Source organism: Acidovorax sp. CF316 (genome assembly GCF_000276605.1).
In the GTDB taxonomy this organism is placed as follows: Bacteria; Pseudomonadota; Gammaproteobacteria; order Burkholderiales; family Burkholderiaceae_C; genus Acidovorax.
In genome coordinates this window covers 1-55616 of record NZ_AKJX01000162.1, presented here as the reverse complement: position 1 = coordinate 55616, position 55616 = coordinate 1, and the positions used below count along the sequence as shown (strand labels likewise).

Below are 55616 nucleotides of genomic sequence, written 5' to 3'. Positions count from 1 at the left end.
AGGCCCGGCCAGATCGGCGCCCTGGTGCAGGGCGCGCTGATCAGCGGCCTGGCCACGATAGCCCAGTACCTGGTGCCCGTGGTCTGCCTGGGCGGCGCCTCCCTGTCGGTCTGGCGGCGCCGCCAGCGCCGGGCCCTGGTGGACGCGGTGGCGCAGGCCCCCGCCGCGAGCACCATCGACGGCATGTCCTGGAAAGAGTTCGAGATGCTGGTGGGCGAGGCCTACCGCCTGCAGGGCTTTCAGGTGACCGAGACTGGTGGTGGCGGGCCCGACGGCGGCGTGGACCTGGTGCTGACCCGGGGCGGCGAGACATTCTTCGTGCAGTGCAAGCAGTGGAAGGCCTTCAAGGTGGGCGTGGAGACCGTGCGCGAGCTCTATGGTGTGATGGCTGCGCGGGGTGCCACGGGTGGCTTCGTGGTGACTTCGGGGCGCTTCACCAACGATGCAAAGCTTTTCACCCAGGGGCGCAACCTGCAGCTGGTGGATGGGCCGCGCCTGCTGGCCATGCTGCAGCAGGCGCAGCAGTCGCGCTCGGCGGTGGCGGCGGTCATCGCCGCCCATGGCGGGGTGCACCACGAACCGGCGCCACCCCCGGCGGCTGCGCCGGCCGGGGCGGCCTCAGGTGCCTCTGCCAGCGTCATCGCCAGCAGCACCCAGCCCGGCTGCCCCAAGTGCGGTTGCGGCATGGTCCGCCGCATCGCACGCACTGGCAGCAATGCCGGGGGCGCGTTCTGGGGCTGCTCTACCTTCCCGGCCTGCCGAGGGGTGCGACAGGTGGATTAGGGTTGGCCTGAGCGGTCCGGCCGGGCCGGTGCGGAAATACCGGACAGGGAGGCGGCCACGTCCAGGGCCTCCCCGCGCTCTTTCACCGCCACGTCGCCCAGCGAAAGAATGCCCACCAGGCGCTTGTCGTCGCCCAACACCGGCAGGCGGCGGATCTGTGCGCGCGACATCTGCTGCAGCACCTCATCGATCGATTCGCCCTCGCGGGTCCATTGCACGTCGGTGCTCATCACGTCCTTGAGCTGGGTCGTCCCGGCATTGCGCTCCTGTGCCACCAAGCGCAGCACGATGTCGCGGTCGGTCACCATGCCCACCAGCCGGTCGCCTTCGCACACGGGGATGGCTCCCACGTTGAGCTCTTCCATGGCCTGGGCTGCCAGCAGCACGTTGTCGGTCGGCGCCAGGCTGCGCACGCCTCGGGTCATCACTTCGGATACGGCGGTCATGGTGGTTTCCCTTCAGGGCAAAGGGTCCAATCTATGCGTGCGATCCGTTGGCGTATGTAGGAGTGCAAGCCCTTCGCATGCACGGTGGGGCCGCATCCACCCCGCTATTCGAAGGCCCCCCGAAGAGCAGACGACGGCCGCGCTCCTTGCCTACACGCAGGTAGCTTGTCCGCAGGTACAAATGCCCCAGACACTGCACCTGCCCACCATGAAGCCCTCCACCCTGTTCGACATCAGCAAAAAGACCGCCATGGCCTGGGTGGACGACTACGCCCCCAGCATGGGTGCGGCCATCTCGTACTACACGGCGTTCTCCATTGCGCCGCTGCTGGTCATCGTGATCGCGATCGCGGGCTATGTGTTTGGCGAGGAGGCGGTGCGCGGCGCACTGCAGGGCCAGATATCGGGCCTGGTGGGCAGCGATGGCGCGGCCGCCATCCAGGGCCTGGTCAGCAGCGCGCGCGAGCCCACCGAGGGCGTGGTCGCCAGCGGCATCTCCATCGCCTTCCTGGTCGTGGGCGCGACCACTGTGTTTGCCGAGATCCAGAGCGCGCTCGACCGCATCTGGCATGTGCCCGAGAAGGCCAAGCCCAGCGGCCTGTGGGGCCTGCTGCGCGCGCGCTTCCTGTCGTTCGGCCTGATCCTGGGGCTGGCCTTCCTGCTCATGGCCTCGCTGGCCGTGAGCGCCGCCGTGGCCGCGCTGGGCACCTGGTTCTCGGCCCTGCTGCCGGGCTGGGAGATCGTACTGCAGGGGCTCAACATGGCGATTTCGGTGGTGGTCGAGACCCTGCTGTTTGCCATGATCTTCAAGCTCATGCCCTCCACGCGCATCGCCTGGAGCGATGTCTGGGTGGGCGCCGCCGTGACGGCAGCGCTGTTCGAGCTGGGCAAGGTGCTGATCGGGCTGTACGTGGGCAAGGCCGGCATCAGCTCCACCTACGCCGCGGCCGGCTCCATCGCCATCATCCTGATCTGGGTGTATTACGCCGCGCAGATCTTCCTGCTGGGTGCCGAGTTCACCAAGGTCTACGCCACCGAATACGGGTCCCACCGCCACGAGATCCCCACCGAGGCGCCCGAGACCCCGATGAAAAGCCAGGACCCGCAGCCCCTGCCGGCGGCTGGCGGTACCCATCCACAGGGCCATCCCCTTGCGGCGCCCGCGCGCGAACAGGGGCTGCAAGAGGCGGGTGTTCCGTTGGCCACGGGCTTCGCTCTGGTCGTGGCGCTGGGCGGTCTGTTCGCAGTGCGCGAGGCGGCCGTGTCATGGTTCGAGGAGCGCCAACGCGCGAAGGCGGTGCGGGCCCATCGGTCCGCGCCAACGGCGCGGCCTTGAAACGAAAAGGGCCCCGCGAGGGGCCCTTGTCTGGGAAGGCCGGCGATCAGGCAGGCGCCAGTTCCGGCTCCATGAGCTCGGCCTTGCGTGCCTCGAGTGCATCGCGCAGGGCGACCAGGTCGAGCTTCTTCGCAGCGCGGGCCTTGGGGAACATCTCGTTGCGCTCTTCCTTGACGTGGTGGTCAATGTACTCGCCCAGCACGATGACCTTGGCGTCGTATTGCTCGTTCACCTCGGTGGCGGCCTCAATCTGCGCGATCAGGTCCTTGGCGGTCTGGTGTTCCACCTCGGCTTCGGCCAGCAGGTCGGTCTCCTTGATGGCGGCACGCACGGCGGGGTAGAAGATCTCTTCCTCGATCTGCGCGTGCACGGTCAATTCCTTGCAGATCTGTGCCGCGAGTTCCAGGCGCTTCTGTTTGGCAGGGCGCGCTTTGGACTCCATGAGTTCCTCGTATTCCTTGAACATCTTCTTGACGGCCTTGTGGTCTGCATCGAGCAGGTCGCAGGCATCTTTCTCGCGGCGGGCTGGGGTGGTGGGCATCTTGGGCTCCGTAAGTAGTGGGGGCCTTGATCATTGGGCGGCGCGCGCACGGACACTGTAGGCGCGGCCTCGCAGCGGACGTAGGAGCAGCCGCAGCGATTGAGCATGTTCCGACTTGCTGAGAGGTCGGGGGCGCGTCCTACAGCCCTGTTGCCGTGGGGCTTTACGCTCGGTATTTCCCAGCTCCTGCACACCCATCCCCTCTACCTGAATGAAATCCCTACCCTCTCTCGCACCCGATATCCGCCTGTTCGGCAACGTGAATGAAAGCATGCTGTCCGAGTTCTTTCGGCAGCAGTCAGAGGCTAAGACGGATGCCCCCATCGTGTTCGAGCTGAGCACCTCAGGCGGCGATGCCGAGTCGGGCCGGCGCATCGCCGAAGAGCTGCGCCTGTGGCAGAAAGCGGGCACCGAAATCTTCTTTCTGGGCAAGACCTATGTGTTCTCCGCCGGCATCACCATCATGTCCGGCGTGCCCCGCAGCCACCGCTTCCTGACGCGCGATTGCGAGCTGCTCATCCACGAGCGCAAGATGACACGACAGATCACGCTGGACGGCGCCTTGCGCAGTTGCCGCGCCAAGATCAACGACGTGCTTGCCGAGATCGAGTCGGGTCAGCGATTGCAGACCCAGGGTTTTGCGCAACTGGTGCAAGGCTGCTCACTGACCGTCCAGGATGTTGAAAAAAGGGTGCTGGAGAAGGACTGGTACCTCACTGCACAGGAGGCGCTGGACCACGGTCTGGTCGCGGGGGTGGTCTGACCCGCGCATTTGCGAAGCGACGGTCGCGCTCTTGGCTGGGTGGCCGCCATGGCATAACCCGGAGCAGCACCAGCCTTTCTACGCCCTTAAACTGCAACGATGCTGCTCCCACCCAACGTGAATCCTGGTTTTCCCACCGATTTCATCCCGCTGCAAGGCACGCGGCAGGACTGTGAGGACTGCGGCAAAGCCGAAAGGCTGGGTTTTCAGTTCGACTATGCCTACCAGCCCATCGTGGATCTGGAGCGTCGCACCGTGTTCGCGCACGAAGCCCTGGTGCGCGGGCCCGCAGGCGAGGGCGCCATGACCGTGCTGTCCCAGGTCAACGACGGCAACCGCTACCGCTTCGACCAGGCCTGCCGGGTCAAGGCCATCAAGGGGGCGAGCGAGCTGGGCATACGCGAGCCGGTGTCCATCAACTTCTTGCCCAACGCCATTTACAAACCCGAGGTGTGCATCCGCACGACGCTGGAGGCCGCCCGAATCCACCACTTTCCGCTCGACCAGATCATCTTCGAGGTGACCGAGGGCGAGCGCGTGCAGGACGGGCCCTGGTTCGCTTCCATCTTGCGCGAGTACCAGCGCTGCGGGTTCAAGACTGCCATCGACGATTTCGGGGCGGGGTATGCGGGGATGAAGCTGCTGTCGGACTTCCAGCCCGACATCATCAAGATCGACATGGACCTGATCCGCAACGTGGACGCCAATCGCGCGCGACAAGCCATTGTGCGCAGCCTGGTGTCCCTGTGCAAGGACATGGGCATAGAGGTGATTGCAGAAGGCATCGAGACGCCTGCGGAGCGCGATTTCCTGCGCGATACGGGCATCCACCTGATGCAGGGCTATCTGTTTGCCAGGCCGGCTTTTCGCTCCATCGCCGAGCTAGATGCCAGCACATTTGGCGCCCGATCTTGAAATTCTGGCGGCGATTTCCTATCATTTCGCAGGCTTTGCACCACCCACCACGAGCACCCGGCTCACTTGCCAAGAAAGGAGTTTGACCATGAATTCGCATTCCCCATCTCCCTCTTCGGGAAGAGACGATTCGTCCCCTGGTACGGGCCGGCGCAGTGGTTCATCGATGCGCTACCTGTCGCAGCTGCAAACCGACGCCTACCTTCTCGCGCGTGATGCGGTACGGCGCGTGCAGCGCACGTCTGCGCTTGTCGAAGCAAGCCTGCCATCGCCTCTTGCGGGAGCCGGAGCACCAAGCGACCGGCGTCGGCTGCACTGACACGCCAAAGCCCGGACGAAAAAAAACCGGCTCGAAAGAGCCGGTTTTTTGCACAGATCTGTGAGATCAGTAGCGTCCACCGCCGTGGCCACCGTTGCCATAGCCGGTTTCCACGCGATTGCTGGCACTGTAGCCGCCCGCGCCGTAACCACCCGAGCCACTGCTGCGCTCTTCACGAGGGCGCGCCAGGTTCACGACGATCGAGCGGCCATCGACAGACATGCCGTGCAGGCCGGTGATGGCGGCTTGGGCGACTTCGGCCGATGCCATTTCCACAAAGCCGAAGCCCTTGGAGCGGCCGGTTTCACGGTCCATCATGACCTTGGCCGAGGTGACGTTGCCGAACTCGGAGAAATTGCTTTCCAGGGTGGAGTCGGTCACAGAGTAGGGCAGGTTGCCCACGTAGATTTTGCTGCTCATGAAAGAGCCTTTCTTAAGAAGGCGCGCAACGAGTGACGCACCGTTGGGATACAGGTGTGCGGAACGGCAGTCAGCCGCACCGGGGAGGGATGGATGGGTTCTGCGGTCAGCAGAGCATCAACACGTGGGGGGGTGCGGCATGCAGGTTTGCAGCCAGCCCTGGGTGACGGCAAAAAGCCGCGCGGCCTCGCGAGAGGCAAACGCTTTGTCGAAGCGGAACACGCGGCAGTAGCTGCCGTTGCCCTGGGATCGATGGACCGAGAATGAGGCGCGGAAATTGCCGCAGTCGGTCGGGTGTGTCGCGGGCGATACGACGAACTTGCCCATGGAAATGGCGGTTTTGGAAATCTGATTCAGTCAGGATCACAGGCCCGTAAGCCTGCGCGAGCATCAACAAACGCGGTTGGCTGCAGCTCTACAGACCAACACGGGCGACAAGGGTCGCAGAAGGCGCAAGCCGGGGGCGGGGAGCCATCCAGCGAGCGTTGCGGTGCAAGCTTTCGTCAAGAGCCTTCACTGCAACAGCCTCGATTATATTGCCTTTTTTTATTAAATTGCAAATTTTTATTCTTTTTCTCAATGAAGGCTTGGGCGTGGAGATTGTCCCGCCCCAAGGCTCCTTCACCTCACCTTGCAATACGGGGTCTGTGCGCTGACTGCAGGGTGCCAGGAGCGCCTTGTGGGCTGTAGGTGCCCGCGTTGTCTGCTGCGCCACCGCCAGCGACCTGGAACACCGCCACGAGTTCGGCCAGGCGCCGTGCCTGCTCGCGCAGATTCTCTGCGGCCGTGGTGCTCTCGCCGACGAGAGCACCGTTTTGCTGGGTCATCTGGTCCAGCTGGGTAACCGCCACGTTCACCTGTGAAATGCCGTCGCTTTGCTCTGCGGCGGCGGTGCTGATCTCGCCGATGATGCCATTGACGCGCTGAACACCCTGGACGATTTCACCCATCGTCGCGCCTGCATTGGCCACCAGTTGGGTGCCTGAATCCACCTTCTCGACGCTGTTCTGGATCAGCGTCTTGATCTCCTTGGCTGCAGCGGCACTGCGCTGGGCCAGACTGCGCACTTCGGATGCCACCACGGCGAAGCCGCGCCCCTGTTCCCCCGCCCGCGCGGCTTCGACCGCCGCATTGAGTGCCAGGATGTTGGTCTGGAAAGCGATGCCATCGATCACCCCAATGATGTCGGCGATCTTCTTGCTGCTCTGGTGGATGTCCTGCATGGTACTGACCACCTGCTGCATGACCTCGCCGCCCTTGGTGGCGGTGCCGGCCGCCGCCGTGGCCAACTGGTTGGCCTGGCGAGCCGAGTCGGCGCTCTGGCGCACGGTGGCGGTGAGTTCTTCCATGCTGGCAGCCGTTTGTTCCAGGCTGCTGGCGGCCTGTTCGGTCCGGTTGCCCAGGTTCCGGTTGCCGCTGCTGATGTGGTCGCTGGCGACGCGCAGTTGCAGGATGTTGTCGCGCACTGCCGACACCAGTTCGTGGAAACGCTGCTGCATGTCCCTCACCGCCACCATCACGCTGCCGGTATCCCCCGGCATCACATGCACAGCGACCGTGAGGTTGCCCTGTTCAATGGATTGCACCACCGCCCGCACTTCGCTGGGCTCCGCCCCCAACTCGCGACCGATGCTGCGAGAGACCGTCACCGTGGCTGCCACGCTGATCAGCACGGCCAGCAAGGTGATGGACAGCATCACGCCGGTGAACTGGCTGGCATCCTGGTTGGCGGTGTTGCTGTTCTTGATGATGCGGGCCTCCTCGTAGTCGATCAGCTTGTTGGCGGCTGCCAGCCACTGTTCATACTGCGGCTTCGCCTGTTCCCAGAGCAGTGCCTGCGCACCTGCGCGATCGCCTGCCTGCGTGAGTGCCACCACTTTGCCGGTAGTGGCCACGGTGCGTGCCTCGATGTCCTTGAGTGCCTGGACCATGGGTCCGACCTCCGGGGGGACCTGGCTGGCAGCCTTGAGTACCGCATCCAGCTGAGCGCCCGACTGGGCGTAGAAATCTGCCAGCCGCGCAATGGATTCGACCTCTTTCCTGAGCGCCTCTTCGCTGGGCGCCAACACCACATCGCGCACGGCAATGGAGCGGTCATGGGCCGAGCCCCGAAAGTTGATGGCTGCACGCTGGATGGCTGCGTTCTGCGTCGCATTGGCAGTCAATGCGCTGTCGATGCCTCGCGCGATGAGCACGCTGTAGATCGACATGCCCAGCAAGGCCAGAATCACCAGGCCAAAGCCGGCCATGAGACGGTGACTGATTTTCCACGTATGCATTGAAGAGTGCCTCAGAGGGGGTGGACGGTGATGACGACGGAAAAACCGGCATGTCGACAGCGCGTCCGCCGTCGCATGGATGTTTACATTTCATCACGAATTTACCAATTGGTCATAAAGTGACTGATTGGTATATTCTGTTTACCCGATAGTAGAGGCATGGGCTTGCGGCCGGGGTAGTGCCTGTGGGAAGGCACTGCCTGCAGGGCTGCCAGGTGCGTGGGCGCTCAGGGGCTCATTCGGCACGCAAGCCGGTAGGGCGCGCCACGGCCAGCGGCTTTCTCTCGAAAAGACCCGCCGATGAGGGTCGAGGTTGTTGCGCTGCGCTACTCCAGCCAGCGCACGTTCTGCAGGATCTCTTCAAAGAAGCTGCGCAAGCTTGCCGTGCCCATGGTGTAGGGGTCGAAATCCGCAGTGCCGGAGTATTTGAGAAACAGCTGCCGGTTGGTTTCCAGTGATGCAATCAGCCCCATGGACCAGCCCGTGAAGCGGCGGTGCGGGATTTCGCTCAAGTCCAGGATCGCCGTGTCGCGGTGGCGGTCATCCTTGAGCAGTCGGTGGTACAGCGCATTCACTGCAGCACGGTCGCCTTCAAGCAACTGCAGAAAGATGCCGTTGTTCAGGCACAGCGCGCCCGTGACGCCCGCGCGGGTGTTGTTGCGCTGCGATGCACCCAGGATGTCCTTGACATCTGCAGGCCCCAGCACGCGCGAGCAGCGGCTCGCGTAGATCAGTTGTATCAACATGTTTGCCTCCGAAATGCCGAGTGTGTCAGCCCTGGGTGGGGACGTGGGGCATGGGCTGAATACCCCGCAGATCCGCTCGCCATTGCATGGCAACAAAGAGATCTCCAGCGGCTTCAAAGGTATTCAGGGGCTTTGCTTGCCTCCGGGCGCGGCTTCGGATGATCGTGTAACGTCCCCGCACTTTTACAAGGTGCTGCATCCCATGGAAACACCGTCTCCCGTTCCCGCAGACGAAGCCAGCATCCTGGCGGCATTGATGGATCCAGGGCGTGTCGCCGCGGTCCGGGACACCGGCCTGCTCGACACGCCGCCCGAAGAGAGCTTTGACCGGCTGACCCGCCTGGCGGCCAGGCTCACGGGGGCTCCCGTCACCTTCGTTTCACTGCTGGACTTCAGCCGGGACTTCTACAAAAGCGCCTTTGGCCTGGGCGAGCCGCTGAACACCACGCGCCAGCTGGAAGGGCGCTCGTTTTGCCATTACGCCATGGTGTCTGACGGGCCGTTGGTGCTCCCCGATGTCACGCAATTGGCGGGCTTCTGCGACGTCCCCACTGTCCGCTCGCTAGGGGTGCGTGCCTATGCCGGCATCCCTCTGGTGACTGCCCAGGGGCAGGTGCTGGGCAGTTTCTGCGCGGTAGATTTTGAGCCCAGGCAGTGGACGGAGACCGACATCGAAGTCCTGGTCGAACTGGCGCATTCTGCGATGCGTGAAATCCAGCTGCGCAAGGCGGTGCGGGACTCCGACGCGCTCAATCTGCGTCTGCAGGAGCAATTGCGCAGGGTGGATGAACTCAACAAAGCCCTTGCCGAACTGGCCGCGAAGGACTCGCTCACTGGCCTGTTCAACCGGCGCGCTTTCGACCACAGCCTGGCGCTTGAGTTGGCTATCGTGGAGCGGCGCAATTCACCATTGAGCCTGCTGATGTTGGACGTAGATCATTTCAAGCGCATCAACGACAGCCTGGGCCATGCGGCCGGAGATGAGGTGCTCAAGCAGATAGGCTGCATTCTGAGCGCGGGTGCCCGGGGCATCGATGTGGTTGCCCGCGTGGGTGGCGAGGAGTTCGCCATACTGCTCCCGAACACGAACATGCCCGACGCAGTCGACGTCGCAGAGCGCATGCGCGTGGCGGTGTCCCAGGCGCCATGGTCGCAGGCCTCTTCTGCCACGGTCAGCGTGGGCGTCGCGACGCTGATGGGCGGCGAAAACGCCTGCGGCCTGTATGCCCGTGCAGACGCGGCGCTCTATGGTGCCAAGCAGGCGGGGCGCAATCGCGTGGCAATGGCCTGAGCACTGAGGCGTTCCGACCCACGTGGTATTGGGGCCTCACGTGCAAGCTTGGTTGGAGAGATAGGGCGCGGGTCGCAATTGGCACGTTAAATCCCGCAGTTGCCACCGTTTGCAACGTAGGACAACAGCGCAAAGTGCGCTTCGCGCACGCCCATCCTGCAGAGGTGGCAGGATCGGCACCTACAATGATTTACATCCCTGGCCAAGCCCTTATGCGGGCATAGCGGCCTTTTATTGGTGAAAGCTTCATGAATACCCAGAGCACTCAGATCCTCGACGCACTGCAAGATGACAAGAGGACCGCTTTGGTCCAGGAATGGATAGAGGAAGCCAAGGCCGGCAACGCCAGCCTTCCTCGGTCAGCCACGGCGGATGCAGGGGAGGTCGCGTTGGCAATGGCGCACGCGTTGCGCAATGGCGCCAGCATCGATTCCTTCACCGATCCCAAGTGGTCCGCATTGCAGCAGGTGCTGTCGGACCTGTCGCGCTCGGGTGCTGCGCAGGGCCAGAGCGTCGGCGAGACCAGCGTCTTCGTGCTGGCGCTCAAGAAGCCATTGCTCACCGCTCTGCATCGGCGCGAAGGCATCGAAAATGCGCAACTGGCATCCGCTTTCTGGAGCGTGACCAAGCTGGTGGACGGCATGGCCCAGTTCACGGCCACCACCTTCCAACGTGCGCGCGAGGAGATCATCACGCGCCAGCAGGAAGAGCTGCTGGAACTGTCCACCCCGGTGGTCAAGCTCTGGGAGGGTGTTCTTGCGGTGCCCATGATCGGTACGCTCGACAGCAACCGCACGCAGATCGTGATGGAGACGCTGCTGCAGAAGATCGTGGACACGGGCTCGGAGCTGGCCATCATCGATATCACCGGCGTGCCCACGGTGGACACCCTGGTCGCCCAGCACCTGCTCAAGACCGTGACGGCGATCCGCCTCATGGGGGCGGACTGCATCATCAGCGGCATCCGCCCGCAGATCGCGCAGACCATCGTGCACCTGGGCATCGACCTGCAGGGCATCAGCACCAAGGCCTCGTTGGCCGATGCGCTGTCGCTGGCGCTGCAGCGCACGGGTTGGCGCATCACCCGCCAGGCCACCTGACCGGTAGCGCGCATGGAACGCATACCGATACTGCGCATGGGCGCAACCCTGCTGGTCACCATCCAGGTGGACATGCAGGACCAGACCGCCCTGGCACTGCAGGACGACCTGGCCGACCGCATCGCCAAGACCGGCGCCAGCGGCGTGATGATCGACATCTCGGCGCTCGAGATCGTGGACTCCTTCGTGGGACGCATGCTGGCCAGCATCTCGGGCATTGCCCGCATCCTCTCTGCCACCACCGTCGTGGTGGGCATGCAGCCGGCCGTGGCCATCACGCTGGTGGAACTGGGCCTCTCGCTCGAAGGCGTGAAGACTGCACTCAACGTGGAGCGCGGCCTGGCCTTGCTGCAGCGCGCACGCGAGGAGAGCGGCTTTGTCGATTGAACGCACCGGCACGCTGCCGCTTCAGAGTGAGCAGCACATCGTGGCCAGCCGGCAGGCCGTGCGCTCGCTGTGCCAACTGCTCAAGTTCTCGCTGGTCGAACAGACCAAGATGATCACCGCCGCGAGCGAGCTCTCGCGCAACACCCTCATCCATGGCGGCGGCGGCCGCATGCGCTGGGAAGTGGTCGAAGCCGGGACCAAGACCGGTCTGGCCTTGCATTTCGAGGACGAAGGCCCCGGCATCGCCGACATGAAGCTGGCCATGACCGATGGCTGGACCTCGGGTGGGGGCATGGGCCTGGGCCTGCCCGGCAGCAAGCGGCTGGTCAGCGACTTCTCGGTCGAATCTGCGCCCGGCCAGGGCACCCGCGTGAGCATCACCAAGTGGAAGTGACACGCGGGTGGAGCCACCGGCCCTTTCGCATGACGGATGCCAGTTGCGTCGGTGACGTCCGTCGCTTTTGCGCCAGGACCGTCGAGGGCTGGGGCTGGAGCGAGGTGGATGCAGGACGCCTGTCCCTCATTGCCACCGAGCTGGGCACCAACCTCGTTCGCCACGCGGTGCAGGGCGAGTTGTGGATAGCTGCGCTGCCCGCAGCGCAGGAGGTGGAGATACTGGCGCTGGACAAGGGCCCCGGCATGGAGGATGTGCAGCGCTCCTTCCAGGACGGCGTGTCGACCGGATCGGGCTCGCCCGGCACCGGCCTGGGGGCCATACGCCGGCTTGCCAGCGGGTTCGACATCCACTCCACCGCGCGGGGCACGGTATGCGTGGTGCGCGTGCGCGCCACCGGGCACGCGGCAAGGCCTGAGCGCCAGTGGGGTGCCGTGAGCGTCGCGGCACCTGGAGAAACGGTGTGCGGCGATGGCTGGGCCGTGGCCATCGACAACGGCACGGTGTCGGCGGTGCTGGCAGACGGCCTGGGCCATGGTCCCCATGCCGCCGCCGCGGCCGAGGCGGCGCTGGAGGTGTTTGCCGGCGATCCCTTCGTACCGCTCGACCGTCTGGTGCAGGACGTCCACACCGGGCTGCAGACCACGCGCGGGGCGGCATTGTTCGCCATGCGGATAGAGTCTTCGTCCCGACTGGAGTACGCTGGGGCTGGCAACGTGATGGGGCGCATCATCTCGGGCGTGTTCGACCGCTCCATGGTGACCCAGCATGGTACCGTGGGCGTGCAGGTGCGCAAGACCGAGGTGGCGCGGCTGGTACTGCCCGACCACGCGGTGGCTGTGGTGCACAGCGATGGCATTGCCTCGCGCTGGAAGTCCGAGGAAGTGGTGCCGCTGCTGCAGCGCGACCCCACGCTGATTGCCGCGGCCTTGTTGTGGCAGCAGAGCCGGGGCCGCGATGACGCCACCGTGCTGGTGGTAAAACAGGGAGACACGCTTGAGTGACGATATGAAAGCCCAGCTGGAGCAAAGCCAGGCCGAAGTCGAGGCCCTGCAGTCCGAAATGCAGGCCCTGCGGGAAGAGCTCGAGGAAACCAACCGCGGCGTGGTGGCGCTCTACGCAGAGCTCGACGAGCAGGCCGAGCAGCTCAAGCACGCCACCCAGCTCAAGAGCAGGTTTCTGTCGTACATGAGCCACGAGTTCCGCACGCCCATCGGCGCCACCTTGAGCCTGGTGCGCTTGCTGCTCGACCGGGTGGATGGCCCTCTGACCGAGGAGCAGGAGCGCCAGGTGCGCTTTATCCAGACCACTTCCGAGGAGTTTTCGAGCATGGTCGACGACCTGCTCGACCTTGCCAAGATCGAGGCCGGCCGGCTCGACGTTTCGCCCGCATGGTTCGAGATGATGGACCTGTTCACGGCCCTGCGCGGCATGTTCAAGCCCATTGTGGAAAACCAGGACCTCAGCCTGGTGTTCGAGGAGCCGGTCGGCCTGTCGCGCCTGTACAACGACGACCGCAAGCTCTCGCAGATCTTGCGCAATTTCATCTCCAACGCGCTCAAGTTCACCGCTCGCGGCGAGGTGCGGGTATCGGTGACGTTGGAAGGGGAGGGCATGGTGCGCTTCGCCGTGTCGGACACCGGCATCGGCATCGCGCCGGAGCACCTGCCGGTGCTGTTCAACGATTTTTCGCAGGTAGAGGCCCCGGTGCGCAAGCCCCTGCGCGGAACCGGCCTGGGCCTGGCCTTGTCCAAGCAGCTGGCGACGCTGCTGGGGGGCTCCATCGACGTGCGCAGCGTGGTGGGCGAGGGCTCCGTCTTCTCCGTCATCGTCCCCGTGGAACTGTCACCTGCCGCTGCCGGCGGCCGCGTGCAGGCCTGATCCATGACCAACCCCGCCATCATCCTTCCCACGATCGACCGCAGCCGGCACACCGTGCTGGTGGTTGACGACAATCCGGTAACCCGGTATGCCACAGCGCGCGTCATCCGCGCCGCGGGTTTCCAGACGGAAGAGGCCGCGACGGGCAGCGCAGCCATCGAAGCGGCCAAGCTCAACGTCTCGGCCGTGGTGCTGGACGTGCACCTGCCGGACATGGATGGCTTCGAGGTGTGCCGGGTTCTGCGCGCGGATGCGCGCACCGAGTTCACGCCCATCATCCACCTGTCCGCCACCTACATGCAAAGCGAGCACAAGGTAGCGGGGCTCAATGCCGGCGCAGACGCCTACATGGTGCATCCCGCCGAGCCGCCGCTGATGGTGGCCACGCTGCAGGCGCTGATACGCGCACGCACTGCGGAAGAGGATCTGCGCCGCAGTGAAATCCGCTTTCGTGCCATCTATGACCAGGCCCCTGTGGCCATGATGCTGGTCGATTCGGCAGGCTGTTTCGCCGACGTGAATCCCGCCGCCGAAGTGCTGTTTCAGCGCAGCCGCGCTGAACTGGTCGGGCTGGCAGTGACCTCGTTCGCGCCCGAGGCCTGGAAGGATTTCGTGCAGGGCCGCATGCTGAGCCCTGCCGACGCCAACTGGCAAGGCGAATTTCCGCTGATCCGCGGCGATGGGCAGGAAATGCTGCTCGAATGGAGCATGTCCAACCATGTGGAGCGGGGCATCCGCATCGGCATTGCGTCCGACCTGTCAGAGCGCATCGACTTCGAACGCCGACGCGAGGAGCTGCTCGAGCGCGAACAGGCAGCGCGCGTTCTGGCGGAGCGGCACAGCCGCACCAAGGACGACTTCGTGGCCGTGCTCTCGCACGAGTTGCGCACCCCGCTCACGCTGATCACCGGGTGGGTGCACATGCTCAAGCGCCCGAACACCAACGCCGACACGCTGGCGCGAGGCATCGATGCCATCGAGCGCGGTGCCAAGGCGCAGGGGCGCATCATCTCCGACATCCTTGACGTCTCGCGCATCGCATCGGGCAAGCTGCGCCTGCACCGCGAGTGGGCCAACCCGGTGGAACTCGTGCGCATCTCGCTCGATGCATTGCGCGACCTGGCGTTGGCCAGGAACATCACCCTCGAAGTGGCTTGTGACGATACGGACGAGCCTGCCTGGCTCGATATCACACGCTTCCAGCAGATCGTGTGGAACCTGGTGACCAATGCCATCAAGTTCTCGGAAAAAGGCGGTACGGTCCAGTTGCGCCTGCGGCGGGAGGCAGATGAACTGATCCTCGTTGTGCAGGACCACGGTGCAGGCATAGAGGTGGGATTTCTGCCCTATCTGTTCCAGCGCTTCACGCAAAGCGGCGCGCCGGGAAACCGCGCCCACGGCGGTCTGGGGCTGGGCCTGTCCATCGTCAAGCACCTGGTCGACCTGCACGGGGGCACCATTTCGGCCAGCAGCGCGGGGGCCGGCAAGGGTACGGCAATGACGGCGCGCCTGCTGGTCGCCTACGAGGAGGCGCCGGCGAGCGACGGCGACGTGCAGGCCATTCCGCAGGCCCGCGAAGTGCGCCTGCTGCAGGGCAAGGACATCCTGGTCGTGGACGACAACGCCGATACCAGCGAGATGCTCAGCATCGTGCTCACCGACGAGGGTGCCAGCGTGCGCGTGGCCGATAGCTACGAGACCGCCATTGCCCAGTTCGAGATGGCGTGGCCCGATCTGTTCGTGAGCGACATCGGCCTGCCGGGCCGCGATGGCTACGACCTGATCGCCAAGGTGCGCGAGATGGAGGCGGCTGCGGGACGACCGCGGCTGCGCGCCATCGCGCTCACGGCCTTTGCCCGCCCGCAGGACCGTGACCGTGCGCTCGCCGCAGGCTTCGACCAGCACCTGGGCAAGCCGCTGCAGCCGCACCTGCTGCTGCAGGCGCTGGCCTGAACGCCGGCTGGCTCAGTCCCTGCGCCCTTCCCGCTGGGCCGTGCTTTGCGGATCGGCGGACCACAGCTCCAGTCCAAAGTCTGCATCGTGCCACTGCGCCACCCGCGGAATCTGCAGCTGCTCGTGCAGGATGGCATGCACGCGCGCGCCGCCCAGCGGAAAACCCTCGAACGGGTGCAGCCAGTGGCATGCAAGCACCGTGGCCTCGGGTCCGCTGGCGAGCAGCGTGGTGCGGCAGCGCTGCGCCAGGCGCTCGATGTCGCGCTCCGTCAGGTAGTACAGCAGTTCTCCGAGCACGATGAGGTCGAAGTGGCCGTCGGGCCATTGGTCCGGCACCCAGCCGTGCGCGGCTTCGGCGTGCGCATGGGGTTTCAACCGGTCGGCCGCGTAGGCCACCGCCCGCCGGGAGCCGTCCCAGGCCAGCAGCCGGTCGCAGCGCTGCGCCAGCTGCTCGGAGACGAAGCCGCCCGCACAGCCGGGCTCGAACACCGATGCATAGCGCGGGCGCGGCAGGCTGGCCAGCAGCAGGTCGCGCTTGCGCGCCTCGTACCAGCTGCCCTCGAAGTGCCAGGGGTCGGGGCCACGGGCGAACAGCGGGTCGAACAGGTTTTGCGGGGCCTTGGCGATCATGGTGGTTGCCTGCTAGTAAAGAAGTATTCGGCATCCCAGCCGGCACGCTCGATGAGCGCGGCGTCCAGCACCGGGGGCAGGGTGGGCGAGCGGGGCGTGAGCTGCGAGCGGTGCGCGGCCAGCGCGTGGAGCTTGCGCGCGAGGGTGTCGGCGTCGATGCCCACGCCGGTCAGGCGGGTCCAGTCCACCTGCGGGTCCCAGGGTTCGGCCCAGTGCCACATCCACACCGGCGCCTCGATGAGCGTGGCGCCGTTGGCCTGGCAGGCCTGCGCGCAGGCGCGGCCACAGGCCTCGTGGTCGGGATGCCCGTCGAGCCGCCAGGTGGTCAGCACCACGTCCGACGGGTGGATCAGCGCCGCCAACTGCGCCTGAAGTTCCTCGGCGCGGTGCAGCAGCTTGCCATCGGGCAGGCCCAGACGGGTCACGGCCTGCGCCGGTACCGCCAGGCGCTGCAGACCCGCAGCGCTTTCCTGCTGGCGTGCCCGGACGAGGGCCTGTGCATCGTGCCCTGCCGCGTCGGCATGGCTGGCTTCGCCATCGGTCACCGCCACCACCAGGCAGGTGCCGCCCTGCGCCACATGGGAGTGGAGCAGGGCACCACAGGCCAGGATCTCGTCGTCGGGGTGCGGCGCCACCACCACCAGGCGCTGCCATTTGCCCACGAGCGCATTGGCGGGCACGCGCTCTATGCCTTCCTCGCAGAGCCAGGACTGCCAGAACCGCGCGTCCACGCGCGGCGCGCTGATGAAGCGGGTGGCGTGGGCCAGGTCCTGCACCGGGGCGGGGTGGTTCACAGCGCCCATGGGTAGTCCTCTTGCGCCAGCACGGCGCGGGCCAGGGCTGCGTCGTCGCGGTCCCCGTGGCTTTGGCGGATGAAGACCGGCAGGTCGGCCGCGGCACGTGCAAACGCCGCATCGCGGCAGTAGGGTGTGGCCCCCAGTGCGCGGCCGGTTTCGTCCTGCACGCAGCGGGCCCCGGCTTCGGCCGCCTGGCGCACGCGCAGGGCCACCGCCATGGCGTCCGCATGCGGGTGCGCATCGATCCAGTCGGCGCTGCCGTGCAGCAGCGCGGCCACGCCCGCGAGCACGCGGTCCACCTTGCCGAAGGCTGCGGCGCGGTAGGCATGGCCTAGGTGCTCGGCCGGCATGCCGCGCATGCCGCGCATGCCGCGGTAGAGCGCATCGGCCACCGCCAGCGTACCGCCGTACCAGCAGGCCGCAATGCCGGCGCCCCCGTGCCAGAAGCCGGGCCGGTGCAGGTAGTCACCGGGTTCGCCGACCAGCACGGCGGGCGTGCCGTCGAAAGAGACTTCCGCACTCAAGGTGTCGGCCATGCCCACGGCCTGCCAGGTGCCGGTGTCCATGCGGATGCTGGGGTGGCTGAGGTCCACGGCGACGAGCTGGCTCTGGTCCTCCCCGGGCAGCCATGCGGTCAGCAGCGCGTGGCTGACGCCCTGCGCGCCCGAGCACCAGGCCTTGGCGCCGGACAACGTGGCCTGTCTGTTGCCGCCCTGTGGCTGAACCTGCACCCGCTGACCGGGCGCCTCGGCAGCCCACATGGCCCAGGTTTCTCCTGCACGGCTGCGGTCAGCGCCCAGCTCGTGCAGGATGGCCAGTGCATCGGTGTGCCCTTCATACAGCTTGGCCAGGGCCAGGCTGTGCTGCGCCACGCGGCTCAGGGCCTGCCAGCGCTGCAGGGTGCTGCCCGTGCCGGGCTGCGGCAGGTGGGCCAGGCCCTGGCCTGCCAAGTGCCGCAGCTGGGCTGCAATCGGCAAGGTGGCCATGCCGGGCAAGGCAGCGGCCAGTGCATGGGTCGTGGTGGGCGGGCGGGGGATGGTGGCCTGGCGGTTGGGGGAAACTGGCATGCGCTCGGCCCTTGCATGGTTCGATCCTGCCACTGTCGCGGCAGTGCGCGCGGTGCCTGGTCGGCCCGTGGCGGCCTGGGTTGTGGGACAGGTGCCCGAGTAGGGGGCTAAGGATGCAAGGCTCATTTTTGCGTGCATGACAGCGCTTGAGGATGCTGTCTGACAAGCCCGGCGCAGGCCAAAGGTTACTTTCAGCCACCCACCTGACAAGGAGCATGCCGTGACCATCCAGCCCCCGCCCGCCACCTCCGTCCGCCGCCCTGCCGGTGAATTCCCGCAGCCCGTTTCGCCATGGGAAAGCCGTGGCCTTCTGTACGCCGAAGTGGCGGGGGCCCTGGTGGTGCTGGCGCTGGTGCTGGCCAATAGCATGGATCCTGGGTTCTGGCCCACCACGGCTGGTGCGGTGCAGGCACAGGTGCAGCCGGCAGCCAAGGCGACCCTGGTCACGGCCGCGTCGTCTTCAGAGTCCTCGGAATGAAGCCGGCCGCCGCACACGCTCTAAGACAAGCGCCGGGCGGGGCCCGCACATGATTGCCGTCATCGTCCCGGCCCACAATGAAGAGGACCACATCGGGGCCTGCCTGCATTCGCTGACTGTCGCCTCGGCCTGCCCCGATCTGATGGGCGAAGCCGTGCTGCTGATCGTGGTCCTGGACGATTGCAGCGATGGCACCCAGGGAATTGCTGCCGCACTGGGCGCGCGCACCGTGGACTGCCAGGCGCGCAACGTCGGCACGGCACGGGCCATTGGCGCGCATCTGGCACTGGCGGCCGGTGCGCGCTGGCTGGCCTTCACCGATGCCGACAGCGAGGTGGCCCCCAACTGGATTGCGCAGCAGTTGTGCCAGCAGGCCGATGCCGTGTGCGGCACCGTGCAGGTGCGCGACTGGGGCACGCATGGCGATGCCGTGCGCGCGCAGTTCGATGCGCTCTACCAGGACCGCGACGGTCACCGGCACATCCACGGTGCCAACCTGGGGCTCACAGCGCAGGCCTACAGCGAGGTCGGCGGCTTCGAGCCCCTGGCCACGGGGGAGGACGTGGCCCTGGTGCATCGGCTGCAGGAACGCGGTCTGTCCATCGCCTGGACCTCTGCCACCCGCGTGACGACCAGTGCGCGCAAGCAGTTCCGTGCGCCAGCCGGCTTTGGCGCCACGCTGCTGCAGCTGGGGACCACGCTGACGGCGCTGCCTGCCCTGCTTGGGTGACGAAAGACCTGCCCCATGAACGACTGGCTTGACTGGATACAGTGGCCGGCCTTCGCCGCCTCGGTGCTGGCTGCGTGGCTGGTGGGCTCCAAGGAGTCCCGGCGCCGCAACGCAGGATTCTGGGTGTTTCTGGGCAGCAACCTGCTGTGGGTGGCCTGGGGCGTGCACTCCCATGCGATTGCATTGATCGCACTGCAAGTCTGCCTGGCGGCCATGAACATCCGCGGCCTGTTCAAGACGGACGACGCTTCAGACAGTTGAGCTGCCCATTGCCGTCGTAGGACAGGCGCTCGTCTGTCGTCGCAGTCCGGCGCCCCGCAATCGTCGGTAAGCCATGCTGCACATGGTCGACAGCCCGCCAGCGGTGTGCATGCAGCCATGCGGTCAGGCCAACTGCAGCGTGTGTCCTACATCTTCGTGAGGCCATGCGCCTACCCTGAAGCTTCTCGCCAATTTCCCATCACCTGAAGCAAGGTTCCCCATGATCCAAGACCCCAAGAGCGCCAAGGCCGGCAAGAAAAGCGCAGATGCTGCGCCCGCCAGAAATACCGACAGTGCACCCTCTGCCATGGCGGGCGCTGTCGATGCGCTGTCCGCCAGGGCGATACAGACCAACGAGCTTGTCGCCGCCAGGCCCTACAACCCCAACAAGGCCGGCGAGCACGGCTTTGCCAACGGCGTGAACCCCGCGCAGGGCGCCACTGCCGAGCCGGCTTCGCGCCTGCCATCGGGCAGCACTGTCTCCGAGGAAAACAGCAGCGCCAAGACCGGCACGGTGGCGCCAGAAGGCGTGAACGCCACCATCGCGCCGCTGGACCGCGTGCGTGTCGATTCCGCCGGCCAGGTGCTCACCACCAACCAGGGCGTGCCCATAGCCGACAACCAGAACTCGCTCAAGTACGGCGAGCGCGGCCCGGTGCTGCTCGAGGACTTCATCCTGCGCGAGAAGATCACGCACTTCGACCATGAGCGTATTCCCGAACGCATCGTGCACGCCCGGGGCTCCGGTGCCCATGGCTTCTTCGAGTGCTATGAACCCCTGACCGACCTGACGCGCGCCGCTCCGTTCAAGGAGGCCGGCAAGGTCACCCCGGTGTTCGTGCGCTTTTCCACCGTGCAGGGCGAACGCGGCTCCAAGGACACGGCGCGCGACGTGCGCGGCTTTGCTGTCAAGTTCTACACCGACGAAGGCAATTGGGACCTGGTGGGCAACAACATGCCCGTGTTCTTCATCCAGGATGCGATGAAATTTCCGGACCTGGTGCATGCCGTCAAGCCCGAGCCGCACCACCAGATGCCGCAGGCCGCCAGCGCGCACGACACCTTCTGGGATTTCGTCTCGCTCATGCCCGAGTCCACCCACATGCTGATGTGGGTGATGTCCGACCGCGGCATTCCACGCAGCTATGCCACCATGCAGGGCTTCGGTGTGCACAGCTTCCGCTTCGTGAATGCGGCGGGCGAGTCGGTGTTCGTCAAATTCCATTGGACTCCCAAGGCCGGCACCCATTCGCTGGTGTGGGACGAGGCGGTGAAGATTTCCGGCGCCGATCCGGATTACCATCGCCGCGACCTGTGGGAGCGCATCGAGGGCGGCGCCTACCCCGAGTTCGAACTCGGCGTGCAGGTGTTCACGGAAGAGCAGGGCGACGCGTTCAGCTTCGACATCCTGGATGCCACCAAGCTGATCCCCGAGGAGCTGGTGCCCATCCGCCCCATCGGCCGCATGGTGCTCAACCGCAACCCCGACAACTTCTTTGCAGAGACCGAGCAGGTGGCCTTCTGCACTGCGCACGTGGTGCCGGGCATCGACTTCTCCAACGACCCCCTGTTGGCGGGCCGCATCCACTCCTACGTGGACACGCAGATCTCGCGACTGGGCGGACCCAACTTCCACGAGCTGCCCATCAACTCGCCCATCGCCCCGGTGCACAACAACCAGCGCGACGGCATGCACCGCCAGGCCATCCATCGCGGCAAGGTGGCGTACGAGCCGAACTCGCTAGGGGGTGGTTGCCCGTTCCAGGCCGGGGCAGCCCAGGGTTTTGTCTCCGTGCCCGCCCGCATCGAGGCCAAGGAAGCCCAGGGCAAGGTGCGTGCCAAACCCGAGAAGTTTGCCGACCACTACACCCAGGCCACCCTGTTCTTCGACAGCCAGACCGCGGTAGAGCAGGCCCACATCGCCGCCGCCTTCCGCTTCGAGCTGAGCAAGGTCACGGTGCCGGCGATCCGTGAGCGCATGGTCTCCTCGCTGCGCAACGTGTCGGATGACCTGGCCCGGCAGGTCGCCACCGGCATCGGCATGGCGGCCTTGCCGGACGCCATGCCCCGGGCCCTGGCCAAGCCGCCCAAGCCCGAGGTGGCAGCTTCGCCCGCACTGTCACTGCTTGCACGCCCTGGCGACGGCAGCATCCAGGGGCGAAAGATTGCCATCCTGGTGGCCGATGGCATCGTCGGTCAGAGCGCCGTGGAACTGCACGCGGCCCTGTTTGCGCAGGGCGCCGTGCCGCGCTTCGTGGCGCCCCGCATTGGTCCGGTGAAGACGGCCGACCAGGTAGCCATCGACGCGGATGCATCGCTGGAGAACGAACCGGGCTTCCTGTTCGATGCGCTGGCGCTGCCCGATGGGGAAGAGGGTGTGCGGATGCTGGCGACCGACGGCCACACGATGGAGTTCCTCAAGGACCAGCACCGGCATTGCAAGACCATCCTGGTCATGCCCGCGTCCTCGGCCTTGATGCTCAAGGCCCAGATCCCGTCGACGCTGCCTTCGGGAGATCCCGATCCCGGGCTGTTCCTGGGTTCCACGCCAGCGGACTTCGGGGCCTTCATCCAGGGCATTGCCCGCCATCGCCATCCTGAGCGGGAGACCGATCCTCCTGCTGTGTGAGGCCAGGCCCAACCCGCAGGCCATTCGTTCGCAGCTTTGCGGCCCGGTGTGGCCACAAGGCACTGGAAGAAATCCGCGCGTACCGGCATGGCCGGATGCGTCAACCCAAATTAGCGGTATGCCTGCATGCCCTGTTGTTCACCATGCAAGAATTTCTTCCCCATTCCCGACCCCGAGGAAAAACCCATCCCTTCGCGCCGGTCGATCTCTCGACCGACTGGCAAGTGGGCGGCATTATCAAGGCCAGGGCGTTTCGCGTGGCCGCGCACGCAGGCCATGAAGCCTGCTCCAACGGGGTCTACACGGTGGAGCGTTGTGTCGGCTCCATCGAGCTGACGGGCAATAAGGCGGGGCAGACCCATACCACCTTGCTGATCGGCTTTTCTCTGGCACCCGATCTGCCGGCGCCCAGCTTCAGCATTGCATCTCGCGAGGCGATCGGCACGCTCACGCTGCCGGCGCATCTGTTCGGGGCCTTCCTGGCCATCGTCCATGCCTCGCCCCTGTATTTCCGGATGGGGGGCGACGGTTACTGCAACGCCATTGCCAACGATGCGACGTTCCTGACCTAACCTTCTTCCAACCCAGCCGGTACTGGCAGCACCACCGCCAGGTACGGGCCAGGGTCAGCGTGCGGCCCGGGTACGGTCGGTCTGGCCATCCATCATGTCGCGCACCTTCCTGGCCAGGGCCGTGAGCTCAAAAGGCTTGGTCATGACTTCCATGCCCGCATCGAGCAGGCCGTTGCCCACGGCAGCGTTCTGGGCAAAGCCGGTGATGAACAGAACCTTGAGCTGCGGCCGGTCCTGCCGTGCCGCGTCCGCCACCTGGCGGCCGTTGAGCCCGCCGGGCAGGCCCACGTCGGTGAGTAGCAGGTCCACGCGGCGCATGGAGGCCAGGGTGCGCAGGGCGCTGGGGCCGTCGTGGGCCTCTACCACCACGTAGCCGGCGTCCTTGAGCACCTCCACCGTCAGGGTGCGGATGGTGCTTTCGTCCTCCACCACCAGGATGGTTTCGCCATCGCCCTGCTGCACGCTGTCGGCGGGGCTTTCCGCCGCGTCTTCCAGCACCTGGCCGTCGTGGCGTGGCAGGTACAGGCGCATGGTGGTGCCCACGCCCACCTCGGATTGCACGCGCACGTGGCCACCCGACTGGCGCACGAAGCCATACACCATCGACAGGCCCAGGCCCGTGCCCTGGCCCGTGGGCTTGGTGGTGAAGAAGGGGTCGAAGATCTGCTCGATGAGCTCGGCCGGCATGCCCGAGCCGGTGTCGGTGACGGACAGGCACACATAGTCGGCCACCGGCAGGCCCTGACTGCGCACCATACCGTCCGTGGCCGCGATGTTGGTAGTGGCGATGGCCAGGCGCCCGCCGCCGGGCAGCATGGCGTCGCGCGCGTTGATGCACAGGTTGAGCAGCGAGTTCTCAAGTTGCGAGGGGTCCACGCGGGTGGTCCACAGGCCCTCGGCCGCCGTGCATTCGACCTGCACGTCCGGCCCGACCGAGCGGCGCACCAGCTCTTCGAGCCCGGCCACCAGGCGGTTCAGGTCGGTGGCCTTGGGGTCCAGTGTCTGGCGCCGGGCAAAGGCCAGGAGGCGCTGGGTCAGCGCCGCTGCGCGCTTGACCGAGTCCTGGCCCATGGCGATGTAGCGCTCTGCCTGGTCGAGCTTGCCCTGGCGCATGCGCACCTTGAGCACCTGCAGGCTGGCACTCACCGCGCCCAGCAGGTTGTTGAAGTCGTGGGCTATGCCGCCCGTGAGCTGGCCCACGGCTTCCATCTTCTGTGACTGGCGCAGTGCCTCTTCCACGGCCATCAGCTCGCCCGTGCGCGCCGCCACGGCGGCTTCGAGATTCTCGTTCACATCGCGCAGCCGTGCTTCGCTGAGTGCCAGGGCGTTGGCACTGCGCACGCGTTCGGAAACCGACCGGATGCGCTCGGCGAACTCGTGCACGAAGTCGACTTCCTCCAGCGTCCACTGGCGCGTGCCGCCGTAGTGCAGCAAGAGGATGGCCACGAGCTGGCCCTGCTCGATCAGCGGCACGCTCAGCAGGGCTCCCACCCCCTGGGTATCTAGCGTTCCCCGGGGGTAGCGGGCGGGGTCGGCTGCGGTGTCGGCCACCACCAGGGGGTCACCGCGCCGCAGCACATCGGAGAAGGAGGCGAGGTCCTTCACGCGCCAGGTGCCAGCCAGCGTGGCCAGGCCATGGCCGCTCCAGTCCTGGTCGATGGTGCACAGCTCGCCCGTGGCGTCGATGCTGCCGTAGCAGGCCCGGTCCACGCGCAGTGCTTCGCCCAGCAGGCGCGCGCCTTCGGCGGCGATGGCCGGCAGCTCGCCCACCTCGCGCAGCCGCTCAGGCAGGCGCGCCAGCAGGTTGCGCCAATGCTCGGCGCGCCGGCGCTGGGTGACGTCGCGCACCACGGCCAGCGAGCCCAGGGGCCGGCCCAGCGGGCCGAGCAGGGGCGAGACCACGGCCTCGACGTCGATCAGCCGGCCATCGTTCACGCGGTGCACGGTGCCCAACGTGGCCAGGGGGGCGCCGGGGGCGCTCACAGCGGCGTCCTCCCCGCCGCTGCCGGGCATCTCGGTGAAGATGAACTGCCGGGGCTGGCCCAGCACGTCGGAGGACTGCACGCCGTAGAGCCGCTCCGCGGCGGTGTTGACGTACATCACCAGCCCGTCCTGGTCGAAGGCGAAGACGGCGTCCTCCATCTGGCCCAGCACGTCCTGGCGCAACTGGTCAGTGGCCGCGTGCGCACTCTCCAGGGTATAGATGGCGTTGTTCACCACAAGCGCATCGACGTCGCCGGTGTGGATGGCGTGCAGCGTTTCCTCCAGCTCCTGCAGCCGCAACCGGAGGGTGGCGTTCTCGGCGGTGAGGTCGCCCTCGCTGCCCAGGCTCGGTTCGAATGCGTCCGCCGTCATGCGGCCCCCGGCGATGGCAGCAGGCCGAAGGCCTTGCGCAAGCGGCCCAGGTCCGACAGGTCACCGATAAAGCGGCGCTGCGGCAGCGGCGCCAGGCGCAGCAGGGTGGGCGACACGATGATCTGGTCGGCCCGCGCCGCATCCACGTTCTCGGCGATGTTCAACACTGTGAGTTGGTGCGCGCCGGGATAGGCCTCCTGCAGGATACGGCGCGCGTTGGCGATGGCACGCAATGATATGGGCGAGGCCATGCTCACATACAGCCGATAGTCGTTGAGGGGCGAAACCTCGGCTGGCTGATCGCGGTGCGCAACATGGCGGGTTTCGGTCATGGGGTTCAGACGAGGGGCTTCACATCCAGCCCGACGAGCACGCGCTCCTCGTTCGAAAGGTCGCCGATGATCTTGCGGATCGGCTCGGGGAACTTGCGCACCAGCGTCGGCACGGCCAGGATCTGGTCGCCGGCCGCCAGCTGCGGGTTGACCAGCAGATCCACTACCTCGATGCTGTAGCGGCCCGCCAGGTGCGTCTCGCACAGGCGCTTGAGGTTCTCCAGCGCGGCGGCGGAGCGGGGCGTGGAGCCGGCCACGTACAGCCTGAGCTGCCATTCGGGCTTGGCGGACGTGGCGGATGCCTTTTCGCGCAGGGGGGTGATTGTTGCCATGGAAGTCAGCCTTTGCGTGCGGCGGGTTTGCTGGCGGCGCTGCCGCTGGTGCCGCGCCTGGCCGCGATGCTGCGCGCGCGATCCTGCACGCCCTGGGCTTCCAGCTGCTCGCGCTCGATCTCGAACTCCACCTCGCCGGCGCGCTCCAGGGCTTGCGCATTCAGGGCCGCGATCTGCGCATCCAGTGTCTTGCGGCGGTTGGCCAGGTCGCGAAGGCGGCGCGCGTGGTCGCGCCCGCGCAGGTCGTTGGTGGCCAGCAGCTGCGCCTCGTGGGCGATGCGTGCCGTGCCGGTGAGCACCTGGTCGCCAAAGAGGTACACGTCCACCAGGTCCACGCCCGTGTCGGAAAAGACGAACTCGCGCACCTGGTTGGAGTGCGGCATGCCGCGCGACTTGAGCACCTGCAGCGTGCGCGTGCGCTCGCCGTTGACGGCCACGTTGGCCAGCAGCAGCCAGCTGTCCATCAGCGAGGACACGCCGACCTCCGAGGTGGCCAGGGGGGTGTTGGCCGCATCGGCCGTCAGGCTGGTGAACAGCGCCGTGGTGCCCTGGGTCTTGAGGAAGTCGATGAGCCGCATCAGCGTGATCTTGAGCCCGGCGTCATCGCCCTGCGAGGTCAGGTTGCTGATGGGGTCCACGACAACCACGCTGGGCGCGAATTCGCGCACCAGGTCGTACATGTGCACCAGGTGCTGCTCCAGGCCCTGAAGGGTGGGGCGCGTGGATTCAATCCTGAGCAGGCCCTTGTCTACCCAACGGCGCAGGTTCAGTCCGATGGACTCCATGTTCCGCAGCAACTGGCTCTCGGATTCCTCGTAGGCGAACAGCACGGCTTTTTCGCCACGTGCGCAGGCGGCATTCGCGAAGCTGGCAGCAATGCTGCTCTTGCCCGTGCCGGGCGCGCCCGAGACCAGCAGGCTGCTGCCCCGATATACCCCTCGGCCACCCAGCATGTCGTCCAGGCCGGCGATGCCGGTGGAGACGCGCTCGCGCGAGGCCTGGTGGTTGAGCGCCAGCGAGGTGATGGGCAGCACCGACAGGCCGGTGCGGCCGATCAGGAAGGGGTACTCGTTGGTGCCATGGGCCGAGCCGCGGTACTTCACCACACGCAGGCGTCGGGTGGAGACCTGTTCTGCGATGCGGTGGTCCAGCAGGATCACACAGTCGGCTACATACTCCTCCAGTCCATAGCGGGTGAAGGCGCTGTCGCCGCGCTCGGCGGTGATGATGGCCGTGACCCCCTTGTCCTTGAGCCAGCGGAACAGCCGGCGCAGCTCGCTGCGCAGGATGGCATGGTTGGGCACGCCCGCGAACAGGGCCTCCACGGTGTCGAGCACCACGCGCTTGGCACCGATCGAATCGATGGCATAGCCCAGGCGGATGAACAGGCCTTCGAGGTCGTACTCGCCGGTCTCCTCGATCTCGCTGCGCTCCACGCGCACGAAGTCCAGTGCCAGTTTCTTCTGCCGCTGCAGCTTTTCGAGGTCGAAGCCCAGAGAACGCATGTTCTCGGCCAGTTCGTCGGCCGACTCCTCGAACATCATGAACACGCCGGGCTCGTCGTATTCGGTAGCCCCTCGGACCAGGAATTCCGCGGCCAGCATGGTCTTGCCACAGCCCGCTGCGCCGCACACCAGGGTGGGGCGCCCGGCGGGCAGGCCGCCTTCGGTGATTTCATCGAGGCCGGAGATGCCGGTGGGCGACTTGGCAATGCCGGCGGGCGTTGTGGGCGGGGCTTTCTGCTTTGTACGGGTGGCGGCCATCGGTGCGCGATCAGGTGGAGATGGAATGAAGGGCTGGCGATGCTCCGGCCGTGACCGGACGTAAGCATCGTAGGAAATCCCTGACCGCCTCACTGTAGGACACGACCGGATTGCGCTGCGCGGTGGGCACCGGCCCTTGCGCAGAGACGGTTCACGCCGCAAAATTTGCCAAGTCGGTTGCCTGCGCAGCCAACGTACTTTTCAACCCGCCATCCCCGGAGGTTGCCATCTCCCACGCGCCCGGTCAGGACCAGCTGCAGAAAGTGCGCTGCTACACCCTCTATTACCCAGGGGGTAGGGTGTACGCGGGCGATACCGAGGGGCATCTGATCGCGCTGGCCCTGGTCAGCCACCGCAATGGGCGCTACAGCTACACGCTGGAGGGCAACGGCTTCGCAGCCGGTGGGCTGGACACGGCCCACGCCCTGCTGGAGGCCATCGCCAGCCAGCTCACGGCGGAGTACGTCGAGGCGCAGTTCCACCACAGCCCTGACCTGGCGAAGGCCGATGTCTTCGACCTCACGGCCGGGCCGCACCTGAACATCCGGCTGCCGATCTTCTGATCCCTTTCGGGCGCTTGGCCGGGAGGCGGAGCGGCTGCTGTCCTACAAGGCTGCCCTTAGGTGGGTGTTACTTTCCAAAGCACCTTCTGGAAAGGAAAACACCATGAGCGACGACAAGGACAAGACCGCACAGGACCGCCATTTTATCAACCTCAGCGAGCACTATGAAGTGCGCGACTGGAGCAACAGCCTGGGCGTGACTGAGGCGCAGTTGCGCGAGGCCGTGGCCGCCGTCGGCCCTTCGGCCGACAAGGTACGCGAGTACCTGAGCCACGCCCGCTGAAGAGGGCAACGCGATGGCGCGGGCAACCGAAGACGAAGGCAAGGCACCCACCTCCACGCGCACGATGTGGAAGGGGGCGATCAGCTTTGGTTTGGTGCACATACCCGTCGGCCTGTACTCGGCCACAGTGGACTCGGGCATCGACTTCGACTGGCTCGACAAGCGCTCCATGGAGCCCGTGGGCTACAAGCGCGTGAACAAGGTCACGGGCAAGGAGATCGCCACGGCCGACATCGTCAAGGGCATCGAGTACGAGGACGGGCACTACGTGGTGCTCACGCCCGAGGAGATTGCCGCGGCCTACCCCAAGATCACGCAGACCATCGAGATCGAGACCTTCCTCGATGCCGACGAGATCCCCTTCGTCTACCTGGAGCGGCCCTATTACACGGCCCCGCTCAAGCGCGGCGAGAAGGTCTATGCGCTGCTGCGCGAGGCCCTGCGCCAGAGCAACAAGGTGGGCGTGGCCAAGGTGGTCATCCAGACCAAGCAGCACCTGGCGGTGCTGATCCCCTGCGGGCGCGCGCTCATCCTGAACCTGCTGCGCTGGGGCGGCGAGATCCGCTCGTTTGAGCAATTGAACCTGCCGCCGCTTGATGCCAAGGCCGCCGGCATCAAGCCGGCCGAGATGGACATGGCGCTGCAGCTCATCGACGACATGACCCAGCCCTGGGACGCGGACGGCTTTCGCAACTCGTTTGCGCAGGAGATCCACAAGCTCGTCGAGACCAAGGTGGCCTCGGGCGAGACCGCCACAGTGGTCAAGGTCGACAGTGGCAAGGAAAGCGCCCCGGCCGGTGCCGACGTGCTGGACCTGACTGCACTGCTCAAGCGCAGCCTGCAGGGCAAGGGCGGCAAGGCCACCGGAGCCAAGGCCACCGGCAAGGCGGCTTCGGTGACCCCGCTGCCCGCCGCCCGCAAGGCCGCCACCAAGCCTGCGGCGAAAAAGGCCCCCGCCAAGAAAGCACCGGCGCGCAAGACGGCCGCGAAGACGGCAGCCAAGAAGGCGCCGCCCCGCCGGGCGGCCTGAGCCATGGCGAAAGACCCGCAGATGACCGACTCGCTCGCTCTCTACAAGAAGAAGCGCAACTTTGCCATCACGCCCGAGCCGGCCGAGGGCGGCGAGGCGGGCGGGCAAGCGCTGCAGTACGTGATCCAGAAGCACTGGGCCAGCCGCCTGCACTACGACCTGCGCCTGGAGCTCGACGGCACCATGAAGAGCTGGGCCGTGCCCAAGGGCCCGAGCCTGGACCCCGCCGACAAGCGCATGGCCGTGCAGGTGGAGGACCACCCGATTTCGTACAACACCTTCGAAGGCCAGATACCGCCCAAACAGTACGGTGCGGGCAAGGTCATCGTCTGGGACCGGGGCTACTGGGTGCCCGTGGGCGATGCGGCCGAGGGCTACCTCAAGGGCAAGCTCAAGTTCGCGCTGCACGGCCACAAGCTCCAAGGCCACTGGACGCTGGTGCGCATGCATGGCAAGGGCGGCGAAAAACAAGCCCCCTGGCTGCTGATCAAGGAGCACGACGATTTCGAGCGGCCTGCCGCCGAGTTCAGCGTGGTCGAAGAAATGCCCGACAGCGTGACGTCACTCGCGCCCCTGGCTCCGCCCGGGCCTGCCGGCATCGCCCGCGCCGAGGCACCGCCGGCCCGGACCGCGAAGCGGCCCAAGGTGCCGCTGCCCGACACCCTGGCACCCCAATTGGCCACCCTGGTGGACAAGCCGCCGGCCGACACAACGGACTGGCTCTGGGAGCTCAAGTTCGACGGCTACCGCCTGCTGGCGCGGGTGCACAACCGCTCCGTGCGCCTGTTCACGCGCAACGGCAACGACTGGACGCACCGCATGCCGCAGCTGGTCAAGGCCATCGGTGAGTTGCCGCTGTCCTCCGGCTGGCTCGACGGCGAAGTGGTGGCCATGGACGAACACGGAACGCCAGACTTCCAGGCGCTGCAGAACGCCTTCGATGCCAGCGTGGCCAAGGACCTGGTGTACTACCTGTTCGACCTGCCCTATGCCGACGGGCACGACCTGCGCGGCCTGCCCGTGGTGGAGCGCCGCGAGCGGCTGCGCGCCCTGGTGGAGCAGGTGGCGACCGACCGCGTGCGCTTCAGCGAGAGCTTCGAGGCCCAGCCTTCGGACCTGGTGTCCTCGGCCTGCCACCTGGGCTTCGAGGGCGTGGTCGGCAAGCGCAAGGCGGCGCCCTATGCCTCGCGGCGCAATGCCGACTGGATCAAGCTCAAGTGCAGCCACCGGCAGGAGTTCGTGATCGCCGGCTTCACCGACCCGCAGGGCTCGCGCACCGGCATCGGCTCGCTGCTGCTGGCCGTGCATGGCGACGATGGCGCGCTGCGCTATGCGGGCAACGTGGGCACGGGCTTCAGCGAGCACACCCTGCAGGAACTGGCTACCAGGCTTACGGCGCTGCACACCACCAAAAGCCCGTTCCCCGAGGGCACGGCGGTTGGCAAGAAGGCCCACTGGATCAAGCCGCGCCTGCTGGCCGAGGTGTCGTTTGCCGAGTGGACCAAGGAAGGGCGTATCCGCCATTCGGTGTTCCATGGCCTGCGCGCGGACAAGCCCGCCAAAGCCATCGTGCAGGAGAAACCCCAGGCCATGGCCGCCATCGAGAAAAAGAAGAAACCACCGGTTGCACGCAGGGCCAGGGCCGCCGCGGCATCCCTGCCGGATGCGCTGCGCATCTCGCACCCCGACCGCGTGATCGACCCCGCATCCGGCATCACCAAGATCGAGCTGGTGCGCTACTACGCCACCGTGGCTCCGCTGATGATGGAGCACTTGAAGGGCCGGCCCGTGTCGCTGGTGCGCGCGCCCGACGGCGTGGGCGGCGAGCTGTTCTTCCAGAAGCACCTGGACAAGGGGAGCATGCAAGGCGTGGCGCTGCTCGATCCGGCGCTCGACGCAGGCCATGCGCCGCTGCTCGAAGTGGCCCGGCCCGAGGGCCTGCTGTCGGCCGCGCAGATGAACGTGCTGGAGTTCCATACCTGGAACGCGCGCAAGGACCGGATCGAGCGCCCCGACCGCATGACCTTCGACCTGGACCCGGGCGAGGGCGTGTCCTGGGAGCAGGTACAACAGGCGGCCCAGCTGGTGCAGGTGATGCTCAAGGAGCTGCACCTGCCGGCCTTCCTCAAGACCAGCGGCGGCAAGGGCCTGCACGTGGTGGTGCCCATCAAGCGGCTGCAGGGCTGGGACACGGTCAAGGGCTTCTCGCAGGCCGTGGTGCAGCACCTGGCCGAGACCATTCCCGCGCGCTTCGTTGCCAAGAGCGGCCCGCGCAACCGGGTGGGCAAGATCTTCGTGGACTACCTGCGCAACGGGCGTGGGGCCACCACCGTGAGCGCCTGGTCCGCGCGCTCGCGCGAGGGCATGGGCATCTCGGTGCCCGTGGCCTGGAAGGAACTGGACGCGCTCACCAGCGGCGCGCACTGGACGGTGCGCACCGTAGGCGAGCGCCTGCGCCAGGGCAATGCGCCCTGGCAGGGCTACGCGGCGGCCGCCGTCTCGTTGTCGGGCGCCATGCGCCTGCTGGGCTACAGCGCCAAGGACTGAACCGAATTCACCCCATTTCAGCTTTCTCATCAACCATAGAAAAAACCAAAATGATCAAGATCGGCATCGTGGATGACCACAAAATCGTTCGTGCAGGCCTGCGCCAGTTCCTGGCCGACCACGTGGACCTGCGGGTGGAAGGAGAAGCCGGCAACGGGCGCGAAGCCATCGACCTGATCCGCGAGCACGACATCGACGTGCTCGTGATGGACCTGGCCATGCCCGGGCAGAGCGGCCTCGATGCCATGTCCATGCTGCGCGCCAAGGCGCCAGACATGGGCATCCTCATCCTCAGTGGCTACCCCGAGGAGCACTACGCCATCAACCTGATCCGCCAGGGCGCGAGCGGCTACCTCAACAAGGAGTGCAAGCCCTCCGAGATCGTCGAGGCGATCCGCGTCATCGCGCTGGGCAAGCGCTACCTCACGCCCACCGTGGCCGAACTGCTGGCCCAGCAGCTCAACCGCCCCGGTGAGCGGCCCGCGCACGAACATCTGTCCGAGCGCGAGTTCCAGGTGTTCCTCAAGCTCGCCCAGGGCGCCAACGTCGGCGAGATCGCCGAAGACCTGTCGCTGAGCGTCAAGACCGTGAGCACCTACCGCACGCGCCTGATGGAAAAGCTGCACCTCGATTCCAACAGCGACTTGACGTACTACGCACTCAAGAACAACCTGATCCAGTGAGCGGCGGCCGGCGGGGCAGGGGCTTCACTGCCTTCGCCGCCGCGCCCCTGCGTGGCCCGCGAGCGCCTTCACGGTGGGGCGCTGCGGCCGGGAATCTTGCTGTCCACGGCCCGCGAGGCCTTGCGGTCGCGTTCGAGTTGCTCGTCCACGAGTTCCTGCTCCACATGGTCCGGGGTGTCGTCCTGTTCCTCCGGTTCGGGCTCCGGGCGGGTGGTGGCGGCTTGGCGTCGGAAATGATCGGCAGCCGGGAACGGCCAGGAGGAAGGGGACGGGGTGGTATGGGTGTTCATGGCTTGCTCCTGCTTGGCGGGTGATATCCGCCGGATGGACCCATTTTTTCAGCGCGCCACGGTACGCGGGGTAAGACAATGGCGTTGATGGCGGCCAGGGTGCCGCCCTTCCCAGCGCTCACCAGTTCCTGCGTTGAAAGGAGGGGATGGAGGTGCTCCCCTGATGACCGGTGTTCTGCCACTTCTCCTACAGGTGAGCGCCTATTGGCCAGGGAACATGATGCTCTCTCGACACCCTTGGAGGTCACCATGTTGCAGCAACGCCCCCCTGCGGCCAGCGCCGTGTCTTTCATCGGCGCAGGTTTGGCCATGGTCGCCTATGGCGCTTCTGCCGCTGTGGGTCTGGTGGAGGGGGACGAAATTCCTGCCAAGGTACCCGCTACAACTGCGGATATTCCGCAAAGCGAACTCGGGAAATGCCTGGGTAACCGCTTCGAGGCCTACCTGTACCGAGGATGCTGACCACGCCATGGACGAACAACGCATTGCTGCACTGGTTGAGTTGGGCGTCTACCTGAAAGCCCGCAACTATGAATTCACGACGGTCACGCCCTTGACCCACCAGCGGGTGCTGCGCAACCGGGGCGACCTGCCTGCGTGCGACCTGCGCGATGCCTTTGGCTGGAACCTGCCCTTCGATAGCGCACTGCTACCAGCGCTGTTATCGGAGAAACTGGTTTCAGCACAGCTCATCGCGGAGTTGGAGGGTGGCCTGCGCAAAAGCACGGTGCGGTACAGCAGCCTCGCCGGTGGGCTGTATGCCCACTCGGGTTTTCCCACGCTGGAGGAGGATGCGGTCTTCTTCGGCCCCGATACCTATCGGTTCGCGGCCCTTATCGGCTCCGAACTGGCCGTGCGCCCCGTGGGGGCCGCGAGCCGGGTGCTGGACATGGGCTGCGGCGGCGGGCCGGGTGGAATCGTGGCGGCGCGCGCGGCCGGAAACAGCGTTCAGGAGCTGGTGCTTGCGGACATCAATCCCCAGGCGCTGGTGCTGGCGCAGGCCAATGCCCGCCTCGCGCAGAGCACTTGCTGCACCTTCGCCCAGACCGATCTGTTCCAGGATGTGGTGGGCGATTTCGATTTGATCGTCTCCAACCCGCCCTATCTGGTCGATGCGGCCAAGCGCATCTACCGGCACGGTGGTGGCGACTATGGCGAAGGGCTCTCGCAGCGCATCCTTGAACAGTCCATCGCCCACCTGCGCCCTGGTGGCCGGCTCATCCTGTACACCGGCTCCGCCGTGGTGCAGGGCGTGGACCCCTTTTCCGAGTGGGCTGCCGCCACGGCAGCACGCGCAGCTTGCCACTTCACGCGGCGCGAGATCGACTCCGATGTCTTTGGCGAGGAACTCGACCGGCCCGAGTACGCCCCGGTGGACCGGATCGCCGCGATCGGGTTGGTGGTGCACAAGCCGGCAGCATGAGGATCCTGGGCATCGGGGCCAGCAACGACCTGGCCGCCATGTACGGCGGCATGCAGGCACGGGGGCACGAGGTCAGGGTGTTCGTCCGTGATCCGGCCAGCCATGGCGTGTTCGCGGGCATGCTCACGCGCACGGACGACTGGAACACGGAGCTCGGCTGGGTCCGGCAGGCCGGGCCCGAGGGACTGATCCTTTTCGAGACGGCGGACCAGGGCGAGGTGCAGGACGCCTTGCGGGCGCAAGGCTTCCAGGTCATCGGTGGCAGCGCCCTGGGCGACCGGCTGGAGGCCGAGCGCGAGTATGGCCAGTCCGTGCTCCGGCAGGCTGGCCTGCGCACTGCGGCAAGCCATTCGTTCACCTCCTACCGCCAGGCCGTGGACTTTCTCGCCGCCCGGCGCCAGCGCTTCGTGCTCAAGTTCAACGGCGCCGCCAGCCCGCGCACCAGGAACTACATTGCCCAGAAGGGCGACAGCAGCGACCTGGCCGCGCTGCTGGAGTTCTACACTGCGCACGAAGCACCCGTGCCCTCCCCGGATTTCGTGCTCATGGAATACATCGATGGCATCGAGATTGGCGTGGGCGGGTATTTCAACGGTGCCGAGTTTCTCGAGACGGCATGCATCGACTTCGAGCACAAGCGCTTCTTTCCCGGGGAACTGGGGGAGCTGACGGGCGAGATGGGCACGGTGGTCAGCTACGGCGGCAGCGGCAGGCTGCGCGAGCTGGTCCTGGAACCCCTGGCGGGCGTGCTGCGCGATGGCGGCTATTGCGGCTACATCAATGTGAACCTCATGGCCAACGCGCAAGGGCTGTGGCCGCTGGAGTTCACCAGCCGCTTTGGCTATCCCGGTTATGCCATCTGCGAAAGCCTGCACCGGGAACCGTGGGAAGCGATCTTCCTGAAAATGCTTCGCCGCTCGCACACCCACTTCGCCACGGTACCCGGCTTTGCGGTGGGCGTGGTGCTCACCGTACCGCCGTTTCCCCATGCACAGGGATACGAAGAGCTCTCCAAGGGCATTCCGGTGATCCTGGACGAAAGCCTGTCGCACGCGGAGCGCGCGGCCATCGCCTTCGCCGAGGTGGAGATGCGCCAGGGCTCCCTGGTCACCAGCGGCACCTGCGGCTACGTGGGCGTGGCCACCGGGTGCGCACCGACGGTGGAGGCGGCGCGCCTTCGCGCGCTCGACGTGGCGCGCAAGGTCTACGTGCCCAATCTGCGCTACCGCAACGACATCGGTGCGCGGGTATCGGATGAAAGCCTGGCCCGTCTGCGGCAATGGGGCTATCTGTAGATTTCTTTGGCCGCAAGGGGTGGCGAGCCAGCGGTCGTAGGAGGCTGCCCACGCCCATGGGAGCCTTGTCCCGATAGTGGCGGAGATGGCAAGGGCCCACCCTGAGTCCATATCCAACGACAACACACCATGTACCTCCATTTGCAGGAACGCCCACGTTCCGAAACGACCATCGCTTCCCTTGACGCCATCGCATCCGCCCCGGCTGTGCGAGCAGCAGCGCTCTACGCGCCCCTCTATGACCGCCTGGCAAACCATATCCCCAGCGCGCAGGAGCGTGGGGCCGCTGCAGACTTGCTGCGCGAGACCCTGCACGGGTTGGAGCTGGGCGACGACGATCTGCCCGCGCACCCTGCCGATCTGATGGCCTGGATGGAGTCCAATATCTTGCGGGTCCACGGCCAGTACCAGGCCTACCTGGATGCCCGCAAGGCCGGCGCACCACGCCGGTACTTCACCAACCGGGCCCACGCCCTGTACTTTCTTCGCAATGTCGCGCCCACCAAGCTGGTCGACGGGTCGTGGCTGTATGGCCTGTGCGCGCATGCGGACAACTCCCGCCTGTCGGACCTGGTCACCACCTATGTGGAAGAACTGGGTGACGGCCTGGCCGACAAGAACCACGTGAAGCTGTACCGCGCGCTGCTCGCCCACTACGGCCTTGACCCCGTCGATGACCTGCCCGACGCGCTGTACCAGCAGGGGCTGGTGCAGGTCGGGCTGGGATGGAATGCGCAGGATTTCCTGCCCGAGATCGTGGGCTTTAACCTGGGCTACGAGCAGTTGCCCCTGCACCTGCTCATCACCGCCTACGAACTCAATGAACTGGGCATCGACCCTTACTATTTCACGCTGCACGTCACGGTCGACAATGCCGACACGGGGCATGCCAAGCGCGCCTGCGTGGCAGCGCTGGAAGCCGCACCGCGCATCGACGACGGTGGAGACTACTGGCGCCGGGTGCGTGCAGGCGCCAAGCTGGGCAACGTGGGGGTCAGCACGCTGGATGTGATCGACGGCTTCGACATCGACAGGGAGGTGCTGGCCATCCTGGCGCGCAAGGCGCCGTCAGGCCATGGCGCGCATTCCGACTTCTGCAAGGTGGCCGGCCGCAGCGTGAACGACTGGCTGTCCAACGCCGATGACCTGCCTGCGTTTCTGGCTGCGCTCGAACAGGCCCAATGGATCAAACGCAACCAGCCCGTGACCGACAGCCGCTTCTGGCACCTGCTGCAGGGCGAGCGTGCCGAGATGTTCGGCGTGTTCTCTCCCTACGAACTGCAGGTGATCCACGACTGGATCCGTGGTGCGGCAAGTGCCGATGGGGCGCCCTTCGAGACCGGCGCCACCCCGGCCACGGGCAAGCGGCAGATGAGCTTTCGCGTGGCCGAACGGCTCAAGGCCGCCAAGGGGGGGCGCTCCGAGCCTGCGCCAGCGGCCCTGGACACGGACTTCGAGATCTTCGAGCAGCGTTATCCCACGCTGGACGCCGTCGAGCGGCGGGATCTGCTGGTCCAGGCCATGTCGCCGGCGCTGCACTGGACGCCCGTGGGGCTCAAGGCCACACGGATGTTCCTGAACCGGGCGTGAGTTCCTGGCAAGTATCGCAAGGGGCTTGCCCGACATTGGGTGGACAGCGTAAGAACGCTCCGACCCCAACTGGGGGATAAATGGTGCATTGCACCGGCATTTGTGGCCGCACCATGGAGGCCATTCACATCGGAGCCCTCATGCACAGATCGACCTCGCCCATCCGCCGCCCTTCGTATGCGTTGCTTGCGCTGGAACCCGTGCGCGCCGCATTGGAGTTCGCGGGGCACCATGTGATGGGGGAAGCCGCCTTGCCCAGAGGCGACCGGCATGCGGTCGTGGTATTTCCGGGACTGGGCGCCAACGCCACCGTGGTACGCCCATTGCATGCATTTTGCGAGCGCCTGGGTTACCGCGCCCTTGATTGGGGGCAGGGGCTCAACACCGGCCCCAAGGGCGAGATCGATGGCTGGCTTGACGCGCTGGCGCAACGCGTTCGGGAGCGCACCGCTGGCCACACCGCCCCCATCAGCCTGGTGGGCTGGAGTCTGGGTGGCATTTATGCGCGTGAGGTTGCCAAGCGGCTGCGCTCGCGCGTGCGGCAGGTGATCACCATCGGGACGCCCTTTGCGGGATCCGCGGAGCACACGAATGCCGGGCTGGTCTACCGCCTTTTGAACGGCAGCATGCCACCATCGCACCCGGCGTTGCTGGAAAGGTTGCGCCAGGCGCCCCCCGTTCCTGCCACGTCGATCTACAGCCGCAGCGATGGCGTGGTGGCATGGCAAGCATGCAGGGACATGAAGCGCACGGGGCGGTCCGAATCCATCGAGATCGAAGGCAGCCATTGCGGGATGCCCTGGAATCCGGCCGTGCTGAGGGTGGTGGCGGACCGCCTTGCCCAGCCGCTGCATGCATGGCGGCCCTATGCCCGCAGCGCGAAGCCCAGTCCCAAGTTCCGCGCGTCCGTGGTTCCCGGATGAAGCCCTCCGAGGCGGGATGCAGCCCGTTGCCTGCGGGCGATCCCCCTGCGGCCCCGCTGTTCGTAGGCACCGCCGGCTGGGGCCTGCCGCGCAGCAGCCAGCACCGTTTTGCCACGGCAGAGCCGCTCGCAGCCCACCTGCAGCGCTACGCGCAGCACCTTTCGGCCGTCGAGATCAATTCGTCTTTCTACCGGCCGCACCAGCGCACCACCTACGAGCGCTGGGCCGCAGCCACGCCGCCTGCGTTCCGCTTTTGCGCCAAGCTGCCGCGCAGCATCACGCACACGGCGCGCCTGAAGGACACCGAACCCCTGCTGCAGGCCTTCCTGGGCCAGGCAGCGGGACTGGGTGATCGCCTGGGTTGCCTGCTGGTGCAGCTGCCGCCCAGCCTTGCGCTCGACCGGCCGGTGACCGATGCATTCTTTCGCAGCCTGCGCCACCTGCATGGCGAGGGCGGGGTTGCCGTCGAGCCGCGCCATGCCAGCTGGTTCACGCCGGAAGGCAACGCACTGCTGGCCCACTGGCGCGCGGCCCGGGTGCTGGCCGACCCGGTGCTTCATGACCCGGGGCGGGCGCCCGGCGGCTGGCCTGGCTTGGTGTACTGCCGGCTGCACGGATCGCCACGCGTGTACTACTCGGCCTACGACGGCGCACTCATCGGCGCCCTGGCCGCACGGCTGCAGGCCGCCACCCATGAAGCCGGCAGTGTGTGGTGCATCTTCGACAACACGGCCAGCGGCGCCGCGACGGACAACGCCCTCGATCTGCACGGGGCGTTGGGGGCCTGAATCCGCGTGCGGCTAGATCATTTGGGTTATGGATTTCGGGAGGCGCTTGCCTCAGCATCCACACCGCGCTCTCGACACCCAGTGGATGGAGCGCGCGGATCGACAGGCTACCTGTTTGGCCGGCAGTCCACCGGCGCCACAAGAACAAGAGGAATGCAGATGGGATTTTTCAGCCGGCTGCTCAGGGTCCGCGAGCAGGTCCGATCCAGCCCGGAAGCGGCATGGAACGCAGATGACAACGCCAGCGAACTCGTGCTCGATGCCGAGTACGCCGACCACCTGGCGATGGAGATGGAGATCGATGCCGGCATTGCCCTGCACGAAACCTGGCGCGCCCGCCTGGAGGACATGGTCCACGGCCGCAGCACCGAGGTGATGCGCCCGGAACGGGTCTGCCAGGACCACCGCTGCCAGCTCGGCCGCTGGCTGCAGGGGGCCGGGCGCGAACGCCTGGGCCAGCACACTGCCTTTGGCATGCTGGTGGCGCGGCACAAGTACTTTCACCAGCAGGCAGCCGCGGTGGTCACCCTGTTCCAGGCAGGCGAGCTGCAGCAGTCGCAGAGGGTGCTCAAGACCAGTTGCCGGCACGCCTCCAACCAGGTGGTGCTGTTGCTCAAGGAGCTCAAGAACAACGCCGTGCGCTGAGCCGCAGCCTGCAGACCGCCCCCACCTCCCTGAAAGACAAAACTCCCCCAAGCTTGCGCCTGGCGGAGTTTGCACCATGCATGCATTGCGGCTCTGAAACGCAAGGCATGCACGGCAGGTGCAATGTAATCACGGTGGCCGGGCGAAGGAAGCAGTTTCCCCGCTTTCGGCCTGTTGTCCTACATGGCGGCCGTCTTGCCTCAAGTCTGTTGCCGCCAGGCGGGGTGTAGGACGGTGCACCCCGGGCATCGCGCTGGCCGCTGACGGCCCGGCCCGACGGGCCATTCCAGAATGGTGCGTTTCAGGAGTGCTGCCATGTCCACAACCACCCGTCCTCTCGCCGTCGTCACTGGAGCCTCGTCCGGCATCGGCTACCACCTGGCACGCTGTTGTGCAGAAAATGGTTTCGACCTGGTGATCGCGGCCGACCAGGCGCTCGACCAGGCGGCCAGCGACCTGGGCATGCTCGGCGCCACGGTGCAGGTGGTGCAGGCCGAACTGGCCAGCCGTCAGGGCGTGGACCAGTTGGTGGACGCCATCGCCGGGCGGCCGGTGGATGCACTGCTGGCCAATGCCGGGCATGGCCTGGGCAAGGGCTTCCTGGAGCAGGAGTTCGGCGACATCCAGCATGTGATCGACACCAACATCACCGGCACCCTGTACCTGCTGCACAAGCTGGGCCACCCGATGCGCCGGCGCGGCCGGGGGCGCATTCTCATCACGGGCTCCATTGCGGGTTTCATGCCAGGCAGCTTCCAGGCCGTCTACAACGGCAGCAAAGCCTTCATCGACTCGTTCGCGGCGGCGCTGCGCAACGAACTCAAGGACTCGGGCGTTACCGTCACCTGCCTGATGCCGGGCGCCACCGACACGGAGTTCTTCGCGCGCGCCGACATGCTCGATACCCAGGTGGGCGCCGACGACGGCAAGGCCGACCCGGCCGATGTGGCCAGGGTGGGCTTTGCCGCCATGATGGACGGCGAGGCCGATGTCGTGCATGGCCTCAAGAACAAGCTGCAGGCCATCATGGCCAAGGTCACGCCCTCGCAGGTGCTGGCCGAGCAGCACCGCAAGCTGGCCGAGCCAGGGTCGGCGCTCAAGGACTGAATGCGGCCGGCGGTCATGCGCTGGTTAGGATAGACAGCCCCTGTTGCCACCACGCCTGCACCGATGCCTGCCACTTCCCCCGACGATTTCTCCCCCTCCCAGCACGGCATGGTGCGCGTGCGCGGTGCCCGCGAGCACAACCTCAAGGACGTGGATGTGGACATTCCGCGCGATGCGCTGGTGGTGTTCACGGGGGTGTCCGGCTCGGGCAAGTCGTCCCTGGCCTTCGGCACGCTGTTCGCCGAGGCGCAGCGGCGCTACCTGGAGTCGGTGGCGCCCTATGCGCGCCGGCTCATCGTGCAGGCCGGCGTGCCCAAGGTGGACAGCATCGACGGCCTGCCGCCCGCGGTGGCGCTGCAGCAGCAGCGCGGCACGCCGAGCACGCGCTCGTCGGTGGGCAGCGTCACGGCGATATCGAGCCCGCTGCGCATGCTGTACTCGCGCGCCGGCCATTACCCCGACGGCCAGCCCATGCTGTATGCCGAGGATTTTTCGCCCAACACGCCGCAGGGGGCCTGCCCGCACTGCCATGGCCAGGGCCGGGTGTACGAGGTGACCGAGCAGTCCATGGTGCCCGACGACACGCTGACCATCCGCGAGCGCGCCGTGGCCGCGTGGCCGCTGGCCTGGCAGGGGCAGAACCTGCGCGACATCCTCACCACGCTGGGCCACGACGTGGACGTGCCCTGGCGCAAGCTGCCCAAAAAGCTGCGCGACTGGATCCTCTTCACCGACGAGCAGCCCACGGTGCCGGTGTATGCGGGCTTCAGCGTGGCCGAGGTCAAGGACGCCATCCGGCGCAAGCTCACCCCGAGCTACATGGGGACATTCACCGGCGCGCGCCGCCATGTGCTGCACACCTTTGCCCACAGCCAGAGCGCGCTCATGAAGAAGCGCGTGGCCCAGTACATGGTGGGCACGCTGTGCCCGGTGTGCCGGGGCAAGCGGCTCAAACCCGAGGCGCTGACCGTCACTTTTGCCGGGCACGACATCGGCAGCCTGTCGCAGCTGCCGCTCACCGCGCTGGCCGAGCTGCTGCGGCCGGCCGCCGATGGTCGGCTGGGCGAGGGCGACCCCGCCCCCGATGCGCCCGCGGGCCGCGCCCGGCGCAAGCGGCCTGCCGCCCATGCCGCCGCCCCCGACGTGCACCGCACGCCCTGGCTGTCCGAGGAAAAGGTGATCGCCGCCCAGCGCCTGGCCGGCGACCTGCGCAAGCGCGTGCTGGCACTGATCGAACTGGGCCTGGGCTATCTCTCGCTGGACCGCAGCACGCCCACGCTCTCACCGGGCGAGCTGCAGCGGCTGCGCCTGGCCTCGCAGCTCTCGTCGCAGCTGTTCGGCGTGGTCTATGTGCTCGACGAGCCCTCGGCCGGCCTGCACCCGGCAGACGGCGAGGCGCTGCTGGCGGCACTGCAGGGCCTCAAGGCGGCGGGCAATTCGCTCTTCGTGGTGGAGCACGACGTGGCCACCATGCGCCGCGCCGACTGGCTGGTGGACGTGGGGCCGGCCGCCGGCGAGCAGGGCGGCGAGGTGCTCTACAGCGGCCCGCCGGCGGGCCTGGCCCAGGTGCAGCGCTCGCAGACCCGGCACTACCTGTTCGGCGAGGCCGGTGCTGCCTTGCCTGCCCGCGCGCCCCGTACCGCCCAGGGCTGGCTGCGGCTCGAAGGCATCACGCGCAACAACCTGCAGGGGCTCGATGCCGCGTTTCCGCTGGCGTGCATGACGGCAGTGACCGGCGTGTCGGGCTCGGGCAAGTCCAGCCTGGTGAGCCAGGCCCTGCTGGAGCTGGTGGCCGCCCACCTGGGCCGGCCGCTGGCGGCCGACGAGGATGAGGGTGTGGCCGTGCCCGACGATGGCGAGGCCGCTGCCGGCGATGCCTCGCCCCTGGGGGGCCCTGTGGCCGGGCGCATTGCGGCCGGCAGCGAACACATCCGGCGCCTGGTGCAGGTGGACCAAAAGCCCATCGGCCGCACGCCGCGCTCCAACCTGGCCACCTACACGGGCCTGTTCGACGGGGTGCGCAAGCTGTTTGCGGCCACGCCGGCCGCGCGCAAGCGCCGGTACGACGCGGGGCGCTTTTCCTTCAACGTGGCCAAGGGCCGCTGCGCCACCTGCGAGGGCGAGGGCTTCGTCAGCGTGGAGCTGCTGTTCATGCCCAGCGTGTACTCCCCATGCCCTGCCTGCCACGGCGCGCGCTACAACACCGAGACGCTGGAAATCCGCTGGAACGGCCTGTCGATCGCCGAGGTGCTGGGCCTCACGGTGGATGCGGCCTGCGACGCCTTTGCCCAGGAGCCGCAGGTGCTGCGCCCGCTGGCGGTGCTGCGCGACATCGGCCTGGGTTACCTGCGCCTGGGCCAGCCCGCCACCGAGCTGAGCGGCGGCGAGGCCCAGCGCATCAAGCTCGCCACCGAGCTGCAGCGGCCCACGCAGCGCGGCGGCACCCTTTACGTGCTGGACGAGCCCACCACGGGCCTACACCCGGCCGACGTGGACCGCCTGCTCGTGCAGCTCGATGGCCTGGTCGCCGCCGGCAACACGGTGGTGGTGGTCGAGCACGAGATGCGCGTTGTGGCTGCCTGCGACTGGGTGATGGACATCGGGCCCGGCGCGGGCGAGGAGGGCGGGCGCATCGTGGCCCAGGGCACGCCGGCGCAGGTGGCGCAAAGCCGGGGCAGCCGCACGGCGCCCTACCTGGCCCGCAGCCTGGGCGGAAGGGCTGCCAGCCCGGTGCTGACCGGGGAGTGCATTTTTGGTTGATACTTTGGGGGGCCTTGCCGCGGGCCCCAGGACCGGCGGGCTCGCGCCAGCCTTGACACAACAACGGGCGCGCCTTGCCGGGCGCCACGACATGGGATACCGCAGTGGTTCGTAAAGACAACCAGTCCAAAGCCCAGGCCTCGGTGAAATGGCTGCGCCTGCTGGTCATCCTGAGCGTGGCGGTGCCGCTGTTCATCTACCTGGTGTTCGGTGCTGTGGGCTACGTGGATGCGCGCGAGGAGGCCGAGCTGCGCGTGAGCCGCTCGCTCAGGGTGGCGCACGAGCACGCCTCCAAGGTCATGGCCGCGTCCGAAGCGCTGCAGGACCGGGTGCTCGCCATGGTCAGCGGCCGCAGCCCGCAGGAGCTGCGCATCCATGCCGCGGACCTGCATGCGGCCCTGCTCGCCAGGGTCAAGGACCAGCCGCAGATCCAGTCCATCTGGATCATCGACTCGGAGGGCAAGCCCATCGCCAGCAGCCGGTTTGCGCAGCTGCCGGTCTTCGAGGTGTCGGACCGCGACTATTTCCAGTTCCACCGCCTGCGGCCGCCGGGCCAGCGCTACATTTCGGCGCCGCTGGTCACGCGCACCACCAAGGAGAAGATCGTCGACATCAGCATCGGCTACGAGGACCACAACGGCCACTTCGGCGGGGTCATCAACGTCAGCCTGCTGAGCGCCTATTTCCAGGACTTCTACAGCGACCTGGTGGCCGACGAGCCCGGCCTGGCCGTGAACCTGTTCCGCGAGGACGGGGCCATCTACACCCGCTGGCCCCTGGTCGGCAGTGCCCCCGAGCGGCTGGCGCCGGACAGCCCGGTGATGCAGCGGCTGTTCAAGGGCGAGGCCTCGGCGCAGATGCGCGGCATCTCGTCGGTGGACCGGCAGGACCGGATCATTGCCTACCGCAAGGTCGGCGCCTACCCGCTGTACGTGGGCACGGGCATGAACCTGACCTCGTTGCGCAACGAGGTGTTGCGCCAGTTGGGAGCCCTGTTCGCGCTGGGCGCGTTGCCCGTGGCGGCGCTGTTCTTCGCGGCCCGCATGGCTCTGCGCAATGCCCGCACGGCCCTGTCGACCACAGAGAGCCTGGAAAAGGAGATCGCCACGCGCCGCCGCGCCGAGGAAGCCCTGCTGCAGGCGCAGAAACTCGAGGCCCTGGGCCGGCTCACGGGCGGGGTGGCGCACGACTTCAACAACGCGCTGATGGTCATCAGCAACAACCTACACCTGCTCAAGCGCACCGTGCCCGATGTGGGCACCAAGCAGATCGACTCCATGGCGCGGGCCGTGAAGTCGGCCACCAACCTCACGCGCCAGCTGCTGGCCTTCTCGCGCCGCCAGCCCCTGGTGGCCGAGCACGTGGTGCTGCAGGACAAGCTGCCGCCCACCAAGGACCTGATCGCCCCGGTGCTGGGCAGCCAGATCCAGCTGGAAGTGCAGGTGGACCCCGCGACCGCCCCCGTGGTGCTCGACCTGGCGGAGCTGGAGCTGGCGCTGTTGAACCTCTCCATCAACGCGCGCGATGCCATGCCCCAGGGCGGCAGCCTGGTGATCCGCGCGCGCAACGCCAGCGAGAGCGAGGCCGGGCAGGGCATGCCCGCCATGGTGCTCATCGAGGTCACCGACACGGGCAGCGGCATACCACCGGAGCTGCTCAGCAAGGTGTTCGAACCCTTCTTTACCACCAAGGCCGTGGGCGAGGGCACGGGCCTGGGCCTGAGCCAGGTGTACGGAATGTGCCAGCGCGTGGGTGGGCGCGCGGAGATCGCCAGCACCCCGGGCACGGGCACCCGCATCCGCCTGTTATTTCCGGGCGCCGGTCCGCAGGCGGCGCGCGAGGATGCAGCCGGCCCTGCACCGGCCCTGGCCCCGCTGGGCAAGAGCCTGCTGGTGGTGGAGGACAACGACGAGGTGGCGGCCTCGCTGGTGCCCATCCTCGAATCGCTGGGCTGCCGGGTGACGCGCGTGGACCGCGCCGCCAAGGCGCGCACGCTGCTGGAAGAGGGCGCACGGCCCGACCTGGTGCTGTCGGACGTGGTGATGCCCGGCGAGATCGACGGCGTGGGCCTGGCCCGGCACATCCGCCAGACCTGGCCCGCGCAGAAGCTGCTGCTGATGACGGGCTACGCAGAGCAGCTGGACCACATCCACCAGATGGGCTTCGACGTGCTGCCCAAGCCCTGCACACCGCAGATGCTGCACGTGGCCATTGCGCGCATCACCCAGTAGGGCCATCTCCTGCAGGCTCATGCATCCGTATCGTCCCCGCGGTTCTGGTCCAGGTAGTCGAGCAGGGCGCGCACCGCAGGTACCATGCCGCGCCGGCTGGTGAACACGGCCAGCACATCGGCACGCGGCGAGGCCCAGTGCGGCAGCACCTGTTCGAGCCGCCCCTCGCGGATATCGGCCTGGCAGATGCGCCGGGGCAGCAGGGCGACGCCCATGCCGGCGCGGGCCGCCTCACGCAGCGCGAACATGTCGTCGGTCACCAGGCGCGGCACATGCTGCAGTTCCAGCGTGCGCCCGGCGCTGGCCAGGCTCCAGCCCACGCGCTCGCCCCGGCCGGGCCAGGACAGCGTGGGCAGGCGGGCGATGTCCTCGGGCTCGCGGGGGCGGGGCAGGGTATCGAACAGGCGGCTGGCGGCCACCAGCACGTCGGTCGACTCGCCGAGCTTGCGCACCACCTGGTCCGAGTCGGGCAGGGGCGGGCGGCGCACGCGGATCACCACGTCCATGCGCTCCTCGATGGGGTCGACGCGGCGGTTGGTGGCCGTCACATGCAGGCGCACCAGCGGGCAGGCCTGCATGAAGCCCGGCAGGATGGGCGTGAGCCAGACCTGCGCCAGCGTGATCGGGCAGCTGATGCGCACCTCGCCCTGCGGCGTGGCCGATGCCTGGCGCGCCAGCTCGTGGGTGGATTCGGCTAGCTCCACCAGCGTGCGGCAGCGCTCGTAGACGCCCTGGCCCGCGCCGGTCAGCGTGATGCGCCGCGGCGAGCGCTGCAGCAGGCGCACGCCCATGCGCTCTTCCAGCGCGGCCATGCGCCGGCTCAGGCGCGACTTGGGCACACCCAGGCGCCGCCCGGCCTCGCTGAAGCCGCCGTGCTCCACGATCTTGGCAAAGAACATCAGGTCGTTCAGGTCTTCCATGGCGTGTCTCCCGTGCCCATGATCTGCGCCATTGTCGTTCCATTGGGGGAACGATGCGTTGCACAAGACCCCGTTGTTTGGAACGAGGTGCGCGCCGATCATCGGTTTTCCACCGCTTGTGCAAGAAAACCATGACCCCCTTCAACCTCCTCCACCTGGATTCGAGCCTTACCGGCCCGGCCTCCGTTTCGCGCCTGCTGGGCCGCGAAACGGTGGACGCCTGGCGCGCGGCCGACCCCTCCGTGCGCGTCACCTACCGCGACCTGGCGGTGACCGTACCGCCCCAGCTCACGCCCGAGACCGTGGCTGCGCTGCGCCTGCGCAGCGAGCCGGCCAGTGCACAGGGCCGAGCCGACCTGGCGCACATCAACACCCTGCTCGATGAGTTCCTGGCGGCCGATGCCATCGTGATCGGTGCGCCCATGTACAACTTCGGCGTACCGACCCAGCTCAAGGCCTGGATCGACGCGCTGGCCCAGGCCGGCCGCACCTTCGAGTACACCCCCCAGGGCCCGCGCGGCCTGGCTGGCGGCAAGCGCGTGGTCATCGCCTCGTCGCGTGGCAACATCTACAGCACCCCGCCGCAGATGCAGGACAAGGACTTCCAGGAGCGCTACCTGGTCGCGGCCCTGCAGTTCATGGGCATCACCCGCTTCGACGTGGTGCGCGCCGAGGGCGTGAACCGCGGGCCCGAGGTGCGCGATGCCGCGCTGGCCTCGGCCCGGGCCGCCATCGCCCAGCTCTTCGCCGCGCAAGAGGCGGTGGCACCATGAAGCTCGCCAGTTTCTCCATCGACGGCCGCGCTGGCTATGGCGTGGTCGAAGGCGCCGCGGTGGCCGACCTGGGCGCCATCGCCGGCGCACCCCGGGACCTGATGGCCCTGCTCGCCCTGGGCCAGCCGGGGCTGGACTGGGCCCGCACCGCCGCCGCCAGCGCCCCCCGGCTGGACCTGGCCGCCGTGCAGTTGCTCGCTCCCATCCCCGCGCCGCGCAAGTACCTGGGCCTGGGGGGCAACTACCCCTCGCACCTGGAAGAGGCGCGCAAGGTCAACCTGGTGCGCAACCCCGGCCAGGCCTGGTTCAACAAGCAGGTGAGCTGCGTCAACGGCCCCTACGCGCCGGTGCACCTGCCGCGCGTCTCGCACGAGTTCGACTACGAAGGCGAACTGGGCGTGGTCATCGGCCGGCGCTGCCGCCACGTGCGCCGCGAGGACGCCATGGACATGGTGGCCGGCTTCGTGGTGGCCAACGATTTGAGCGTGCGCGACTGGCAGATGCGATCGCCCACGCACACACTGGGCAAGTCCTTCGACACGCACGGCCCCTTCGGCCCCTGGATCGTGACGCGCGACGAGCTGCCCGACCCGCATGCCCTGCGCCTGCGCACCTGGGTCAACGGCGAGTTGCGCCAGGACGGCAACACCCGCGAGATGACCTACCGCGTGGAAGACATGATCGAGGAGCTGACCACCGCCTTCACCCTGGAGCCGGGTGACGTGCTGACCACCGGCAGCCCCGCCGGCGTGGGCGGCCTGATGGACCCGCCGCGCTACCTGCAGGTGGGCGATGTGGTGCGCGTGGAGATCGAGGGCATCGGTGCCATCGAAAACCGTGTGATCGCAGAACCATAAACCAAAAGCACAGGAGACAAACCCCATGCAAGCCCGCACCCTGCCGGATGCCGCCGCGCATCCCATCCGTCCCGCCAAGCTCGCCCACGTGGTGCTGCGCGTCACCGACCTGCCGCGCGCGCGCGCCTGGTACCTCACGGTGCTGCAGGGCTGGCCCGCGTTCGAGAACGAGATGCTGTGCTTTCTGACCTACGACGACGAGCACCACCGCATCGGCCTGATCGGCCGGCCCGAACTCACGCCGGCCAACGACGGCGCGGGCGGGCTGGAGCACCTGGCCTTCACCTACCCGACGCTGGATGCACTGCTGGCCACGTTTCGCCGGCTCAAGGCCGCGGGCATCCTGCCGTACTGGACCATCAACCACGGCCCCACGGTGTCGATGTACTACAAGGACCCCGACGGCAACCGGGTGGAGCTGCAATACGACGTGTTCACGGCCAATGCGGACCTCGACGCGTTTTTCGCCTCGGGCGCTTATGAGGAGAACTTCATGGGCATCCTGTTCGATCCCGAGGCGCTGATCGCGCGCTACGAGGCCGGGGAGCCGCTGGCCGTGCTCACGGCACGCCCGCAGTTGCCGGCGGGCAAGACCCCCTGGGACATGCACATCCCCTGAGGTAGCCGACTGCGCTGACACCCCATCAATAATCAATATTCGGAGACAAGACATGGATGATGCATTCGACCAACCCGCCGCCATCGACGGCCGCAGGGCCGCCTTGGCGGCCTTGGGTGCCGCCGCACTGGCCACCATGCTGCCCGCCCGGGCCCAGGCCAAATGGCCCGACGGCCCGGTCCGCCTGGTCACGCCCACGCCACCCGGCGTGGGCATCGACCCCATGGCGCGCCTGTACGCCGAGCAGTTTGGCAGGCTCATCAAGGTGCCGGTCGTGGTGGAGAACCGGCCCGGCGCGGGCGGCATGCTGGGCACCGACGTGGTGGCCAAGGCCCCCGCCAACGGGCAGACCCTGCTGATGACGGTGGGCGCCACCTTCACCACCACGCCCTTCCTGTTCCCCAAGCTGCCCTACAACCCGCAGAAGGACCTGGTGCCGATTGCGCAGCTGTACGGTGGTGGCTCGTTCCTGCTGGCGCGCCCGGGCTTTGCGGCCGGCTCGCTCAAGGAGCTGATCGCGATGGCCAAGGCCAGGCCGCGCACGCTGAACTACGCCTCGCACGGCCCGGGAAGCACCTCGCACATGTTCACCGAGCAGATGCAGAACGTCGCCGGCATCGAGCTGCAGCATGTGCCCTACAAGGGCAGCTTCATCACCGACCTGCTGGCGGGCGTGGTGGACATTGGCTTCGAGCCACCGAGCTCGGCCATCCCGCACATGCGCGCCGGCAAGGTGCGGGTGCTGGCCTACACCGGGCCCGTGCGCAGCAAGATCGCACCCGAGGTGCCCACGCTGGCCGAGACCCTACCTGGCCTCGAATTCAGCACCTGGGTGGGCGTGTGGGGGCCCGCCGGCCTGCCCGATGCCCTGGTGGTGCGGCTGCACGGCCTGTTCCGTTCGGTGACGGCCGAGCCGGCGCTGGCCCAGATGCTCTACGACACCAGCACCGAGCCCATCGCCACGCCGCAGGCGCAGATCGCCGCCGTGGTGGACCGCGAGGCCCGGGCCACGGTGCAGCTGATCAAGAGCAACAACATCCGGCTCGACTGAGTTCCATCCGTTTCACCATGACCGAACAGCCCACGCCCCTGTGGCAGCCCGATGCCGCATATGCGGCCACCACCCGCATCGCCCACTACATGGAATGGCTTGCCGAGCGCACGATCCACCCGCCCGGCCCCTACGAAGCGCTGTGGCGGTGGTCGGTGGACGACCTCACGGGCTTCTGGCAGTCCATCGTGGACTACTTCGGCGTGCGCCTGCAGGGCGACCGCTCGGTGGTGCTGGGCGCGCAGGCCATGCCGGGGGCGCAGTGGTTCCCGCATGCGCGGCTGAACTACTGCGAGCAGGTGTTCGCGGCCGAGACGGCGGATTCGCCCGCCATCATCGCCTGCCGCGAGGATGGCCGCCAGGAGGTGCTCGAATGGGCCGACCTGCGCCGCCACGTGGCCCTGCTGGCCCAGGTGCTGCGCGAGGCAGGCGTGGGCCCGGGCGACCGCGTAGCCGCCTACCTGCCCAACTGGAGCGAGACGGTGGTGGCCTTTTTGGCCACCGCGTCGCTGGGCGCCGTGTGGTCCAGTTGCGCGCCGGACATGGGTGCGGGCGTGGTGGCCGACCGCTTTCGCCAGATCGAGCCCAAGGTGCTGGTGGCCACCGACAGCTACCGCTACGGCGGGCGCCTGTTCGACCGCCGGCGCGAAGTGCAGGTCTTGCTGGAGCAACTGCCGTCGGTGCAGCGCGTGCTGCATGTGCCGGGCCCGCACTGCGAGGCGGGCGCGCTCGCGCCCTGGCGCAACACGGTGCTGTGGGCTGATGCGCTGGCCGCCGTGTCCGCCAGCGCGCCGGGGCTTGTGTTCGAGCCGGTGCCCTTCGGCCACCCGCTGTGGGTCGTCTACTCCTCGGGCACCACGGGCCTGCCCAAGGCCATGGTGCACAGCCATGGCGGCATCACCCTCACGCACCTCAAGACCATGGCGTTGCAGCACGACCTGCGGCCGCACGACCGCATGCTGTTCTTGGGCAGCCCGGGCTGGATCGTCTGGAACCTGCTGGTCGGCGGCCTGCTGGCGGGTGGCACCATCGTGCTGTTCGACGGCAACCCGCAGCACCAGGGGCCCGAGGGCCTGTGGCGCCTGCTCGATGGCCTCGCGGTCACGCACCTGGGCTGCGGCGCGGCCTACCTCACGGCGGTGATGAACGCCGGCACCCGGCCGCGCGACTTCGTGCGGCTGGAACGGCTGCGCGCCATCGTGTCCACCGGCTCACCGCTGCCCGATACCGCCTACCACTGGGTCTACGCAGCGGTGAAGCCCGATGTCTGGCTGGCCTCGGTCAGCGGCGGTACCGACATCGCCTCGGGCTTCGTCGCCTGCTGCCCGCTGCTGCCGGTGCATGCCGGCGAGATCCAGTGCCGCGAACTGGGCGTGGCGGCGCAGGCCTTCGATGAACAGGGCAGGGCGGTGGTCGGCGAGGTGGGCGAACTCGTCGTCACGCGGCCCATGCCGTCGATGCCCGTGTATTTCTGGAACGACCCCGATGGCAGCCGCTACCGCGAGAGCTACTTCGAGACATACCCTGGCGTGTGGCGCCACGGCGACTGGATCCGCTTCACCGAGCGCGGCAGCTCGGTGATCTATGGCCGCTCGGACGCCACCATCAACCGCCATGGCATCCGCATGGGCACGGCCGAGATCTACCGCGCGGTGGAGCTGCTGCCCTGGGTGCGCGACAGCCTGGTGGTGGACCTGGAGTACCTGGGCCGCCCGTCCTTTTTGCCGCTGTTCGTGGTGCTGGACGAGGGCCAGGTGCTGGACGACGCGCGGCGCGCCGCCATCCTGCAGCAGGTGCGCACCCTGGCCTCGCCGCGCCATGTACCCGACGCCGTGCTGCAGGTCGGTGCCGTGCCGCGCACGCTCACCGGCAAGAAGATGGAGGTGCCCATGCGCAAGCTGCTGCTGGGCGCGCCGGTGGAGTCCGTGGCACGCACGGATGCCATGGCCAACCCGGAGAGCCTGGCCTTCTTCGTGCGCTATGCGCAGGAGCTGGCAGCCGCCCAGGCCGTGCAAACGGGCTGAGCTGTGCATTGTCGGCATTGGCTGACATGCTGCTGTGCAGCAATTTTCGACAATGGCGGCTCCATCGTTAGCGGAGAGCCCATGCCGGATACCCGAGAGCCCAGGCGCCATGCCTTGCCGACGCAGGGTGCGCACCCTGCCGTGCCCGCATGGATGTGATGGCCTGGTTCGACCCGACCTCCTGGACCCACACCGGCGCGGTGGCCGTGGCCGCCGTGGTGGCCGCGGCCATCGTGCACCGCATCGCGGCCGTGGTGCTGCGGCGTGCCACGGCGCCTGTGCCGGTGCTGCGCGCGGTGTTCGAGGCCTGCGTGCCCGTGGTGCGCATCCTGCTGCCATTGATCGCACTGCAGGTGGTGTGGCAGGCGGCCAGCGACGACCTGCGCCACATCGCCACCGTGCGGCACTTCAACGGCCTGGCGGTCATCGCCGGCACTTGCTGGCTGCTGATCGCGGCCATCGGCGGGCTGGCCGACGGGGTGATCGCCAAGCACCCGGCCGACGTGGAGGACAACCTCACCGCGCGGCGCATCGCCACCCAGGCGCGCGTGCTCTCGCGCACCGCCATGACGGCGGTGGTGATGGCCGGCCTGGCGATGATGCTCATGACCTTTCCGGGCGCGCGCCAGGTGGGCGCGAGCCTGCTGGCCTCGGCCGGCGTGGTGGGCATCGTTGCCGGCATCGCTGCGCGGCCGGTGTTCAGCAACATGATCGCGGGCCTGCAGATCGCGCTGGCCCAGCCCTTTCGCATCGACGACGTGCTCATCATCGAGGGCGAGTGGGGCCGCGTGGAAGAGATCACCGGCACCTACGTGGTGCTCAAGATCTGGGACGAGCGGCGGCTCATCATCCCGCTACAGTGGTTCATCGAGCACCCGTTCCAGAACTGGACGCGCACCAGCTCCGAGATCCTGGGCACGGTGTTCCTCCATGCCGACTATGCGCTGCCGCTCGACCCGCTGCGCGAGGAATTGAAGCGCGTGCTCGATACCGCGCCCGAGTGGGACAAGCGCGTGAGCGTGCTGCAGCTGACCGAGGCGACGGACCGCACCATCCAGATCCGCGTGCTGGTCTCGGCCCGCTCCTCGGGCTTGGCGTTCGATCTGCGCTGCCGCGTGCGCGAGGCGCTGGTCACCTTCATCCAGCGCGAATACCCCGATTGCCTGCCGCAGGTGCGGGTGCCGCTGGGCCCTGGCAACCCGGCTGCGCTGCAGACCGTGCCGCCAGGAGGGTGAGGCCCTGCCTGCCTACTGCACGCTGGGCGGCAGCTTCAGGCGCAACTCCAGCCGGGAGGCGCGTTCGCTGATGCTGCGTATGCGCGCAGCCTTGTCCGCGTCGGACAGGCCGGCGCTGTTGTTCACCTGCTGCCAGGCGACGAACATGTCGATATCCCCCGCGGTAATCAGCTGGGAGTTTCGGGATTTGCGAAACGCCGACAGGTTGTTCACCCGCCGCAGTATTTCCAGATCGGCGGCGTTCTTTTTGCCAAAGGAGATAATCGCCTGCTGGATCCGCTTGCGCAAATCCAGGGGCAGGGCGGTGGACCAGACCAGCGGCGATTGGGGAATCACGGGCGAAGTCCAGAGGATTTTCAGCTGGCTGGCCAGTTCCGGGTTGCGGGCCCTGAACATGGCCAGTTCCTCGTCGTTCGCGGTAGCAATATCCACCCGGCGCTCGGCCGCCATGATCAGGTTCTCGCGGTGGCTGCCGCGCCGCACCTGGGCGTACAGGGCCGCGGGGTCGTTGATGCCGCGCTTGACGAAGGCGTAGTACATGGGCACCAGGTGGCCCGAAAAGCTCTTGGTCTCGCCATCGGCAAAGACCAGTTTTTTCCCTGGCCGCAGGGCATCGTCCAGCGCATTCAGGCCGCTGTCCTTGTGGGCCACGATGATGGACTGGTAGCCCGTGCTCCCGCTCTCGGTCACCATCTGGGCAAACACCTCGCCAACCCCTTCCTCGACCAGGGCCAGCGCGGCAGAATTGCCCACCCAGGCCAGGTCGATCTCGCCGCTCTGGAAGGCCTGGGCCAGGGCGCGCGGGTCCGACAGGGTCCATGTCCTCACGGCCATGGGGTGGCCCAGTTCCTGCGCCAGGCGGTGGACGAAGGGCCCCCAGGCCGCCAGTGCGGTTTCGGAGCCGCGCGGGGTGATGACCGCGAAAACCAGGGGCGCCTTGCGCTCGGTGCCCGCAGTGGGCAATGCCAGGGCCAGCCCCTGCTGCTGCGCGAGGGCCAGGCCCACGGCGGCAAGCCACTGCCTGCGGCACAGGCCCGCATGAATATCAGCCATTGGAAACTCCTGTATGCCTTGGATGAGAAACGCCCCATGCACCGAATGGATGGGGTGATAATCCATGCAAGGTATTTTGACCTGCAGGATTTGCAGTGCGCTGAATATAGGCGCGCTTGCGCAGGGAGCGCAAATCGGTGCGAACCCTGATGTCTCGGATTTCTTTCGTTTGGCTTTCAATAATCCTGCGAGTAAATGCCCTGTGCGGATTATCGACGCCGGATTATCTGGCCCGCGCCATGGGTCTGGTTGCCTGCAGGCTGGGCGGCCGTGCCTGCTACCTTTCGATTGCCTGTCAGCCGCCTGTGGTGTAACTCCGGTTGGTCCGGGGGCGCCGGGCAGCGCATCATCGGCAGCATGAAACTTTTGCTGGTCGAGGATGATTTTGATCTGTCGGGCGCGCTGAGCCGCAGCCTCGGGGTGCGCGGGTTCGAGGTGCTGGTGTGCTCCGATGGGCTCGAGGCCCTGGCCATTGCGCGCAAGAAACCCTTCGATGTGATCGCGCTCGACCTCACGCTGCCGCACCTCGATGGCCTCGAACTGCTCGAACGCCTGCGTGCCGGCGGCGACACCACGCCGGTGCTGGTGCTCACGGCGCGCGGTGCACTGGGCGAGCGCATTGCCGGGCTGAACCTGGGCGCCGACGACTACCTGGTCAAGCCCTTCGACCTGGAAGAGCTGGCCGCGCGGCTGCATGCGCTGACGCGGCGCATCGGCCGCAACGGGCAGCTGCGCTGCGGGCTGCTGCGGCACGAATCGGCGTCCGGCGTGTTCTACCACTCCGATGTGCCGCTGGACCTGTCGCCGCGCGAAGGCGAGCTGCTGCGCACGCTGATGCTGCGCATCGACCGCGTGGTGCCCCGGGAGGACCTGCGCGCGGCCGTCTTCGGTGGCGACGACGCCGTGCAGGCCGATGCCATCGAGGTGCTGGTGCACCGGCTGCGCAAGAAGATCGCCGGCACCAATGCCGAGATCATGACCTTGCGTGGCGTGGGCTACCTGCTGTGCGACGACGCCAGCCTGGCGGCGCAGCGGGGCGCCCGGTGAGCATGCCCGATCTCGCCCCGCCGCGCCGGCGCTGGCGCCCAGGCTCGCTGCGCAGCCTGCTGCTGCTGTCGCTGCTGGCGCCCCTGTGGGGGCTGGTGCTGGCCGCCGTGCTGTGGCAAACCCTGGCCGCGCACCGGGAGCTGGCCGGCGCGCAGGATGCCCGCCTGCACGCCGCGCTGGCCGCACTGGTGCGCGACATGGACGGCACGGGCCGCATGCCGGCCGCCGTGGACGGCGGGCTGCGCCTGCGCATCAGCACGCTCGAGGGCGAGTGGCTGGCCGGTGACCGTGACTGGGCCGTCCATCCCTGGCGCGGCCAACTGGCCGCCGGCGGCGCGCCGGACCTGTACACCAGCCAGTGGCAGGGCCCTCTGCTGCG

General features: G+C 67.4%; 55 protein-coding genes (1 of these 55 running past the window's edge). 39 read left to right on the top strand and 16 right to left on the bottom strand.

Features of this window, described 5'->3' with window-relative positions; genetic code table 11:
* A protein-coding gene (locus PMI14_RS20165) for a restriction endonuclease (protein WP_007857195.1) crosses the window boundary here: on the top strand, positions 1-783 show its 3' portion. 147 nt of this gene lie to the left of the window's left edge; only the last 783 of its 930 coding nucleotides appear in the window; its start codon lies off the left edge, out of view; it ends in the stop codon at positions 781-783.
* Here PMI14_RS20165 and PMI14_RS20160 read toward each other — a convergent pair.
* Positions 780-1229, bottom strand: a complete 450-nt coding sequence (locus tag PMI14_RS20160) for a CBS domain-containing protein (protein WP_007857194.1) — start codon at positions 1227-1229, stop codon at positions 780-782. The genes PMI14_RS20165 and PMI14_RS20160 overlap by 4 nt on opposite strands.
* A 208-nt stretch (positions 1230-1437) precedes the next feature.
* Here PMI14_RS20160 and PMI14_RS20155 point away from each other — a divergent pair, with 208 nt between their 5' ends.
* Positions 1438-2565, top strand: coding sequence for a YihY/virulence factor BrkB family protein (locus PMI14_RS20155; RefSeq protein WP_108016455.1), 1128 nt, complete (start codon positions 1438-1440; stop codon positions 2563-2565).
* A 46-nt stretch (positions 2566-2611) separates the two neighbouring features.
* Here the strand turns inward: PMI14_RS20155 and PMI14_RS20150 are convergent, their stop codons facing one another.
* Positions 2612-3106, bottom strand: coding sequence for a hemerythrin domain-containing protein (locus PMI14_RS20150; RefSeq protein WP_007857189.1), 495 nt, complete (start codon positions 3104-3106; stop codon positions 2612-2614).
* A 211-nt stretch (positions 3107-3317) separates the two neighbouring features.
* Between PMI14_RS20150 and PMI14_RS20145 the strand changes: the two genes are divergently transcribed.
* Positions 3318-3869: an ATP-dependent Clp protease proteolytic subunit gene (locus PMI14_RS20145; RefSeq protein ID WP_007857188.1), complete on the top strand. Its 552-nt coding sequence runs from the start codon at positions 3318-3320 to the stop codon at positions 3867-3869.
* Positions 3870-3968: 99 nt separating this feature from the next.
* Positions 3969-4784: an EAL domain-containing protein gene (locus PMI14_RS20140; RefSeq protein ID WP_007857186.1), complete on the top strand. Its 816-nt coding sequence runs from the start codon at positions 3969-3971 to the stop codon at positions 4782-4784.
* Between the two features lie 385 nt (positions 4785-5169).
* Here PMI14_RS20140 and PMI14_RS20135 read toward each other — a convergent pair whose 3' ends face one another.
* The 4 genes from PMI14_RS20135 to PMI14_RS20125 form a co-directional block, all read right to left on the bottom strand.
* Positions 5170-5523: an RNA-binding protein gene (locus tag PMI14_RS20135; protein WP_007857185.1), complete on the bottom strand. Its 354-nt coding sequence runs from the start codon at positions 5521-5523 to the stop codon at positions 5170-5172.
* 117 nt (positions 5524-5640) lie between these two features.
* Entirely contained in the window at positions 5641-5850 is a 210-nt protein-coding gene (locus tag PMI14_RS34305; protein ID WP_007857184.1) for a hypothetical protein, read from the bottom strand.
* Between the two features lie 299 nt (positions 5851-6149).
* Entirely contained in the window at positions 6150-7802 is a 1653-nt protein-coding gene (locus PMI14_RS35850) for a methyl-accepting chemotaxis protein (RefSeq protein WP_007857183.1), read from the bottom strand.
* A 326-nt stretch (positions 7803-8128) separates the two neighbouring features.
* Positions 8129-8548 (bottom strand): BLUF domain-containing protein, encoded by a 420-nt coding sequence (locus PMI14_RS20125; protein WP_007857182.1) that lies wholly within the window; start codon positions 8546-8548, stop codon positions 8129-8131.
* Here PMI14_RS20125 and PMI14_RS20120 point away from each other — a divergent pair.
* From PMI14_RS20120 to PMI14_RS20090, 7 genes are all read left to right on the top strand, one after another.
* On the top strand, positions 8547-9839 hold the full coding sequence (locus PMI14_RS20120) for a sensor domain-containing diguanylate cyclase (RefSeq protein ID WP_238541872.1): 1293 nt from the start codon (positions 8547-8549) through the stop codon (positions 9837-9839). The genes PMI14_RS20125 and PMI14_RS20120 overlap by 2 nt on opposite strands.
* Before the next feature lie 248 nt (positions 9840-10087).
* Positions 10088-10939: an STAS domain-containing protein gene (locus PMI14_RS20115; RefSeq protein ID WP_007857174.1), complete on the top strand. Its 852-nt coding sequence runs from the start codon at positions 10088-10090 to the stop codon at positions 10937-10939.
* 12 nt (positions 10940-10951) lie between these two features.
* Positions 10952-11326, top strand: coding sequence for an STAS domain-containing protein (locus PMI14_RS20110; RefSeq protein ID WP_007857173.1), 375 nt, complete (start codon positions 10952-10954; stop codon positions 11324-11326).
* Entirely contained in the window at positions 11316-11720 is a 405-nt protein-coding gene (locus PMI14_RS20105; RefSeq protein ID WP_007857172.1) for an anti-sigma regulatory factor, read from the top strand. The genes PMI14_RS20110 and PMI14_RS20105 overlap by 11 nt, the downstream gene beginning before the upstream one ends.
* Before the next feature lie 29 nt (positions 11721-11749).
* Positions 11750-12724, top strand: coding sequence for an ATP-binding protein (locus PMI14_RS20100; RefSeq protein WP_007857171.1), 975 nt, complete (start codon positions 11750-11752; stop codon positions 12722-12724).
* Positions 12725-12728: 4 nt separating this feature from the next.
* Complete coding sequence (locus tag PMI14_RS20095) at positions 12729-13601, top strand: sensor histidine kinase KdpD (RefSeq protein ID WP_007857170.1); 873 nt, start codon at positions 12729-12731, stop codon at positions 13599-13601.
* 3 nt (positions 13602-13604) lie between these two features.
* The gene (locus tag PMI14_RS20090; RefSeq protein WP_007857169.1) at positions 13605-15554 is read left to right on the top strand and encodes a response regulator; all 1950 of its coding nucleotides are present in this window, start codon (positions 13605-13607) and stop codon (positions 15552-15554) included.
* 12 nt (positions 15555-15566) lie between these two features.
* On the opposite strand, the gene PMI14_RS20085 is transcribed toward PMI14_RS20090, so the two are convergent.
* From PMI14_RS20085 to PMI14_RS20075, 3 genes are read right to left on the bottom strand one after another with little or no spacing between them, the layout of a single operon-like run.
* The gene (locus PMI14_RS20085) at positions 15567-16184 is read right to left on the bottom strand and encodes a bifunctional 2-polyprenyl-6-hydroxyphenol methylase/3-demethylubiquinol 3-O-methyltransferase UbiG (protein ID WP_007857168.1); all 618 of its coding nucleotides are present in this window, start codon (positions 16182-16184) and stop codon (positions 15567-15569) included.
* Positions 16181-16987, bottom strand: a complete 807-nt coding sequence (locus PMI14_RS20080; RefSeq protein ID WP_007857167.1) for a PIG-L deacetylase family protein — start codon at positions 16985-16987, stop codon at positions 16181-16183. Before PMI14_RS20080 ends, PMI14_RS20085 begins: the two co-directional genes overlap by 4 nt.
* Positions 16975-18048, bottom strand: a complete 1074-nt coding sequence (locus tag PMI14_RS20075; protein WP_007857166.1) for a hypothetical protein — start codon at positions 18046-18048, stop codon at positions 16975-16977. Before PMI14_RS20075 ends, PMI14_RS20080 begins: the two co-directional genes overlap by 13 nt.
* Before the next feature lie 220 nt (positions 18049-18268).
* Here PMI14_RS20075 and PMI14_RS20070 point away from each other — a divergent pair, with 220 nt between their 5' ends.
* The 5 genes from PMI14_RS20070 (at position 18269) to PMI14_RS20050 (ending at position 22718) form a co-directional block, all read left to right on the top strand.
* Positions 18269-18526 (top strand): hypothetical protein, encoded by a 258-nt coding sequence (locus tag PMI14_RS20070; RefSeq protein ID WP_007857165.1) that lies wholly within the window; start codon positions 18269-18271, stop codon positions 18524-18526.
* Between the two features lie 49 nt (positions 18527-18575).
* Positions 18576-19256 carry a glycosyltransferase family 2 protein gene (locus tag PMI14_RS20065; RefSeq protein WP_007857164.1) on the top strand — a complete coding sequence of 227 codons (681 nt, stop codon included), beginning with the start codon at positions 18576-18578 and terminating at the stop codon, positions 19254-19256.
* Positions 19257-19271: 15 nt separating this feature from the next.
* Entirely contained in the window at positions 19272-19517 is a 246-nt protein-coding gene (locus PMI14_RS20060) for a YgjV family protein (RefSeq protein WP_007857163.1), read from the top strand.
* A gap of 220 nt (positions 19518-19737) precedes the next feature.
* Positions 19738-22146 carry a catalase gene (locus PMI14_RS20055; RefSeq protein WP_007857162.1) on the top strand — a complete coding sequence of 803 codons (2409 nt, stop codon included), beginning with the start codon at positions 19738-19740 and terminating at the stop codon, positions 22144-22146.
* A gap of 143 nt (positions 22147-22289) precedes the next feature.
* The gene (locus tag PMI14_RS20050) at positions 22290-22718 is read left to right on the top strand and encodes a hypothetical protein (protein WP_007857161.1); all 429 of its coding nucleotides are present in this window, start codon (positions 22290-22292) and stop codon (positions 22716-22718) included.
* Between the two features lie 54 nt (positions 22719-22772).
* Here PMI14_RS20050 and PMI14_RS20045 read toward each other — a convergent pair whose 3' ends face one another.
* From PMI14_RS20045 to kaiC, 4 genes are read right to left on the bottom strand one after another with little or no spacing between them, the layout of a single operon-like run.
* A complete protein-coding gene (locus PMI14_RS20045) occupies positions 22773-25073 on the bottom strand; it encodes an ATP-binding protein (RefSeq protein ID WP_007857160.1) in 2301 nt (766 codons plus the stop codon).
* The gene (locus PMI14_RS20040; RefSeq protein WP_007857159.1) at positions 25070-25405 is read right to left on the bottom strand and encodes a circadian clock KaiB family protein; all 336 of its coding nucleotides are present in this window, start codon (positions 25403-25405) and stop codon (positions 25070-25072) included. The genes PMI14_RS20045 and PMI14_RS20040 overlap by 4 nt, the downstream gene beginning before the upstream one ends.
* A gap of 5 nt (positions 25406-25410) precedes the next feature.
* Positions 25411-25737, bottom strand: coding sequence for a circadian clock KaiB family protein (locus PMI14_RS20035; protein WP_007857158.1), 327 nt, complete (start codon positions 25735-25737; stop codon positions 25411-25413).
* Between the two features lie 5 nt (positions 25738-25742).
* Positions 25743-27500, bottom strand: a complete 1758-nt coding sequence (kaiC, locus tag PMI14_RS20030; RefSeq protein WP_007857157.1) for a circadian clock protein KaiC — start codon at positions 27498-27500, stop codon at positions 25743-25745.
* 263 nt (positions 27501-27763) lie between these two features.
* Here kaiC and PMI14_RS20025 point away from each other — a divergent pair, with 263 nt between their 5' ends.
* From PMI14_RS20025 to PMI14_RS20005, 5 genes are all read left to right on the top strand, one after another.
* Positions 27764-28063 carry a hypothetical protein gene (locus PMI14_RS20025; protein ID WP_146187892.1) on the top strand — a complete coding sequence of 100 codons (300 nt, stop codon included), beginning with the start codon at positions 27764-27766 and terminating at the stop codon, positions 28061-28063.
* A gap of 103 nt (positions 28064-28166) precedes the next feature.
* Positions 28167-28346: a DUF3606 domain-containing protein gene (locus tag PMI14_RS20020; protein ID WP_007857155.1), complete on the top strand. Its 180-nt coding sequence runs from the start codon at positions 28167-28169 to the stop codon at positions 28344-28346.
* Positions 28347-28359: 13 nt separating this feature from the next.
* Positions 28360-29376 carry a Ku protein gene (locus PMI14_RS20015; RefSeq protein WP_007857154.1) on the top strand — a complete coding sequence of 339 codons (1017 nt, stop codon included), beginning with the start codon at positions 28360-28362 and terminating at the stop codon, positions 29374-29376.
* A gap of 3 nt (positions 29377-29379) precedes the next feature.
* Entirely contained in the window at positions 29380-31923 is a 2544-nt protein-coding gene (gene ligD / locus PMI14_RS20010; protein ID WP_007857153.1) for a DNA ligase D, read from the top strand.
* A 50-nt stretch (positions 31924-31973) separates the two neighbouring features.
* Positions 31974-32606 (top strand): response regulator transcription factor, encoded by a 633-nt coding sequence (locus PMI14_RS20005; RefSeq protein WP_007857152.1) that lies wholly within the window; start codon positions 31974-31976, stop codon positions 32604-32606.
* A gap of 68 nt (positions 32607-32674) precedes the next feature.
* Here PMI14_RS20005 and PMI14_RS20000 read toward each other — a convergent pair whose 3' ends face one another.
* Positions 32675-32896, bottom strand: coding sequence for a hypothetical protein (locus PMI14_RS20000; RefSeq protein WP_007857151.1), 222 nt, complete (start codon positions 32894-32896; stop codon positions 32675-32677).
* Between the two features lie 249 nt (positions 32897-33145).
* On the opposite strand from PMI14_RS20000, the gene PMI14_RS34980 reads away from it, so the two are divergent.
* The 10 genes from PMI14_RS34980 to PMI14_RS19955 all read left to right on the top strand — a co-directional run bounded on the left by PMI14_RS34980 (position 33146) and on the right by PMI14_RS19955 (position 45658).
* Complete coding sequence (locus PMI14_RS34980; protein WP_007857150.1) at positions 33146-33358, top strand: hypothetical protein; 213 nt, start codon at positions 33146-33148, stop codon at positions 33356-33358.
* Positions 33359-33365: 7 nt separating this feature from the next.
* A complete protein-coding gene (locus PMI14_RS19995; protein ID WP_007857149.1) occupies positions 33366-34319 on the top strand; it encodes a methyltransferase in 954 nt (317 codons plus the stop codon).
* A complete protein-coding gene (locus tag PMI14_RS19990) occupies positions 34316-35614 on the top strand; it encodes a phosphoribosylamine--glycine ligase (protein ID WP_007857148.1) in 1299 nt (432 codons plus the stop codon). The genes PMI14_RS19995 and PMI14_RS19990 overlap by 4 nt, the downstream gene beginning before the upstream one ends.
* Positions 35615-35743: 129 nt before the next feature.
* Positions 35744-37204: an iron-containing redox enzyme family protein gene (locus tag PMI14_RS19985; protein ID WP_007857147.1), complete on the top strand. Its 1461-nt coding sequence runs from the start codon at positions 35744-35746 to the stop codon at positions 37202-37204.
* Between the two features lie 113 nt (positions 37205-37317).
* Positions 37318-38127 (top strand): alpha/beta fold hydrolase, encoded by an 810-nt coding sequence (locus PMI14_RS19980; RefSeq protein ID WP_007857146.1) that lies wholly within the window; start codon positions 37318-37320, stop codon positions 38125-38127.
* The gene (locus PMI14_RS19975; protein ID WP_007857145.1) at positions 38124-38915 is read left to right on the top strand and encodes a DUF72 domain-containing protein; all 792 of its coding nucleotides are present in this window, start codon (positions 38124-38126) and stop codon (positions 38913-38915) included. Before PMI14_RS19980 ends, PMI14_RS19975 begins: the two co-directional genes overlap by 4 nt.
* Before the next feature lie 159 nt (positions 38916-39074).
* Positions 39075-39560, top strand: a complete 486-nt coding sequence (locus tag PMI14_RS19970; protein WP_007857144.1) for a CZB domain-containing protein — start codon at positions 39075-39077, stop codon at positions 39558-39560.
* A gap of 315 nt (positions 39561-39875) precedes the next feature.
* On the top strand, positions 39876-40667 hold the full coding sequence (locus tag PMI14_RS19965; RefSeq protein WP_007857142.1) for an SDR family oxidoreductase: 792 nt from the start codon (positions 39876-39878) through the stop codon (positions 40665-40667).
* Positions 40668-40730: 63 nt separating this feature from the next.
* Entirely contained in the window at positions 40731-43427 is a 2697-nt protein-coding gene (locus PMI14_RS19960; protein ID WP_007857141.1) for an excinuclease ABC subunit UvrA, read from the top strand.
* A 104-nt stretch (positions 43428-43531) separates the two neighbouring features.
* The gene (locus tag PMI14_RS19955; protein WP_007857140.1) at positions 43532-45658 is read left to right on the top strand and encodes a hybrid sensor histidine kinase/response regulator; all 2127 of its coding nucleotides are present in this window, start codon (positions 43532-43534) and stop codon (positions 45656-45658) included.
* A gap of 17 nt (positions 45659-45675) precedes the next feature.
* On the opposite strand, the gene PMI14_RS19950 is transcribed toward PMI14_RS19955, so the two are convergent.
* Positions 45676-46578 carry a LysR family transcriptional regulator gene (locus PMI14_RS19950; protein ID WP_007857139.1) on the bottom strand — a complete coding sequence of 301 codons (903 nt, stop codon included), beginning with the start codon at positions 46576-46578 and terminating at the stop codon, positions 45676-45678.
* Between the two features lie 131 nt (positions 46579-46709).
* Between PMI14_RS19950 and PMI14_RS19945 the strand changes: the two genes are divergently transcribed.
* The 6 genes from PMI14_RS19945 to PMI14_RS19920 all read left to right on the top strand — a co-directional run bounded on the left by PMI14_RS19945 (position 46710) and on the right by PMI14_RS19920 (position 53137).
* Positions 46710-47351: an FMN-dependent NADH-azoreductase gene (locus PMI14_RS19945; protein WP_007857138.1), complete on the top strand. Its 642-nt coding sequence runs from the start codon at positions 46710-46712 to the stop codon at positions 47349-47351.
* A complete protein-coding gene (locus PMI14_RS19940) occupies positions 47348-48208 on the top strand; it encodes a fumarylacetoacetate hydrolase family protein (RefSeq protein WP_007857137.1) in 861 nt (286 codons plus the stop codon). The genes PMI14_RS19945 and PMI14_RS19940 overlap by 4 nt, the downstream gene beginning before the upstream one ends.
* Positions 48209-48233: 25 nt before the next feature.
* The gene (locus PMI14_RS19935; RefSeq protein WP_007857136.1) at positions 48234-48827 is read left to right on the top strand and encodes a VOC family protein; all 594 of its coding nucleotides are present in this window, start codon (positions 48234-48236) and stop codon (positions 48825-48827) included.
* Between the two features lie 52 nt (positions 48828-48879).
* Entirely contained in the window at positions 48880-49878 is a 999-nt protein-coding gene (locus PMI14_RS19930) for a tripartite tricarboxylate transporter substrate binding protein (protein WP_007857134.1), read from the top strand.
* Positions 49879-49895: 17 nt separating this feature from the next.
* Positions 49896-51902 (top strand): acetoacetate--CoA ligase, encoded by a 2007-nt coding sequence (locus tag PMI14_RS19925; protein WP_007857133.1) that lies wholly within the window; start codon positions 49896-49898, stop codon positions 51900-51902.
* 149 nt (positions 51903-52051) lie between these two features.
* Positions 52052-53137: a mechanosensitive ion channel family protein gene (locus tag PMI14_RS19920; RefSeq protein WP_007857132.1), complete on the top strand. Its 1086-nt coding sequence runs from the start codon at positions 52052-52054 to the stop codon at positions 53135-53137.
* 12 nt (positions 53138-53149) lie between these two features.
* Here the strand turns inward: PMI14_RS19920 and phnD are convergent, their stop codons facing one another.
* Positions 53150-54190: a phosphate/phosphite/phosphonate ABC transporter substrate-binding protein gene (gene phnD / locus PMI14_RS19915; RefSeq protein WP_007857130.1), complete on the bottom strand. Its 1041-nt coding sequence runs from the start codon at positions 54188-54190 to the stop codon at positions 53150-53152.
* 357 nt (positions 54191-54547) lie between these two features.
* On the opposite strand from phnD, the gene PMI14_RS19910 reads away from it, so the two are divergent.
* Entirely contained in the window at positions 54548-55237 is a 690-nt protein-coding gene (locus PMI14_RS19910; protein WP_035204742.1) for a response regulator transcription factor, read from the top strand.
* Between the two features lie 2 nt (positions 55238-55239).
* Positions 55240-55616: hypothetical protein (locus PMI14_RS19905; protein ID WP_007857128.1), on the top strand; the 377-nt coding region annotated here is incomplete at its 3' end.

Bases quoted from the DNA above. Each gene is read 5' to 3' on its own strand.
- PMI14_RS20160 (WP_007857194.1), bottom strand. From the start codon at position 1,229: ATGACCGCCGTATCCGAAGTGATGACCCGAGGCGTGCGCAGCCTGGCG.
- PMI14_RS20155 (WP_108016455.1), top strand. From the start codon at position 1,438: ATGAAGCCCTCCACCCTGTTCGACATCAGCAAAAAGACCGCCATGGCC.
- PMI14_RS20150 (WP_007857189.1), bottom strand. From the start codon at position 3,106: ATGCCCACCACCCCAGCCCGCCGCGAGAAAGATGCCTGCGACCTGCTC.
- PMI14_RS20145 (WP_007857188.1), top strand. From the start codon at position 3,318: ATGAAATCCCTACCCTCTCTCGCACCCGATATCCGCCTGTTCGGCAAC.
- PMI14_RS20140 (WP_007857186.1), top strand. From the start codon at position 3,969: ATGCTGCTCCCACCCAACGTGAATCCTGGTTTTCCCACCGATTTCATC.
- PMI14_RS20135 (WP_007857185.1), bottom strand. From the start codon at position 5,523: ATGAGCAGCAAAATCTACGTGGGCAACCTGCCCTACTCTGTGACCGAC.
- PMI14_RS34305 (WP_007857184.1), bottom strand. From the start codon at position 5,850: ATGGGCAAGTTCGTCGTATCGCCCGCGACACACCCGACCGACTGCGGC.
- PMI14_RS35850 (WP_007857183.1), bottom strand. From the start codon at position 7,802: ATGCATACGTGGAAAATCAGTCACCGTCTCATGGCCGGCTTTGGCCTG.
- PMI14_RS20120 (WP_238541872.1), top strand. From the start codon at position 8,547: ATGTTTGCCTCCGAAATGCCGAGTGTGTCAGCCCTGGGTGGGGACGTG.
- PMI14_RS20125 (WP_007857182.1), bottom strand. From the start codon at position 8,548: ATGTTGATACAACTGATCTACGCGAGCCGCTGCTCGCGCGTGCTGGGG.
- PMI14_RS20115 (WP_007857174.1), top strand. From the start codon at position 10,088: ATGAATACCCAGAGCACTCAGATCCTCGACGCACTGCAAGATGACAAG.
- PMI14_RS20110 (WP_007857173.1), top strand. From the start codon at position 10,952: ATGGAACGCATACCGATACTGCGCATGGGCGCAACCCTGCTGGTCACC.
- PMI14_RS20100 (WP_007857171.1), top strand. From the start codon at position 11,750: ATGACGGATGCCAGTTGCGTCGGTGACGTCCGTCGCTTTTGCGCCAGG.
- PMI14_RS20095 (WP_007857170.1), top strand. From the start codon at position 12,729: ATGAAAGCCCAGCTGGAGCAAAGCCAGGCCGAAGTCGAGGCCCTGCAG.
- PMI14_RS20090 (WP_007857169.1), top strand. From the start codon at position 13,605: ATGACCAACCCCGCCATCATCCTTCCCACGATCGACCGCAGCCGGCAC.
- PMI14_RS20085 (WP_007857168.1), bottom strand. From the start codon at position 16,184: ATGATCGCCAAGGCCCCGCAAAACCTGTTCGACCCGCTGTTCGCCCGT.
- PMI14_RS20080 (WP_007857167.1), bottom strand. From the start codon at position 16,987: ATGGGCGCTGTGAACCACCCCGCCCCGGTGCAGGACCTGGCCCACGCC.
- PMI14_RS20075 (WP_007857166.1), bottom strand. From the start codon at position 18,048: ATGCCAGTTTCCCCCAACCGCCAGGCCACCATCCCCCGCCCGCCCACC.
- PMI14_RS20065 (WP_007857164.1), top strand. From the start codon at position 18,576: ATGATTGCCGTCATCGTCCCGGCCCACAATGAAGAGGACCACATCGGG.
- PMI14_RS20060 (WP_007857163.1), top strand. From the start codon at position 19,272: ATGAACGACTGGCTTGACTGGATACAGTGGCCGGCCTTCGCCGCCTCG.
- PMI14_RS20055 (WP_007857162.1), top strand. From the start codon at position 19,738: ATGATCCAAGACCCCAAGAGCGCCAAGGCCGGCAAGAAAAGCGCAGAT.
- PMI14_RS20050 (WP_007857161.1), top strand. From the start codon at position 22,290: ATGCAAGAATTTCTTCCCCATTCCCGACCCCGAGGAAAAACCCATCCC.
- PMI14_RS20045 (WP_007857160.1), bottom strand. From the start codon at position 25,073: ATGACGGCGGACGCATTCGAACCGAGCCTGGGCAGCGAGGGCGACCTC.
- PMI14_RS20040 (WP_007857159.1), bottom strand. From the start codon at position 25,405: ATGACCGAAACCCGCCATGTTGCGCACCGCGATCAGCCAGCCGAGGTT.
- PMI14_RS20035 (WP_007857158.1), bottom strand. From the start codon at position 25,737: ATGGCAACAATCACCCCCCTGCGCGAAAAGGCATCCGCCACGTCCGCC.
- kaiC (WP_007857157.1), bottom strand. From the start codon at position 27,500: ATGGCCGCCACCCGTACAAAGCAGAAAGCCCCGCCCACAACGCCCGCC.
- PMI14_RS20020 (WP_007857155.1), top strand. From the start codon at position 28,167: ATGAGCGACGACAAGGACAAGACCGCACAGGACCGCCATTTTATCAAC.
- PMI14_RS20015 (WP_007857154.1), top strand. From the start codon at position 28,360: ATGGCGCGGGCAACCGAAGACGAAGGCAAGGCACCCACCTCCACGCGC.
- ligD (WP_007857153.1), top strand. From the start codon at position 29,380: ATGGCGAAAGACCCGCAGATGACCGACTCGCTCGCTCTCTACAAGAAG.
- PMI14_RS20005 (WP_007857152.1), top strand. From the start codon at position 31,974: ATGATCAAGATCGGCATCGTGGATGACCACAAAATCGTTCGTGCAGGC.
- PMI14_RS20000 (WP_007857151.1), bottom strand. From the start codon at position 32,896: ATGAACACCCATACCACCCCGTCCCCTTCCTCCTGGCCGTTCCCGGCT.
- PMI14_RS34980 (WP_007857150.1), top strand. From the start codon at position 33,146: ATGTTGCAGCAACGCCCCCCTGCGGCCAGCGCCGTGTCTTTCATCGGC.
- PMI14_RS19995 (WP_007857149.1), top strand. From the start codon at position 33,366: ATGGACGAACAACGCATTGCTGCACTGGTTGAGTTGGGCGTCTACCTG.
- PMI14_RS19990 (WP_007857148.1), top strand. From the start codon at position 34,316: ATGAGGATCCTGGGCATCGGGGCCAGCAACGACCTGGCCGCCATGTAC.
- PMI14_RS19985 (WP_007857147.1), top strand. From the start codon at position 35,744: ATGTACCTCCATTTGCAGGAACGCCCACGTTCCGAAACGACCATCGCT.
- PMI14_RS19980 (WP_007857146.1), top strand. From the start codon at position 37,318: ATGGAGGCCATTCACATCGGAGCCCTCATGCACAGATCGACCTCGCCC.
- PMI14_RS19975 (WP_007857145.1), top strand. From the start codon at position 38,124: ATGAAGCCCTCCGAGGCGGGATGCAGCCCGTTGCCTGCGGGCGATCCC.
- PMI14_RS19970 (WP_007857144.1), top strand. From the start codon at position 39,075: ATGGGATTTTTCAGCCGGCTGCTCAGGGTCCGCGAGCAGGTCCGATCC.
- PMI14_RS19965 (WP_007857142.1), top strand. From the start codon at position 39,876: ATGTCCACAACCACCCGTCCTCTCGCCGTCGTCACTGGAGCCTCGTCC.
- PMI14_RS19960 (WP_007857141.1), top strand. From the start codon at position 40,731: ATGCCTGCCACTTCCCCCGACGATTTCTCCCCCTCCCAGCACGGCATG.
- PMI14_RS19950 (WP_007857139.1), bottom strand. From the start codon at position 46,578: ATGGAAGACCTGAACGACCTGATGTTCTTTGCCAAGATCGTGGAGCAC.
- PMI14_RS19945 (WP_007857138.1), top strand. From the start codon at position 46,710: ATGACCCCCTTCAACCTCCTCCACCTGGATTCGAGCCTTACCGGCCCG.
- PMI14_RS19940 (WP_007857137.1), top strand. From the start codon at position 47,348: ATGAAGCTCGCCAGTTTCTCCATCGACGGCCGCGCTGGCTATGGCGTG.
- PMI14_RS19935 (WP_007857136.1), top strand. From the start codon at position 48,234: ATGCAAGCCCGCACCCTGCCGGATGCCGCCGCGCATCCCATCCGTCCC.
- PMI14_RS19930 (WP_007857134.1), top strand. From the start codon at position 48,880: ATGGATGATGCATTCGACCAACCCGCCGCCATCGACGGCCGCAGGGCC.
- PMI14_RS19925 (WP_007857133.1), top strand. From the start codon at position 49,896: ATGACCGAACAGCCCACGCCCCTGTGGCAGCCCGATGCCGCATATGCG.
- PMI14_RS19920 (WP_007857132.1), top strand. From the start codon at position 52,052: ATGGATGTGATGGCCTGGTTCGACCCGACCTCCTGGACCCACACCGGC.
- phnD (WP_007857130.1), bottom strand. From the start codon at position 54,190: ATGGCTGATATTCATGCGGGCCTGTGCCGCAGGCAGTGGCTTGCCGCC.
- PMI14_RS19910 (WP_035204742.1), top strand. From the start codon at position 54,548: ATGAAACTTTTGCTGGTCGAGGATGATTTTGATCTGTCGGGCGCGCTG.